36 protein-coding genes and 2 pseudogenes are annotated in these 41,846 nt (G+C 47.5%); 17 read left to right on the plus strand and 21 right to left on the minus strand.

Annotated elements, in window-relative coordinates:
- Nucleotides 1-72: 72 nt before the first annotated feature.
- Nucleotides 73-336, minus strand: a pseudogene (locus tag QUA40_RS12730) (chloramphenicol acetyltransferase); the annotation flags it as partial.
- Nucleotides 337-673: 337 nt separating this feature from the next.
- Here QUA40_RS12730 and QUA40_RS12735 point away from each other — a divergent pair.
- Together QUA40_RS12735 and QUA40_RS12740 are read left to right on the plus strand one after the other, a co-directional pair.
- The gene (locus QUA40_RS12735; RefSeq protein ID WP_333126027.1) at nt 674-1,135 is read left to right on the plus strand and encodes a GNAT family N-acetyltransferase; all 462 of its coding nucleotides are present in this window, start codon (nt 674-676) and stop codon (nt 1,133-1,135) included.
- 49 nt (nt 1,136-1,184) lie between these two features.
- Nucleotides 1,185-1,556: a DUF2237 domain-containing protein gene (locus QUA40_RS12740; RefSeq protein ID WP_333126029.1), complete on the plus strand. Its 372-nt coding sequence runs from the start codon at nt 1,185-1,187 to the stop codon at nt 1,554-1,556.
- 122 nt (nt 1,557-1,678) lie between these two features.
- Here the strand turns inward: QUA40_RS12740 and QUA40_RS12745 are convergent, their stop codons facing one another.
- The 4 genes from QUA40_RS12745 to QUA40_RS12760 all read right to left on the minus strand — a co-directional run bounded on the left by QUA40_RS12745 (nt 1,679) and on the right by QUA40_RS12760 (nt 5,570).
- Nucleotides 1,679-1,948, minus strand: a complete 270-nt coding sequence (locus QUA40_RS12745; RefSeq protein ID WP_333126030.1) for a hypothetical protein — start codon at nt 1,946-1,948, stop codon at nt 1,679-1,681.
- A gap of 48 nt (nt 1,949-1,996) precedes the next feature.
- The gene (locus tag QUA40_RS12750) at nt 1,997-3,046 is read right to left on the minus strand and encodes a leucine-rich repeat domain-containing protein (protein WP_333126032.1); all 1,050 of its coding nucleotides are present in this window, start codon (nt 3,044-3,046) and stop codon (nt 1,997-1,999) included.
- Between the two features lie 188 nt (nt 3,047-3,234).
- Nucleotides 3,235-4,269 (minus strand): M28 family peptidase, encoded by a 1,035-nt coding sequence (locus QUA40_RS12755; RefSeq protein WP_333126034.1) that lies wholly within the window; start codon nt 4,267-4,269, stop codon nt 3,235-3,237.
- Nucleotides 4,270-4,367: 98 nt separating this feature from the next.
- The gene (locus QUA40_RS12760; RefSeq protein WP_333126036.1) at nt 4,368-5,570 is read right to left on the minus strand and encodes a Coenzyme F420 hydrogenase/dehydrogenase, beta subunit C-terminal domain; all 1,203 of its coding nucleotides are present in this window, start codon (nt 5,568-5,570) and stop codon (nt 4,368-4,370) included.
- Nucleotides 5,571-5,889: 319 nt separating this feature from the next.
- Here QUA40_RS12760 and QUA40_RS12765 point away from each other — a divergent pair, with 319 nt between their 5' ends.
- Entirely contained in the window at nt 5,890-6,450 is a 561-nt protein-coding gene (locus QUA40_RS12765; protein WP_333126038.1) for a hypothetical protein, read from the plus strand.
- A gap of 569 nt (nt 6,451-7,019) precedes the next feature.
- Complete coding sequence (locus QUA40_RS12770) at nt 7,020-7,235, plus strand: hypothetical protein (RefSeq protein WP_333126041.1); 216 nt, start codon at nt 7,020-7,022, stop codon at nt 7,233-7,235.
- Between the two features lie 28 nt (nt 7,236-7,263).
- On the opposite strand, the gene QUA40_RS12775 is transcribed toward QUA40_RS12770, so the two are convergent.
- Nucleotides 7,264-8,748: a DEAD/DEAH box helicase gene (locus QUA40_RS12775; RefSeq protein WP_333126043.1), complete on the minus strand. Its 1,485-nt coding sequence runs from the start codon at nt 8,746-8,748 to the stop codon at nt 7,264-7,266.
- Between the two features lie 317 nt (nt 8,749-9,065).
- Here QUA40_RS12775 and QUA40_RS12780 point away from each other — a divergent pair, with 317 nt between their 5' ends.
- Nucleotides 9,066-9,392, plus strand: a complete 327-nt coding sequence (locus QUA40_RS12780) for a hypothetical protein (RefSeq protein ID WP_333126046.1) — start codon at nt 9,066-9,068, stop codon at nt 9,390-9,392.
- Nucleotides 9,393-9,453: 61 nt separating this feature from the next.
- On the opposite strand, the gene rimO is transcribed toward QUA40_RS12780, so the two are convergent.
- The 5 genes from rimO to psbZ all read right to left on the minus strand — a co-directional run bounded on the left by rimO (nt 9,454) and on the right by psbZ (nt 13,718).
- On the minus strand, nt 9,454-10,833 hold the full coding sequence (rimO, locus tag QUA40_RS12785; RefSeq protein ID WP_333126049.1) for a 30S ribosomal protein S12 methylthiotransferase RimO: 1,380 nt from the start codon (nt 10,831-10,833) through the stop codon (nt 9,454-9,456).
- Between the two features lie 271 nt (nt 10,834-11,104).
- Complete coding sequence (locus QUA40_RS12790; protein WP_333126051.1) at nt 11,105-11,728, minus strand: Uma2 family endonuclease; 624 nt, start codon at nt 11,726-11,728, stop codon at nt 11,105-11,107.
- A gap of 250 nt (nt 11,729-11,978) precedes the next feature.
- The gene (locus QUA40_RS12795) at nt 11,979-12,557 is read right to left on the minus strand and encodes a Uma2 family endonuclease (protein WP_333126055.1); all 579 of its coding nucleotides are present in this window, start codon (nt 12,555-12,557) and stop codon (nt 11,979-11,981) included.
- Between the two features lie 200 nt (nt 12,558-12,757).
- Entirely contained in the window at nt 12,758-13,306 is a 549-nt protein-coding gene (gene ribH, locus QUA40_RS12800) for a 6,7-dimethyl-8-ribityllumazine synthase (RefSeq protein WP_333126058.1), read from the minus strand.
- A 220-nt stretch (nt 13,307-13,526) separates the two neighbouring features.
- Nucleotides 13,527-13,718 (minus strand): photosystem II reaction center protein PsbZ, encoded by a 192-nt coding sequence (gene psbZ, locus QUA40_RS12805; RefSeq protein ID WP_190735314.1) that lies wholly within the window; start codon nt 13,716-13,718, stop codon nt 13,527-13,529.
- 316 nt (nt 13,719-14,034) lie between these two features.
- On the opposite strand from psbZ, the gene QUA40_RS12810 reads away from it, so the two are divergent.
- The 8 genes from QUA40_RS12810 (at nt 14,035) to QUA40_RS12845 (ending at nt 25,264) form a co-directional block, all read left to right on the plus strand.
- On the plus strand, nt 14,035-16,989 hold the full coding sequence (locus tag QUA40_RS12810; RefSeq protein ID WP_333126061.1) for a CBS domain-containing protein: 2,955 nt from the start codon (nt 14,035-14,037) through the stop codon (nt 16,987-16,989).
- 135 nt (nt 16,990-17,124) lie between these two features.
- On the plus strand, nt 17,125-17,580 hold the full coding sequence (locus tag QUA40_RS12815; RefSeq protein WP_333126064.1) for a DUF2127 domain-containing protein: 456 nt from the start codon (nt 17,125-17,127) through the stop codon (nt 17,578-17,580).
- Between the two features lie 410 nt (nt 17,581-17,990).
- The gene (locus QUA40_RS12820; protein WP_333126067.1) at nt 17,991-19,562 is read left to right on the plus strand and encodes a serine/threonine-protein kinase; all 1,572 of its coding nucleotides are present in this window, start codon (nt 17,991-17,993) and stop codon (nt 19,560-19,562) included.
- A gap of 520 nt (nt 19,563-20,082) precedes the next feature.
- Nucleotides 20,083-20,415, plus strand: coding sequence for a DUF6825 family protein (locus tag QUA40_RS12825; RefSeq protein WP_333126070.1), 333 nt, complete (start codon nt 20,083-20,085; stop codon nt 20,413-20,415).
- Nucleotides 20,416-20,529: 114 nt separating this feature from the next.
- Nucleotides 20,530-22,299 carry an AarF/ABC1/UbiB kinase family protein gene (locus QUA40_RS12830; RefSeq protein WP_333126072.1) on the plus strand — a complete coding sequence of 590 codons (1,770 nt, stop codon included), beginning with the start codon at nt 20,530-20,532 and terminating at the stop codon, nt 22,297-22,299.
- Nucleotides 22,300-22,716: 417 nt separating this feature from the next.
- Complete coding sequence (locus QUA40_RS12835; RefSeq protein ID WP_333126074.1) at nt 22,717-23,448, plus strand: PP2C family serine/threonine-protein phosphatase; 732 nt, start codon at nt 22,717-22,719, stop codon at nt 23,446-23,448.
- An 83-nt stretch (nt 23,449-23,531) separates the two neighbouring features.
- Entirely contained in the window at nt 23,532-24,734 is a 1,203-nt protein-coding gene (locus QUA40_RS12840; RefSeq protein WP_333126077.1) for an anhydro-N-acetylmuramic acid kinase, read from the plus strand.
- Nucleotides 24,735-24,814: 80 nt separating this feature from the next.
- Nucleotides 24,815-25,264 carry a hypothetical protein gene (locus QUA40_RS12845; protein WP_172190924.1) on the plus strand — a complete coding sequence of 150 codons (450 nt, stop codon included), beginning with the start codon at nt 24,815-24,817 and terminating at the stop codon, nt 25,262-25,264.
- Between the two features lie 191 nt (nt 25,265-25,455).
- Here QUA40_RS12845 and QUA40_RS12850 read toward each other — a convergent pair whose 3' ends face one another.
- The 9 genes from QUA40_RS12850 to grpE all read right to left on the minus strand — a co-directional run bounded on the left by QUA40_RS12850 (nt 25,456) and on the right by grpE (nt 34,347).
- Entirely contained in the window at nt 25,456-25,707 is a 252-nt protein-coding gene (locus QUA40_RS12850; RefSeq protein WP_333126080.1) for a hypothetical protein, read from the minus strand.
- Entirely contained in the window at nt 25,697-25,894 is a 198-nt protein-coding gene (locus QUA40_RS12855) for an NblA/ycf18 family protein (RefSeq protein ID WP_006635253.1), read from the minus strand. The genes QUA40_RS12850 and QUA40_RS12855 overlap by 11 nt, the downstream gene beginning before the upstream one ends.
- A 508-nt stretch (nt 25,895-26,402) precedes the next feature.
- Nucleotides 26,403-27,131 (minus strand): biopolymer transporter ExbD, encoded by a 729-nt coding sequence (locus QUA40_RS12860; RefSeq protein WP_333126083.1) that lies wholly within the window; start codon nt 27,129-27,131, stop codon nt 26,403-26,405.
- A gap of 15 nt (nt 27,132-27,146) precedes the next feature.
- On the minus strand, nt 27,147-27,932 hold the full coding sequence (locus tag QUA40_RS12865; protein WP_333126085.1) for a MotA/TolQ/ExbB proton channel family protein: 786 nt from the start codon (nt 27,930-27,932) through the stop codon (nt 27,147-27,149).
- 135 nt (nt 27,933-28,067) lie between these two features.
- Nucleotides 28,068-29,321: a ribosome small subunit-dependent GTPase A gene (rsgA, locus tag QUA40_RS12870; RefSeq protein ID WP_333126088.1), complete on the minus strand. Its 1,254-nt coding sequence runs from the start codon at nt 29,319-29,321 to the stop codon at nt 28,068-28,070.
- Nucleotides 29,318-29,608, minus strand: a complete 291-nt coding sequence (locus QUA40_RS12875; RefSeq protein ID WP_333042225.1) for a sulfurtransferase TusA family protein — start codon at nt 29,606-29,608, stop codon at nt 29,318-29,320. The genes rsgA and QUA40_RS12875 overlap by 4 nt, the downstream gene beginning before the upstream one ends.
- Nucleotides 29,609-29,899: 291 nt before the next feature.
- A complete protein-coding gene (gene dnaJ / locus QUA40_RS12880) occupies nt 29,900-31,021 on the minus strand; it encodes a molecular chaperone DnaJ (protein WP_333126090.1) in 1,122 nt (373 codons plus the stop codon).
- A 132-nt stretch (nt 31,022-31,153) separates the two neighbouring features.
- Nucleotides 31,154-33,262, minus strand: coding sequence for a molecular chaperone DnaK (gene dnaK / locus QUA40_RS12885; RefSeq protein ID WP_333126093.1), 2,109 nt, complete (start codon nt 33,260-33,262; stop codon nt 31,154-31,156).
- Nucleotides 33,263-33,555: 293 nt separating this feature from the next.
- Nucleotides 33,556-34,347 (minus strand): nucleotide exchange factor GrpE, encoded by a 792-nt coding sequence (gene grpE, locus QUA40_RS12890; RefSeq protein WP_333126096.1) that lies wholly within the window; start codon nt 34,345-34,347, stop codon nt 33,556-33,558.
- A 1,307-nt stretch (nt 34,348-35,654) separates the two neighbouring features.
- Between grpE and QUA40_RS12895 the strand changes: the two genes are divergently transcribed.
- The 4 genes from QUA40_RS12895 (at nt 35,655) to QUA40_RS12910 (ending at nt 41,015) form a co-directional block, all read left to right on the plus strand.
- A complete protein-coding gene (locus QUA40_RS12895) occupies nt 35,655-37,661 on the plus strand; it encodes a GspE/PulE family protein (protein ID WP_333126099.1) in 2,007 nt (668 codons plus the stop codon).
- 170 nt (nt 37,662-37,831) lie between these two features.
- Complete coding sequence (locus tag QUA40_RS12900; protein WP_333126101.1) at nt 37,832-38,926, plus strand: type IV pilus twitching motility protein PilT; 1,095 nt, start codon at nt 37,832-37,834, stop codon at nt 38,924-38,926.
- Nucleotides 38,927-39,027: 101 nt separating this feature from the next.
- Nucleotides 39,028-40,155 carry a type II secretion system F family protein gene (locus QUA40_RS12905; protein ID WP_333126103.1) on the plus strand — a complete coding sequence of 376 codons (1,128 nt, stop codon included), beginning with the start codon at nt 39,028-39,030 and terminating at the stop codon, nt 40,153-40,155.
- A gap of 245 nt (nt 40,156-40,400) precedes the next feature.
- Nucleotides 40,401-41,015 (plus strand): hypothetical protein, encoded by a 615-nt coding sequence (locus tag QUA40_RS12910; protein ID WP_190660379.1) that lies wholly within the window; start codon nt 40,401-40,403, stop codon nt 41,013-41,015.
- Nucleotides 41,016-41,374: 359 nt separating this feature from the next.
- Here the strand turns inward: QUA40_RS12910 and QUA40_RS12915 are convergent.
- Nucleotides 41,375-41,690, minus strand: a pseudogene (locus tag QUA40_RS12915) (saccharopine dehydrogenase-like oxidoreductase); the annotation flags it as partial.
- Between the last annotated feature and the right edge of the window lie 156 nt (nt 41,691-41,846).

Raw genomic sequence — 41,846 nt, forward strand, 5'->3', positions numbered from 1 at the left:
TCATCTTTATTTGACGATTTTACTAGGTTTTTCATTTTAACTCTTTTGTGACACATTCGCAAAAGTGAGATGCACCCCGTCTAGTTTGTGATTTGCACCGTTCATGATGAATTTGACGTTGGTGGCGATCGCACAAAATTTACCAATAATTAATTGGTCGTTTCCGTAGTTATAAAGTACATTTTTTTCAAAGTTTTCTGGATCTATTGGATCGTCGTAATATGAGTAATCGCCGACGATAATGTTGGGGGATTTAATAAAGTTTTTGATGAAGCATACGCGCCACTGATCGGCCATCGGATAAGGTCGGTTTGGATCGGGCCCAATTTCTGTCATTAGTTTCAATCCTTATTTGTTAAGTTGCTGGATTAATGTATAGCAATCCTTGCAGGAGTCGTAAATTTTTTACCCCACCCCAACCCTCCCCGCGGCTTCGGGGAGGGAGTAAGAAATTCACAAATGATTTAGGATTGCTATAGTGTTAATTCGAGTTAGGTTTGCTTTGGTTTCTATAACATTGAGTAGTATAGTTTGTCAAGGGCGGGCGAGAAATTTTGGATTGATCGCTCTGCAAGAAATGAGACAAAATGGTCAAAGCCAACATCCATCCGCGTTCCGAAGCGGTTAAAAATCCCAAATTAATATTAAAAAAGCGATCGCATTGAGATAATTTATGAGAGTACGAACCTACGAAATCGGTGATACCCAACAAATTGTAAAACTGTTTTACGACACCGTACACCAAGTAAACATCCGCGATTACACACAAGCACAAGTAAATGCTTGGGCTCCAGCAGATATCGATATCGAAAGTTGGACTAAAAGTTTAAGCAGTAAATTTACTTTTGTAGCAGAAGAGGGTGATAAAATTGCAGGTTTTGGGGAATTAGAAGCAAGCGGCCATATCGATCGCTTTTACTGCCATCAAGATTTTCAAAGAAAAGGAGTCGGCAGGCTAATTTTAAAAGAAATTGAGTCAAAAGCCCAAGACTTAGGAATTAAAAAGTTATTTACCGAAGCCAGTATTACAGCTCGACCTTTTTTTGAAAGCCAGGGATTTATTGTGATTAGAAAACAAGAAGTAGAACGCAGAGGACAAAAACTCATCAACTTTGCCATGGAAAAAAATATATAAACAACGATTTGTGTAAAATTAGATCGAAGAGTTTTACGGAGGAGTTGCGATGGTGACGGAAGCTACAAATGTGGTGGGCGGAAAGTTAGAGACTTGCTGCACGTCGCCGATGACGGGCTATTATCGAGACGGCAAATGCAATACAGGTGGTGGCGACTTTGGGGCTCACACTGTTTGTGCTCAACTGACAGAAGAGTTTTTGCAATTCACTACATCGAACGGAAATGATTTGAGCACTCCGGTTCCCGAATTTAATTTCCCCGGTTTGAAGCCTGGGGATTGCTGGTGCTTGTGTGCGTCTCGCTGGAAGGAAGCAATGGATGCAGGAGTTGCGCCGCCTGTGGTTTTGGCTGCGACTCACGCCTTGACTTTGGAATACGTTTCTTTGGATGAATTGAAGCAGCACGCTGCTGATTTGTAGGAGGATGTTGCTGTGCGATCGCTTTTAGTCAATAAGGGCGATCGGGTTTTTCTGATGAATAGCAAATTAATTAAAGATTGTAAAGGTTTAATGTCGCTGATTTTCTTGTCAATGAGGTAGAGTCACGCGAGACTCGAAAGTTTCTGATTAGCCGTATCGCACTCAGTAGTCTCAGCTCGCTCGAACAGAACCTCAACATTATGTTTAGCTTCAGGACTTAAATCAGCTTTTTGGCGACACCAATCGGCAAATGTTGGTGCCATGTTTCCCGATCGCGTTTCTGCTGCTGCTTTCGCAGACAGTCCATTTCCATATAATGCTAGGATGGCACAACAAGTAAGTGCGATCGACTTTGGTAACTTCATGTGTTTCTGTGCAACTATGAGTGTCATAATCTTGTACCTCTAATTTCCCCAACAGTAAAGTTTGAGCATTTAATTTCAGGGTTCCCAATTACAGATAGACTCTGGTTTGAGAGGGCAAGTTTTGGGAGCGATTAGATTTCCAGTGAGGACGAGCGAAGTTAGGTTAGTCAAAGATTCTAGCGGTTTGGTATCGCTGATTTTATTGTTTCTGAGGACGAGTACCCTTAGGTTAGTCAAGGATTCTAGCGGTTTGATGTCGCTGATTTTATTGTTTTCGAGGACGAGTACACTTAGGTTAGTCAAGGATTCTAACGGTTTGATATCGCTGATTTTATTGTTTTCGAGGTAGAGTACACTTAGGTTAGTCAAGGATTCTAACGGTTTGATATCGCTGATTTTATTGTTTTCGAGGGAGAGCACATACAGGTTAGTCAAGGATTCTAGCGGTTTGATGTCGCTGATTTTATTGTTTTCGAGGTAGAGCTTAGTCAGTTTAGTCAAGGATTGTAGCGGTTTGATGTCGCTGATTTTATTGTTGTTGAGCCCGATCTCAGTCAGGTTAGTCAAGGATTCTAGCGGTTTGATGTCGCTGATTTTATTGTTGCTGAGGTAGAGCGAATTCAGGTTAGTCAAGGATTGTAGCGGTTTGATGTCGCTGATTTGATTGTCGCCGAGGTAGAGCGAATTCAGGTTAATCAAGGATTGTAGCGGTTTGATGTCGCTGATTTGATTGTAGTCGAGGAAGAGCTCCGTCAGGTTAGTCAAGGATTCTAGCGGTTTGATGTCACTGATTTGATGGTCGCGGAGGACGAGTGCCCGGAGACTCGAAAGTGTCTGATTAGCCGCCTCGCACTCAGTAGTCCCTGCTTGCTGCAACAGCACCTCAACAGTATGTTTAGCTTCAGGACTCAAATCAGCTTTTTGGCGACACCAATCGGCAAATGTTCGTCCAGTTTTTTTCGGTGGCGTTTCAGAGATTAACGCGGAAGGTCTATTGTTTCCCGGTTGCGAATTGGAAATTAACTCGGAAAGTCTATTTCCACATGATGCTAAGACGATCGCACAACCAGTAAGTGCGATCGACTTTGGTAACTTCATGTGTTTCTGTGCCACTATGAGTGTCATAATCTTGTACCTCTAATTTTTCCAACTCTATACAACAAAGACACTGCCTTACCGTGTCCCTGCAAAACATATATTAAAAACTCTCTGAATCACCTCACTCTGGCAACTTATACTAATTTCTCGGTGTGTCAGTTTGCATGATATTCTGTGTCCAGCGAGGATATTTCCATGACCAGCACCCTACGCAACTAATTAATATTAATTCCCACCAAATCTGCCACAACTTTCTCCAATCCAGCTATCACCTTCGTCGTCCGTTCCCAATCAACCTTATCGGGTGTATCTTGCGCCGTGTGATAGTAAGGATAGCGATAGGGAGCAGTATCGGTCACCATCAGCCCTGGATAACCATGTTGCCAAAAAGACCATTGATCTGACCAACCCACACCAGGAATGCCACCCGGAATTGCTGCACCTTCCGAGGGAAATTCAGCATGGCGGCGGAAAGATGCGATCGCCTCTCTAACCAGTTTACTTGAGGATGTATTGCCAATAAATCCGATAAAATTTCCCGATGTAGGATAAAAAAGGTTTAATGGTGCTGGATATTTCTGGCTGTTTTTGGCATCAGAGTAATAACCAATTGTTTCTAAACTGAGCATCGAAACAATTTTTTCATTACGCTCTCTGCATCTTTTCGCATAAACCAAACTCCCCATATCAGCCGTCCAGAAAAAAGGCGGTTCCTCATTCGCAAACTCAACAAAACGCACAGTTTTTTCAGGCTTTTTACCTGCAAACATTCTCGCTAAAGCCAGCACTCCCCCCGCCCCAGTTGCGTTATCATTTGCCCCTGGACTCCCCACCACAGAATCATAATGTGCCCCAATTACAACGATTTCATCTGCCTTTTTTCCGCCGGGAATCTCCACTTCTATGTTATAATAAAATTTATCATCAATTTTATATCCTTGTCGTTCAACTTTATAGCCAGCAGCTTGAAAAGATGCTTCGAGAAAGTCAGCGGCTTCTCCAAGTTTTTGATATTGTATAAAGTTGCGCTCTCCGATTTCACCAGAGAGCTTTTCCACATCGCGCTGTAAAGCATCTCGGAGCGAGATTTCCTGTGCTGTTAAAGGAGGAATTGTCCCGCTGTAGCTTTTCCCGGGCATTGCAATCATACTCAACCATATCCCACTAATCAGGCTAATTAAGATTGTACTAAGGATACCCAGTCTAATTAACGTTCCGCGATTCCATAATTCGATTTTTCCCAAGTGCATTTGTTTTCTATCTTTTGCTATCCTTGAGTAGCAGGGTGCGTCAGTTAGCGTTATTTTTTCAAAAGTTTCACAGCTTTTGACTGACGCACCCTACAAGTTTACACATCTGGTAACTTATACTGCCCCACAATCCGCTTAGCATATTCCGGCACATGAGCCTCTAATTTCTCCGGGTAATTGCGCTTCACGTACAGATAATTGCGAGTGAAATGAGAATCAATCGAAAACCGAGCATATTCCAAACCCTTCGGCCCAATTCTCTCAATAAAAACTCCCATTAACTTCGCCGCCCACATTGGCAAAGTTACCCCTTTTTCATAAGCCGGAATGCTTTGCTGAACCGCTTCTTTTCTGTTTCCTTGAGACATCACCGGCTGAGTATTTAACTGATCCGTTACTAAATCTAACATCTCTTGCCCGGTGTCATTTCGCACCACAATCCACTGCCAACCAAAAGGTGCTCCCATGTAGCCCACAACTAAATCTGCTAAAGAATTCACATAATCAAAACAGCTCAAACAAGAAGGAGCAAAAACATCTTTCAATTCCTTAGTATTCAGCCCGAAAAACGGCACTTTTTCTTCCGAACCATCTTCGTGTTTGAAGTGAACGTTAAAGTCTTGCATAAACTCGTAAGAAACCACTGTTTCAGGAGAGCGGCTAGTCGTGTCTAGGAATTTCTGCAAGCCTGCACGGCTGACATTATCCACGCAGGGAGTTCCCAAAACATAAAGCTTTTCTAAACCAAGTTTTTTCTCGACTGTTCGCAAGGCTTGAATTTGACAGCCGACGCCAATTACTAACAGCCGCTTCATCCCAGATTGTTCGATTTGTTCTAATACTGAAAGATTGGGAGAGAGTGTTGGTTTGTTGACTTTTGCTGCCAGAATCTCGGCGCGATTTCTAGCAATAATCGGCATCGGTTGAAAGCGGTCTTCCTTAGTATTTTGGACGCAAACAACGCCTTCTACAATTCCTTTTTCGAGCATTTCAATGGCAATTGTGCTGACGATTCCCGTCCACTGAGCGCCCTCGATCGGCTCTTTTTTCCGAGCCGCCATCATGTTTTGACTGACTCCGAAATACCAATCGTCGGGATTGTCGAGATTGCGCGATCGCCCGTGAATCTCTTCTTCTAATTCTGCGATATGCTGTGTTAAGAAAGCACAAGATTCCTTGACATAGTGGATGTAATATGTATCGCACAAACCGCACTCGCTGCAAAGTTCTTTAGCGGGGCGGCGGCTACCCGGTTTGAGGGCTTTGGATTTTTGGTGCTTAGTAGAATCTGTTGCGGTCATCTAAATTGCTAATTTTATCGAGATATGGCTTTTGTTAGGATATCACAGCAATTCCAATTATTAAGTAGTCGCTCTAATTAAACGTAAAACTTTGTTTGGTATTCACAAACCCGTCAGGGCGATATCTCTTGGCACTGCCCCTACAGAAACCGGGTTTTTAGGCGTTATATTTTTGGGGATGAATATCCTTACTTTTTTAGTTTGCCCAGGCGGATTTTGCTTGTGTAGGAGTGAATTCTCTTCACCCGAGATTATTAGTATAGATCCGGATTGAGCGGGCGATCGCCCGAATAAACTGCCAAATAAAGCTATAAAAAAAATGGTAAAATGGTTTGTGACAACAGCCGTCGCTAGCATCACGATCAATCTCGCAATTTCGAGCTTAGGATTTGCTGCTTTAGTTCGCCCCGTTGCCGGTATGAATCAAACTGTTGTCGCTTTAGAAAGAATGCTGAGCGCGACACAAAAGCCGACGGCGATCGACTATTCGCGCCTAGGGATTGGCGGCGTTCGGTTGGGGATGTCTGTAGAAGAGGCCAAACGTAAGTTGGGAAAACCGCAGCGCGACGAAACTAAACCTGCTGGGCATGGCCTAGGCGACAAGATTCGCACGCTAACCTACTCAGCATTGACGGTAGCAGCATGGGAGGGAAAAGTTTATTTAATTTATACTACCAATCCCAAGTTTCTGACAATTGATGGTGTGAAGCTAGGAGATAACAGCCAAAAAGTTGTTAAAACTTACGGTTACGGGTCGCAATCAGTGCAGGGTGGAGTGACTCGGTTGACTTACAGCAATGACCAAAAGGCTTCTAATTTGATTGTGGAACTTAAGGGCGATCGCGTGCAAAAAATTCTTGTGAGCACGCAGCTAAACTGAAATATTAAACAACAGTGCAAAAGTCCCGGTTCACAAGTTCGTGGTAAGGACTTTATTCCTTATTTATTAGGATTTTAGCCTTTCTGTGAGTTGACTGGAGGGCTTTTTCCTCATGTGCGTGAAGCGTAGCTATCCCGTAGGGAATCGCCCCCGTCTCGTTAATCCTCTTCATCATCATCCGACAATTTTGTCATTTCCTCAGCAATTAGTGTCTGAAAATCCTCTCCGTAGCGAATGTTGAGATGGATTGCAGAGAGGAAGGAACTCTGCTAGAATTTCAGCTTTTTGTCGATCGCTCAAATCAGGTAACTGAAGTTGATGGATTAATATCAAATCCGCGCTTCATCGGAATTATTCATCTCTCTGTTCTCTTCCTCTGCGTTCTCTGCGTACTCTGCGGTTTAATCATTGCAATGCAACCGGAATTGATACAAAGTAATAAGATTTTGACACTCAGTACCCACTTTTTCAATTAACCTACTCAGCGTAGAATTAGTTACAGAAATTGTCCGCTCGCTAACTTACATCTTTACTTATCCAATTCTCAGTCCGCTAGGAGTGGACGAAAGTTGGTTGGCGGTTTCAACCGCCGAGCTCGGATTTTGGATCGCACCCATAAAAAAGTAGGCGTTGCTGATTTACGGTATGAAAGACTAAATCTGCAAATCATAGAAACCAGTATCAACAAAGCTTCTGAATTTTCAACTTATTTTTTTCATACCCTGATTAAGCAACGCCAAAAAGTAGAGGTGCGATCGCTCGCATCTCTACTACAAAAATTCTAAATAAGGTGCACATTGTGCACCCTACCAATTAGCTGTTTTGGGGAACAGGAGCACTCGGTGCTCCAGAAAAAGTCGGCGCGACAGAATTACTTGGCGCACCTGTCTTAGCCCGCTTCTTGATCAAGATTGGCTTAACGCTGTTTTCTCCACCAATCGGGGGATCTTCTTGTTGAGCGTAATCAGCGCCCATCCAAGCAGGACGGCTTTGATCGAAAGCCATTTGCAAAGCAGCAGCGGCGATCGCATGGGAGTCGTACTCCTCGGATAACTGAGACACCAGAGGCAAGAAAGATGCCATCCGTTCGCCAGCCAAAGCTTCGCGAACTTTACCCTGCATTTTTTCCAACTGACGTGCTTCAATTTGCGCCCGTGTCGGAATGTTTCGCACCGTCAAGCTCGAGCGCACGTGGCGTTCAATCAAACGCAGTTTGCGGCGATCGACAGGTTGAATCAGCGTAATTGCCGTTCCTTCGCGACCAGCCCGGCCCGTGCGTCCGATCCGGTGAACGTAGCTTTCCACACTGTCGGGCAAATCGTAGTTAATCACGTGAGTCAAGTGATCCACGTCCAAACCCCGGGCCGCAATATCAGTCGCCACTACCCAGCGCACCTGACATTGGCGGAACCGATGCAGCAAGCGTTCCCGCTGTGCCTGATTCAAATTACCGTGATACTCATCAACGCTGTGACCTGCTGCTTGCAGTTGGCTGGTGAGTTCTGCAGCCGACTGCCGAGTCCGCACAAAAATCAGTGCAGATTCCGGGTCTTCCATTTCTAAAATTGGCTGTAGGGCTCTTGCCTTCGACCAGCCGCGGGGAATCATGTACACGCCTTGGCTGATGCGCTTCGGCGTTGCTTTTGGCTGTTCTACGGTGACGTTGACTGGGTTACGCAAATGTCGCGACACCAATTTCCGAATGGAAGCTTCCATCGTCGCCGAGAAAAATGCCGTTTGACGTTCTTTTGGTGCAGCATCCAAGATTTTTTCCACATCTTGGATAAAGCCCATGCTCAGCATTTCGTCAGCTTCATCCAAAACCAGCCATTGTACCTTGTCTAGTTTGAGGCTGCCACGGCTCAGCATATCCAATATGCGTCCGGGTGTACCGACAACGATGTGAACGCCGCGCTTCAAACGCTGCATTTGACGATCGATCGATTGACCGCCGTACACTGTCAGAACTTGGAGAGAGCGACCCACTTTTACCGGGCCATCGCTGCTGATGCCGCTCAAATCACGGATGGCTTCAGTTACTTGCATCGCCAATTCGCGAGTCGGCGTCAGCACCAGTGCTTGCACCGCAGTTACATCTAAATCAATCCGCTCCAAGATGGGCAACGAGAATGCTGCCGTTTTGCCTGTCCCTGTTTGGGCTTGGCCCACAACGTCGCGACCTGCTAACAGGTGCGGAATTGCTTGTACTTGGATGGGAGTAGGTTCTGTAAAGCCTAGTGTTTCCAGATGGAGAACGAGTTCTTCCGAAAGACCTAAGCCTTCAAACAATAAATTCATTAATGCTCCTAATAACGAGTCTTAGCCTTCTAAGTTGCCCAACTCGGATGCGGATTTCTGCTTTAGGGCAGGAACTCATAAGAGTTCTTTATGGTGCTGCGCCTGCGCGCACCTTCTTAAATAGCAATCGAGTATAGGGCAGCTCCGTCGATGGTGACTAAATTTACCAATTCGACAGCCGTCTTTGATTTTGTGACATCACCGATACCAACCGCCAGGGGTCGGGTTATAGGCTTCCAACATTCTTAAAACAGGACATTGGACTTCCTTTGAGGTACTTGCAAGCTTTTCCTCTTAGGCATTTTATAGTGAGGATCATGACCAGCCCCACTTCACTACATAGTAGTAACAGGTTGTTTGGTTCAGGCGCTATCCCGCAATCCGTCGCCTGCGGGATTGAGCAGGGGATGCAGCGACCGTTACCGCCTATCCATCTCAACACTCTTTCGGGATACCGTTGTGGTGTAGGGCGGACGGCGAAGCAATCTCAAATTCTCCCCGCTTATTTCTGGCTTGTTACTATCATAACTCTTTACATTCAGAAACAAAACATTAAATTCGTTAAAATTTTCCGATGTTCTGTAGAGATTACCGCACCCCGACGGGGAGCGTCGATTGTCAGAGAGGCTACTAAAGGTTTATAACCCCTTTACTACACATCTTTGCACAATCTTGTACAAACCGTTACTTTTGCTGCACAATCCGCTAATCATTTTTGGCTGGTGTCCGGTTTTTGTTCGCCACACCGCCGATCGCGACAGTTCCAGCAACACTTACAACTTGACCGTAGAGGTCGTAGACATCTGCACCCGTAATTTTCACAGATACGATCGAACCCAGTCGTGCTTCTCCTGTCACATAGACGAGTCCATCTACTTCTGGGGAAAACCGAGCGGATCTACCAATCAACTCACCTGTCTCTGGTTGTTCTTGTTCTATCAGGACATCAACTACCTGACCGACAGATTCTTGATTCTTCTTCAATGATATAGGTTGTTGTGCCGCCATTACCGAATTGCGCCGCATTTCCATTATTTCTGCAGGTATTTGCTGAGGCAAGCTAAAGGCTGGGGTTCCTTCTTCTGGCGAAAATACGAAAACTCCTACGTGATCGAATTCGTGGCGCTTGACAAATTCCAGCAAGTGTGCTGCGTGTTCGTCGGTTTCGCCGGGGAAGCCGACAATAAAAGTTGTTCGCATCACAGCGCCGGGAAGTGATGCTTTGAGCCGATCAACTATAGTATCATTGATCCCGGCTTGAAAAGGTCGATTCATCGCCCGCAAAATTTCCGGGTGCGAGTGTTGCAGGGGTAAATCCAAATACGGCAAAACGTTGGGCGTTTCGCGGATGGCTGCGACAACTTGCGGAGTCAAACCTGTAGGATAGGCGTAGTGCATCCGAATCCAAGGTACATCTACTTCACCCAAAGCCCGAAGCAGTTCGGCTAGTTTCGGTTCGCCATAAATATCTTTGCCGTAGTTGGTGGTAATTTGAGAAATTAAGATAATTTCCTTTACCCCTTCGGATGCTAATTGCTTAGCTTCGGCGACGATAGATTCGATCGTGCGCGATCTTTGATTTCCGCGCAAGTGCGGGATAATGCAAAATGCACAGCGATAGTCGCAGCCTTCTGCTATTCGCAGATAAGCGACACCTTCCGATGTGGTGCGGTAGCGGGGAGTAGTTTCGTCAGCGATGTAAGTAGGTTCTGAAGAGACGAGGGAAACTCGATCGCCCTTTTCGACCTGCTGCATAACATCGACGATTTTATGATAGTCGCCCGTGCCGACAATGGCGACTGCTTCGGGCAATTCGTCCAGCAATTCTTGTTTAAAATGCTGTGCCATGCAGCCAGTGATGACTACTTTTTTATTAGCTTCTGCCAATTCTACCAAGGTGCGGACTGACTCTTCTCGCGCCGCTTGGATAAAACTACAAGTATTAACGACGACGTAATCGGCTAATTCTTCATTAGAATCCACTTGATAGCCCGCTTGAGCCAGCAAGCCAATCATGTGTTCGGTATCGATGCGATTTTTTTCGCAGCCGAGGTGAGTAAATGCGATCGTTGGCTTCGTTGCCATGCAGTAATAGTTAGTGTTGCGCTATTTCTAAGAACGTTTTATGATATCACACAATTAAAAAAATTGCAATGTGTATGTGGAAGCTCTGGACTGTTGTGGTGTCCGCAGTTGTTGTGTGATATTTGTGCGATCGTGGGCGAGATGAGAATTTTTAGGCTTTGTGCGATCGTACTTTCCCGCTTTTTCGCTGCCAGATTTTGACCCAATTGTCAGGTTTTGGTGTCGTCGGAAGGCTTCGACAATCTTACGCCCTTAGCATAATTTCGACTTGCTAGTTCGGCAAGCCAGCAAGAAAAATCTTCTCTGCTGTTAAGCTCAATTCTGGAAAAGCCAGCGACTCAACAGTCTCGCTTCCCCTAAACTGTTTTACCTGATACTCCCCATCTACTAGCTGGTAAATCGAGAGAGTGGGTTGTTTGGGATTGCCGATAAACTTGCGACCGCCTAAACCAAGATAGTCTACAATCCAGTATTCGGGAATGCCCATTTCTTCGTAGTCGGAAGCTTTGAAAAAATAATCATCCCGCCAGTTCGTACTGACCACCTCTACAGCCAGTCGCACCGAAGCCCCCATCGTGATGACTGATTCTTTTTTCCAGCGCGGTTCGCTTGCAAGTGCGCTTCGGTCTAGGACTATTACGTCTGGCTGATAACCAGCCTCGTTACGGGAAAGCTTGAGTAGGCAGTCACCTGGAATTGAGTAGGATAATTCACGACGGTCAATTTCAACTGCTAGTTTTGAGCTTATAAAACCCGTAACTTCCGAATGGTCGCCGGTTCCTAAAGGCATTTCAACAATTACTCCATTGTGTAGTTCGTACTTATGGACAGAGTTCTCTGGATACCAGGCAACGAACTCATCAAACGTGATTGTTTTCGATATGGTTTGGATCATGTTGTGGTTTCCTCTGTCTGGTGATTAGTATGCGAAAAGCTAGAAGATGACACAAGTCTTTTTGATAAAATATCAAAAAGACTTGACATAGGAAGTGAAGTTTGCTATATTATGTGACCCACAATGTCAAAATACCGATCGCGCCGATCAACTGAATCTGAAATTAGTATCTGGGCGATCGACCGTTGTGAGCGATCGTCCTCAAGAAATCAAATGGGTTCTATAATCTTGATTTTATCGTACTTTTAAATTAGGCTGGAAATACCAAAGATAAATCCAGAGACAATTCGGGAAAACCCGGAATTAGAACAGTCTCATTTTGCAGAACAACTCGTTTGACTCGATAATTGAAATCACCTTGTCTTTTTTGATAAGGTTCGCTGTGAATTTCCAGTTGATTATCAACCAAATTAAATATCCAATAATTAGCAATTCCAGATTCAGCATAGAGAGATAACTTAGTTTTCTGGTCGTACTTTAAAGTAGAATCAGAAACCTCAATTACCAACAAGATATCCGCAGGCTCCGGGTGAGAAGATAAATAATTATCAGAGCGATTTCGGGCGATAACAACATCTGGTTCTGGTTCGCTATCAGTAGCAGACAAAATAATCGGCTCTTGTACGCGCAAGCGAGCGCGTCTTGCCAGTAAAATGACTAACTCCTCAAGTAAAAGACTGTTACAAACAGAGTGAAGCCTACCTTTAGCAGCCATATTTATAATTTCTCCGCGAATCAATTCTACTCGGTCATCAGGGCCGAAAAATCCCAGTTCTCCCAAACGGTGATATTCTTGGAGCGAGAATCGTTTAGCAGTTACAACAGTCATCGCTTTTGTTACCTACAGGTGCTAAAAGTACGCAATTAAATCAAATTTATACCCTCTCAAGAACAGGCAAGATGCCTGTTCCACAAAGATTTAATTTGTTTCAAGAACAGGCAAGATGCCTGTTCCACAAAGATTGTATTTCTTGTAGGAAGTAGCGGTTGGGCATCCTGCCTGCCCATAAAAGGTTTTTCAATAATACATCAAGCCCGATCGCCCGACAGCACCTCAACAGCAGCAGACACAGGCAATTTATCGTAAGAATTTCCGCCCAAACCATTAACTTGACGCATCAAAGTGCCCATTTCCAAAGCACTCATCGCATAATTCCAGCCCAAATTGCTTTTAATTCCAGCCCTTTCCAAAGCTTGCTGCATCGTGTCAGTCGTCACCACCCCAAAAATCACCGGCACCCCACTTTGAAAAGCAGCCGCAGCAATTCCCTTAGAAACCTCACCAGCTACAAAATCGAAATGAGGAGTTTGGCCTCGAATTACCGCGCCCAGACAAATTACCGCATCGTAGCGGCGAGAAAGAGCAGCTTGACGAGCAATCAAAGGAATCTCAAAACATCCCGGAACCCAAAAAAAGTCCACCTGAGAGCCATGAGGATCAATATCAACCCCGTGGCGTTTCAAACAATCTTGACATCCCTCCAAAAGTTTGTTGACTACCAAATCGTTAAAACGACCGATGACAATAGCAAACCGCAAAGATTCCGTTTGAGTAAAAGTTCCCTCGTAAACAGTCATAGTGTTCTAGTTTAGATTTGAGGTTTTAGATTTTAGATTTTTGTTTGTGAGAAGGCAAAAGTCAGAAAGTAGCAGCATCTCATCTGAATCTCAAGTGCAAAAACATACAGTGTCGCGCGGTCTAGAAAAATCCTAGCTTCTGCCGAATGCCTTTCAATCGCTGGTGAATGCCTTCAGCCTTCTATCTTTTACCTTCTTTATTCGAGAGAGTTGGGTGAAATTAAACGACTAAAAAGTTCAATACGCCCACTGCAATAACCAGCAAAAACCAGAGACCCGATCCGACATAAATCAGGGATTTAGACTGATTCCAGTTTTGGGGAGAGGCATAAGCCACTGGCACGCCAACGACCATCACAAAAGACAGCAGTACCAGACCCAGTAAAACCACTTGAAACAGAATTGATAACATCTTTTCTCCTTTCGATATAACCGTGCGTTGATCAGAAATAGTTTTCCAGAACCGAAAAAAATATTCCAAATTCTAGTTTTTGACAGTTTCCCGATAGTCGATCGAGAGATTGTCGGTTGATTGATACGAAAGAACCCCTGCAAATTCGGGCGTTGCGCGAACAGGCGTCAGCGGCTCTTGAGATTTTGATCAATTTTATCATTGTTCGCTACACGACAGAAAACGGGAAAGGTTAAGTTAAAGCCCGATCGACACATCCGGTTTCAGAGGGCGAGAAATTGCTACTGTTTGAGTTAGAGATGCGGGATTTTCGGCTATGGACTTAGTTTTGTGCCACACAACAGCAGATTTTGACGCCTTGGGAGCGGCGGTGGGACTTTGCGTGCTGCGCCCCGGTAGCCGGATCGTACTGACTGGCGGGTGTCACCCGACGGTGCGGGATTTTTTGGCGCTACACCGCGACGAGTATCCGCTGATTGAACGTCGATCGGTCAATCCGCAACAAATTCGATCGATTACTATAGTTGATGCCTCCCAGCGCGATCGTTTGGGAAAAGCCGCCGAGTGGTTGGATTTGCCACACCTGAGCGAAATAGCTGTTTTCGACCATCACCTACAGGCAGATTTAGACATTCCCGCTACTGTTACCCAAATCGAAGCAGTCGGAGCCACCACTACATTAATTGTCGAAAAGCTCAAAAATCAAGCAGAAAACAGCGACACACGATCCCGCCTTCTACCTTCAGAAGCAACAGTAATGGCCCTCGGCATTCACGTCGATACAGGTTCCCTCACCTTTGAGGGCGCAACGGCGCGAGATGCAATGGCTTTAGCGTGGTTGATGGAACAGGGAGCGAGTTTGCGGGTAATCGCTGAATATGTAGAACCCGGTTTTTCTCCTCAATTGCAAGATTTGCTCAGAGAAGCGCTGAATAATTTGCGATCGGAAACTTTGCACGGTTACAGCGTAGCCTGGGTGCTGTTATCTACTGAATCCTACGTTCCCGGACTTTCTTCGCTGGCTTCTCGCTTGCTCGATTTAACTGAAACCGATGCTCTGCTTTTAGGTAATGTTTATAAATTTGGCGAAAACGACAACAACCGCAACATCGATCCCGAATCGCCAGTTTCCAATCGATTAACTATTATCGGTCGATCGCGCATCGAAGGAACAAACCTCAGCGAATTGTTCAAACCCTTCGGTGGCGGAGGCCACGCCCGCGCAGCATCCCTCGCCACCCGCGATGTTGACCCCTTGCTGACTTTAAATCAGTTAGCTGAAGAACTCAAAGCTCAAATTCCCCACCCTCCGACAGCCCGCGAGTTAATGTCGTCTCCCGTGCGGAGTATTCGCCCGGAAACATCGGTGGGGGAAGCTCACCGTATCCTCCTACGTTACGGACATTCGGGGCTTTCTGTGGTCGATGCGGGCGATCGACTCGCCGGCATTATCTCGCGCCGCGACATAGACATTGCCCTGCACCACGGTTTCAGTCACGCCCCCGTGAAGGGTTACATGACTCCGCAGCTAAAAACGATCGCCCCAGATACCTTGCTGCCGGAAATTGAATCTTTAATGGTGACATACGATATCGGGCGCTTGCCAGTATTGGAAAACGGTCAACTTGTAGGAATTGTGACTCGCACTGACGTGTTGCGGGAATTGCACCAGCAAAAAGCGCGAGACAGGGGAAGTAGTGCAGAATTGTCTTATTGTGCTGTGCCCGAATCGGTTGAGCAGTTGTTGCGATCGCGCATCAGTCCCGAATTATGGCAATTATTGTCGATCGCGGCCAATCTTGCCCAAAACAGCGGCTGGCAACTTTATATTGTGGGTGGAGCCGTCCGGGATTTACTCTTAGCCACGGATGATACACTGGCGCTAACAGATATCGATTTGGTTGTCGATGGAAAGTGCGGTTCCGACGATTCCGGTGCTGGTGTCGAGTTAGCTTCCTCGCTGCAAAAACTTTACCCCGAAGCGCGTTTGGACGTTCACGGTCAATTTCAAACCGCCGCGCTGTTGTGGCACAAAGACTCTGCTTTCGGCTCGCTGTGGGTGGATATCGCTACGGCTCGCACTGAATTTTACCCTTATCCGGCTGCAAATCCTGAAGTTGAAGCGAGTTCAATTCGCCAAGATTTGTACCGCAGGGATTTTACAATTAATGCGCTGGCTGTGCGGTTGGGTATTCCTCGCAGTGGCGAATTGTTAGATTTTTTTTGCGGTTTGCTGGACTTGGAATCGAAGCAAATTCGAGTTTTGCACGCCAATAGTTTTATCGAAGATCCGACGCGAATTTATCGTGCTGTGCGGTTTGCGGTGCGGTTGGGGTTTGAAATTGAGCCGCAGACGGAAGGATACATCCGCAACGCTTTGGCCAGCGGGATATATTACCGAATTCAGGGGGAAAACGGCCGAGCTCCGGCTTTGGAAACTCGGCTCAAAAGCGAATTGAAATACATTTTGCAAGCTCCTTACTGGAAAGTTGCTTTGCAAATGTTGGGAGATTTGCAGGCTTTGCGCTGCATTCATCCTAGTTTGGAGTTGGATCGGGAGTTGTGGCGGCAACTGCGTTTGCTCGATCGGTGTTTGAATGGAAGAAGAAGGAAGAAGGAAGAAGGAAGAAGGAAGAAGGAAGAAGGAAGTTCGGCAACGGATGCTGTAACGGATGTAACGGATGCCAGGAAGAAGGAAGAAGGAAGAAGGAAGAAGGAAGGAGGAAGAGACAAGAAGGAAGAAGGAAGAGACAATTCCCTATTCCCAATTCCCAATTCCCCATTTCCAATTCCCAATTCCCCATTCCCCATTATCAATATTCCCGATTGGCAGATGCGGCTGGAAGTTTTGATAGCTTATTTAGCACCGGAATATCGCGGCAAGGTGGCTGCAAATCTTCAGTTACCCGCTGACAGCATTAAGCGGCTGGAAGTATTGGAAGCCGGAAAGAACCAGTTAGCAGAGAATTTGCCTAAGTGCGAGTTGCCGAGTCAATTGGTGCTGCTGTTGAGAAATTATGAGTTGCCTGTGTTAATTGCGATCACCCTACAAAGTCCGCGAAGTGCACGTCGCCAAATCTGGGAATATCTCACCAAATGGGCGAATGTTGAGTCGCCTTTAAATGGCAACGATTTGAAGGCTTTGGGTTATAAGCCGGGGCCTGGGTTTAAACGAATGTTGGATGATTTGTTGGCGGCGAGGGTGGATGGCGATTTGGGCGATCGGGCGGCTGCTATCTCTTTCTTAGCACAACGTTATCCTCAAACTTAGTAAGGTGCGTCAGCAGCGCGTTATTTTTGATATAATAGATTAGCTAATTGCTGACGCACTCTACTAAAATTTAAGTTTTCAATCCTAAACAGCCTAACCAGGCGATCGCACATTATTGATATTTCGAGAATTAAGGTGAAGAAACATCACGCTCCTGCTTTAATCGCAATTGTCCTTTACAAAACATTTGTTGCTTCCCTCTTGACAGTAACTTCGATTGCTTTGCTTCTTACATTAAAAAATCATCAACTCTTAGAAGATTTTTCGCAATCTTATGTGTTAGAAAGCAAACTAAAAATTATTGAATTTATCTTAGAGAAAGTTCTAATTCTCAACCCTAAAAACTTACTAATTAGCGGACTTGCTGCAGCACTTTATGCAGTCTTAACTGCTGTTGAAGCCTTTGGTTTGTGGTACGAAAAAGACTGGGCAACAATCTTAGTCTTAGTGCTAGTAAGCATCAGTATACCCCCTGAAATATATGAATTAGTTCACGGGGTTACGGTACTTAAGTTAGCGGTATTTATCACAAATGTAGCCATCTTATGGTATTTGCTCCACCATTGGCCGAAGCATGGTAAAGGAGCTTAAAGTTTTGATTATTCAGAGGAAACTCACTTGATTTAATAAATGTCAGTATCTTCAATTTAATAACCATAAAACCGCTTCCAAGTCAAGTAAAAGTTTAAAGATTTACATAAATTGGCTAATTGTAAATATTCGTTAAAGAAGCGAGGGGTTATACCCCCCACGAGTTAAACTCAGATAAATAGATGCACCCTGATGGCTTTCCCGTTCCACAAGAGCGGGATTTTTATTGGAAAGCCGGAGTGTTAAGTTTCACAATACCTACGACAGATAAAATGACGTGGGGATGCCAAGATTAAAGATATAGCAGAGCTAAAGCTAAAACTAGGGAGCAAATCGATCGAACCTCACCCCTAACTCTGCGAAATAACCCAAAGGCGGTAGCATAGTTTGGGAAACGGCATCAACTGAAGATGAACTTAGCGCCAGCAACAGTCCTGCAACAGGGCAAATACAAAATTAACGCGACTTTAGGGATAGGAGGGTTCGGCATCACTTACCGAGCTATCCACACCCATTTAAACCAAACCGTTGTACTCAAAACCCTCAACGAAAGCCTGCGCCAACACCCAGAATCGGCTCAATTTCAGCAGCAGTTTATTGCCGAAGCCCAACGCCTGTCGCGGTGTCAGCATTCCAACATCGTCAGAGTAATCGACTTTTTTGAAGAAGCCGGACAGTCTTTTATCGTAATGGACTACATTCCGGGCCAAACTCTCGCCCAAATAGTCGAAACCGATCAGCCATTGCCAGAAGCCCAGGCTTTGCACTACATTCGGCAAATAGCCTCAGCCGTAAGTACTGTTCACCACAGCGGATTGCTGCACGGAGATATCAAGCCAGAAAATATTATCCGGCGAGCCGATTCTCACCTCGTAATGTTAATAGACTTCGGAATTGCCCGCGGCTTTACCGCCGGCACCAAACAAACCCACACTAACTTGCTCTCCCCCGGGTACGCGCCGATCGAACAATACCTCTATGACGGTAAATGTACACCGGCCACTGACATCTACGCGATCGCAGCCACCCTCTACTACTTACTCTCCGGCGTGGCGCCCGTAGCAGCACCCCTGCGCGATCGCATTCCCCTGGCTTCGTTGCGGCAATTTCAGCCCAACCTCAGCCCAGGAATCGAGCGAGCCATACTTCAGGGACTCGAAATAGACCCCCACAACCGCCCTCAGACAGTCGAAAATTGGCTCACTATGCTGCAAGAAACAGAGCGAGTATTAGTAAAAAGAAAAGGCAAGCAAAGTCTAAGATTGCCCGCACCTCCCCCGCCGCAGTTGACTTTGCTGGCGTTTTTCGTAACGGCTGCAATTGCAGGCTGGATGGGTTTTGACCTGGCTTCGCGCTACAACAGCACGAGTCTCAGCAGCAATCGACCCAAAATTGAATCCTTCCCATCTCTCGAAGATTTGCTCAAATCCCGCGATTTGTCAGGGCCGATGTTCGGACAGCCGTCTGTCGAAAGCAGCCCTCTCTACCCGATCGAACTCAACAAGCGTCCCAAACCCCCCTTAGACACCAGCAACATTCCCAAACAGATCGATCCCTCAGAAACTAGCGCCGAACCTTCTGAGTCCCCAAACCAGGAAACTCCCGCGCCAAAGCCCGAAGCGGAACCGGAGCCATCCCCGACGCCCGAACCCGCAGAGAAGCCTTCTGAGTCCTCCATTCCAGAGCCTCAAACCGAAATTGAGCCAGCTCCCCAACCAGAAGCCGCACCGGTGCCGGAAGTTGCGCCGCTGCCACCCGAACCGCCCGCCGCCCCCGCCCCGCCTGCCCCTGGGAGTGCTAGCGCTGAAACCTTGCCACCCTCGGAATCCCCGTCGCCAGTAATAGCGTCGCCGATCGAGCGATCGCCTGAGTCTGCGATACCGAGCCGCAGTGGCAACAATTCAGATAGTTCGATCGCACCTGATTCACCACCCCCTGTGGCAGAGCCCACAGTGCCTTTTCCCGAACCTGCGACAAATTAGTATGGTTTTTGTTGGTTCAAAGTGCGGACAAATACTTGGTTTTATGAGTCAGCAAATATCTGCTCAGTAATTGAGATAATAAGGCCCTACCGAGCCAACCACTATCTTCCAAAAACTTCCGTCGAATCTAAAAATCCCAACAGTCGCCGTCTGAGTTTATCGAATATTTCCTATTCTTTCTGCAATCCAAATGCCCGCAAAAAAATTCAGGACGGTGTTCTATTTTGATTTAAATTATGTTAAAATATGTGCGGGGCGCTGAGGTGGTGTGATGTCGCGTATTAATACTGCCAAGCTGCAAACATTTTGGTACAAAGCAACCCCAACCTCGAATTTGAGCCAGTGTAAGCGACCCTTTTGGGCTAAGCCGTTGCGCGTTAGACTGTTCTAACTCTCAAGAATCCCATCCCCGACAAGCGGGGTGGGAGTGTCAATTGCCTCAAACTTCCTTCCTTTGGGAGCAAGCATCATCGGGGACAAGCAAGTTATAATTTGTTGCGGAAGCGCACAGAGATTTTTTATGAGTAAACCTCCAGTTCATGCTTTTTTTGTAGGCAGAGCACTTGCCGAAGCACTGTACGAGCAATTAGAAAGCGCAGCAACCAACGCTTTCTCTGAACTCGGCAAATTTGACGCCGAACAAAGAGAACGCCTGCGACAGTTCACCGATCGAGTTGTGGAACGGGCAAATAAAGCTTCGGATGAGGCGATGCAGACCAGAACTGGCACTGCAAGCACCACCACCATTCAAGACATCCATCCTGCAGATTTGCAAGCGACTATTGACGAGCTGCGCGCCGAAGTGGCTCTGGTGCGATCGGAATTACAACGCTACCGCAGCAGTTTGCCCTAGCGCTCGATTAGACCACAACTATTATTTACGACTACGTGAGCGCAGTGCTTTGCGCTCCTGCGCTCCTACCGGCAATCAAAGCAACAACATAAAATAAGCAATTTGGGAACCCAAGTGTCTGCTCTCCTTGATGACTCTGTTAATCGCCAGCGCTCCAGAAAGCTCACTGGCGAAGGCGATGAGCCAAAAACTGCTTCTGGTAAATCTTACAAAAGTAAAGCTTATCGCTGGAATCGCGAAAAATACTCCCGGAAGCGGCGCTTCTTCGACATTTGGGCTTTTGTCTTACTCTGGCTGGCTTCCCTCTGGCTCGACAGCAAAAATTGGAGCTACTGGGGAGGCGTGAGTGAAGAAAAGAAAGTTGCCAGACGCCGCTTTCAAGCTATCTGGGTTCGAGAAACACTCTTGGATTTGGGGCCCACTTTCATTAAAGTTGGGCAGTTATTTTCCACTCGCGCCGATTTGTTCCCGGCAGAGTTTGTCGAGGAACTTTCTAAGCTGCAAGATAAAGTGCCTGCTTTCAGCTACGAGCAGTTAGAGGTAATTGTTGAGCAAGATTTGGGCAAGACAGTTCAAGAACTTTACCATAGCTTTGACCCGGTGCCCCTGGCCGCTGCAAGTCTGGGTCAGGTACACAAAGCTCAACTGCATTCGGGCCCGGAAGTGGTGGTCAAGGTACAGCGACCGGGACTGCGGAAGCTGTTCGAGATCGATTTGCAAATTCTTAAGGGAATTGCCCGCTATTTTCAAAACCATCCTAAGTGGGGCCAAGGCCGAGATTGGATGGGCATTTATGAGGAATGCTGTCGCATTCTGTGGCTGGAAATTGACTATCTCCATGAAGGCCGCAATGCTGATACTTTTCGCCGCAATTTTAGCAACTGTGACTGGGTGCGGGTGCCGAGGGTTTATTGGCGGTACGCGGCTCCGCGAGTGCTGACTTTGGAGTACCTGCCGGGGATTAAAATCAGCCACTACGAAGCTTTGGAAGCGGCCGGTATCGATCGTAAATTAATCGCTCAGTTGGGGGCAAAAGCTTATTTGCGCCAGTTGCTCAACGACGGCTTTTTCCACGCTGACCCACACCCCGGCAACATCGCTGTTAGTGCTGACGGTTGTCTGATTTTCTACGATTTTGGCATGATGGGGCAAATCCAGTCGAACGTGCGCGAAGGACTGATGGAGACGCTTTACGGCATTGCTTCCAAGGATGGACAGCGGATTATGGATTCTCTGATCAATTTGGGAGCTTTGGTGCCTACGGGTGATATGAGTCCGGTGCGCCGCAGCATCCAGTATATGCTGGATAACTTCATGGACAAGCCTTTTGAAAATCAATCGGTGAGCGCGATTACGGACGACCTTTACGATATTGCCTACAACCAACCTTTTCGCTTCCCAGCTACTTTTACTTTTGTAATGCGAGCTTTTTCTACCATCGAAGGGGTGGGCCGAGGCTTAGATCCCGAGTTTAACTTTATGGAGGTGGCACAACCTTTTGCCATGCAGCTTATGACTAATGGAAATGGCCATGATACAAGTAGCAGCATTTTTAACGAAATCGGCCGTCAGGCGGCTCAGGTGAGTTCGAGTGCTTTGGGTTTGCCCCGCCGGATTGAGGAGACTATTGATAAACTCGAACAGGGAGATTTGCGGATTCGCGTCCGTTCTGCAGAAACAGAGCGCTTGCTCCGCCGCATGAGCAGCGCTCAAATGGGCACGAATTATGCTTTGCTGATGAGTGCTTTTACTTTGTCGGCGACAATTTTGTTTGTCAGCAATCAAGTCTGGCCGGCTGTCGCTGTGGCAGTGCTGGCGGCGGGTGCAGGGTTTGCTCTGCTGCGTTTGTTCAAGCGGATCGATCGTTTAGACAGGATGTCATAATTGTGCAATTTGGGATGGGAAATTTCAGGTTTGAGATTTCTCGCCAGCCAAAATTTGACATCGAATGTTAAGTTTTGGCTGGCTGACCACAGATTGCTGAAATTTACAAGATTTACGCGCTGTGAGGCTAAAAACCCGGTTGCTGCCTAGATTTTTCGCCAGCCAAACCTCTAATTTTGGGTAGAAATCCAGTTTTTTTTTTGCAGGTGCTGCTGAATTTACTGGATTTACCGAAATTTTAAGATGGGATTACCATCATACGATCTACAATATGAGGTCAAGGAAGTGCAATTTTTCCAAAACTCGCGATCGCGGGTGGCAGAAATTTCAAGTTCCCTTCGCGATTAAAGTTTTGGAAGAAAAAATTGCACCACTTAAATCAAGCTTTTAAGTTCGATGAGTCCAATCAGGCAATCTATGAAACGCTCTTTCGCAGGTAAGACAGACACAGGGCTAGTTCGTTCAGTAAATCAGGATTCATACTACATTGACTCTGACGGGCGATTTTTCATAGTAGCCGACGGAATGGGAGGACACGCCGGAGGTCAAGAAGCCAGCCGGATTGCGACTCAGGCGATTCAATCTTATTTGCTCGAACATTGGGAAGGGCATGAGGATTCTCCCCTATTGTTGGAAAAGGCTTTGTTGATTGCCAATCAAGCAATTTTGACGGATCAGCTCGACCACCCCGAGCGCGCTGATATGGGGACTACGGCTGTGGTTTTGATGTTTAGGGATGAGGGCAGACCTTGGTGCGCTAATATCGGGGACTCTCGCTTGTATCGACTGCACGGCTCTCGCTTGGAGCAGATTACTGAAGACCAGACTTGGGTGGCTCAGGCTGTGAAAAGGAAGGCCCTAACTCCCGATCAAGCTCGCAGTCATCCTTGGCGTCATGTTTTGTCCCAGTGTTTGGGCCGGGATGATGTGCGGGAGATAGATATTTTGCCGGTGGACGTGCAGCCCGGGGATCGCTTGCTGCTGTGCAGTGACGGCTTGACTGAGGAACTTTCCGATCCTTTGATTGCTTCGCCTCTGAAGTCGATTCGCGCCTGCGAGGGCGCTGCAAATGCTTTGATTCAAGCAGCTAAGGAGAAAGGAGGACGCGATAATATTACTGTGGTGATCGTGACGATCGACCTCAAATAATATTCGATCGCCCGATCGCATCCGACCATCTAAAATCGAAAAATTGAACAATCTAAAATCTAAAATCTAAAATCTAAAATTGAATGACCCGCGTTATCGGTTTGATCAGCGGCACGTCGGTGGATGGCATTGATGCTGCTTTGGTAGATGTGGTCGGTTCCCAAACAGACTTGAAAGTGCAATTGCTGGCCGGCAAGACTTTCTCTTATCCTGCTAATTTGCGATCGCAAATTCTCTCGGTTTGCAGCGGCTCAGCTTTGTCAATGGCTGAACTAGCGGAATTAGATGATGCCATCGCTCAAGAATTTGCCACGGCAGCCTTGACAATTCAAGCAGAATATGATAAATCCGAATTAATTGGCTCTCACGGTCAAACCGTCTACCATCGACCTGCCGGGAAAGCGCAGAAAGACAGCGCCAGTGGGTTGATGGGCTACAGCTTGCAACTCGGGCGGGGCGCGCTAATTGCGGAATTGACAGGCATTACTACTGTGAGTAACTTTCGATCGGCAGACATTGCTGCAGGGGGTCAAGGAGCACCCTTAGTGTCAATAGTTGATGCCTGCCTGCTGGCGGAACCCAACATCAGCCTCTGCATCCAAAATCTGGGGGGAATTGGCAATGTTACCTATCTTCCGGCAAGAGGAAAAGGGGGAAACAATGACGAGTCTGAAATTTTCAGTCTTGGGGATGGCATATCGGGCTGGGATACAGGCCCGGCGAATTCCCTGTTAGATTTGGCAGTGCAGCACTTCTCAGGCGGCACTAAGACGATCGACGAAGGTGGAGCTTGGGCGGCATCGGGAACTCCCTGTCAAGCTTTAGTCGAGGATTGGCTCGCATCAGAGTTCTTCCGCCAAGCACCGCCGAAATCAACGGGGCGAGAGCTATTTGGTGTAGACTATTTTGACAGGTGTTTGGTCGAGGCCCAAGGTTACAACCTCAGTCCTGCTGACGTGCTGGCTACTCTGACAGAACTGACTGTTGCCTCGATCGTTCACAGTTACCAAACTTTTTTACCGGCTATGCCTGATCGAGTTTTACTATGCGGGGGCGGCAGCCACAATCTCTACTTAAAAAGCCGATTGCAATCTCAATTGCATTCAGTGCAAGTGTTGACTACTTCTGAGGCAGGGTTGAATGTAGATTTTAAAGAGGCGATCGCTTTCGCGGTTTTAGCCACATGGCGGGTTAGGGGAATTCCCGGCAATCTGCCTCAAGTTACTGGTGCCCGGACACCGGTACTTTTAGGAGAAATTAACTCTTGTTGGCACAGTTTGGCGTGATAGCATAGAGTCTGAGGGACAACGGCTGTGCGTTGTTGCACCAGCATTGTAGCCAGCAGGAAAAGCATAGGAACAGCACTGTGGCTCACACGTTTTTAATGGAATCTGGCCAATGGACGCTCGAAGGAAGCTGGATTGAGCGCAATGGCGTGCCAATTACGGTTAAAGGCAAAACTTTAGTGAGCTGGAACCGAACAGATTGGTTCAGTATGGTGACAAAGCTCGTATTTCCTGGAGGCGATCGCGAAGAGATTATTTTGCAGTACCGAGGACACCTCAACAGCGATGAACGGCAGTATACTTTTGTCCTTCAACACAGCGAACTCGGTCGGGTCGAGGGCGAAGGTTGGATTGCTCCCCAGTCGATCGTCCAGCGTTACTGGGTACTGGGAGACGAACGCCAACGGCGGACGGGTTTTGATACCCTGCATCGCGTCGATCACAACCGCTACTATCACTCTAGCGGCATCATGTCTGGTCATTACTTGACAAGTACGATGGAGGCTACTTTGGAACGTCAGTCGGAATAGCTTTTTCTAGAGCTACCACCTGCGACTTCGAGGGTTTGATGTGAAAATTGAAGGTATGGGTAGTCGGATATCCGGTCAGATGTCCGACTAGCGCCATTGTTGTCAAGCTTTATCCGCTGCAACTAAAAACAAGTATATTGAATTGGTGAAAAATTTTAATTGGTTGATAATTTAACAATTATTATTAATACTTATTTAATTTTCGCGTCGAGGCGCGATACCTTACCTCTGCCCTGTCCTGTGGTGTCGATCGACAAACTGCTTACCTCGACTCCCACATTGAGTGAAATCCACAAAGGAATTGTCAAATTTTCCTCACCTCTGTCCAGAGCTCTTCTTCCTTCTACCTTCGAGTGACGCCCCATCACCCCCAACTCCTTTCCGGCTGAGGGAAAAGAGTAAGAGACAGAGGTCGCCGACTGCGACTCTTTGCTACTCAACACCTGGGTTTGGTTCTAGACCCCAGTGATGTTTCAGAAAATGGCGGTACATGGTTTCCCGAAGCATCATTTGCTCGTAAAGCTTGACCAAAAACTCCTGAGCTTGTTCGCGGCTCATGTCACTTACCTGTGTTTTGAAGGAACACAGGCTAAATTGCTGCTCCAAAGACAATTCTGCTGGTTGGCTCATGACTTGGACTCCTCTGTAAGTAAAGGTGACTTAAAAGTGAACACCTGGATTAACCAGATTGGTAAATTGTTTCACCGATCGACTGTTGCTTTCGGGATGCCTGATGGCTCATCTTGCTTTAGTCTATATTACAAAAGGTAACAATTATTTGACAAAATCACCATCTCTCCCAGGAAATAACTTACTTAGAGAAAGAGATGGCGAAATGCCTGCAAAAGTTCCTTCCGCAGGCATATACAACTGTATCTAGTTGTCAAGAGAAAAAAGGCTCAGTACGAACAAAAAGAATTGAAGCCGTTTATACCAAATCGGGGGGAGCTTCTCTCGGCGAGGGAGAAAGGGGGAGATGAGAAGAGCGCCAGAGGAGGAGATAGGGAGATTGGAAGATGAGGAGAGAAGGAGATGAGGAAAGGGGGAGATGGGGGAGAGCGGAAGATGGGGAGAGTGGGAGAATTTCTCTTTCTCTGTTCTCCCTTCTTCTTTCTCCCTTCTTCCTTCTTCCTTCTGACTAATTCGAGCGCCCGCCATCCTGGGGTGGAGTGGCCGCTCCGGGTCGGGAATTGGGAGCAGCGGGTGCGGGCGAAACAGGAGGAATGCCCTGATTTACCCCAAAGTTGCTAGGCTGCCCCGGAGCGGGGAGAGGAGATTGAAACTGATTGGGATTGAACTGCTGCTGCCCCGGAGCGGGGAGAGGAGATTGAAACTGATTGGGATTGAACTGCTGCTGCCCCGGAACCCGAGGAGACGGCAGAGGTTGACCGGAATTGCCCATCGAAGGTGCCGCAGGAATGCCAGAATTGGGAAGCGAGGGATTCGGCAGCGGGGAGGGAGCCGAAGTGGGAAGAGTTGCTAGGGCCACTCTATCGCCCCCTACCTCTCTCAATTTGTCTAAAACCTCGACAACTTTGGCATATCTAGCATTTTGAGGAGCGTACAACACTATCAACCCCGCAGGATTTTGGGTTTGGAAACTCTTTAAAACTCGATCGAGCTGTTGGTAATTAACAGGCAATTGGTCGATATAAGTTTGCCCGAAATCGTCAATGCTGACAATCAGCATCTCTCGCATCTGTGTTTGTCCCGTCTTCGCCTTAGGCAAATCGACATTAATTGCTTGCTGGCGAGTCAGTTGCAAAGACGCCAGCAGAAAAAACGTCAGGATGCAAAAGATCACGTCAATTAAAGGCACCAGTTCAATCCGAGCCTCTTCCACAGGAGTATCTAGATTAATCTTCATCAGATCTCAGTAGTTTTAATTATTAGAAGGTGAATCTTCAGCCGGATCGGAACCTTTCAATTTCGGCTCCCGGTTCCGTTCTGCCTGTTCTTGAGAATTGAGAGAACGCTTGTTCAAACCATCGGAACCAAAGGAAGAATTGCTGTATTCTGCACCGGGCGATCGACCTTTAGCATTAGCCACCGGCCAGTATTGTCTGTAAAGCAATTCCAGTTCATTTCCAGCTTTGCGAAATATTTTTGCCTGGTTGAACAAAAAAGCTTGAAATATCCGATAAAACGCCAAGGTAAAAATTGCTACTACCATCCCTGAAGCAGTAGTAATCAGCGATTCGCTAATCCCCAAAGTCACCCCCTTCGCTGCCGCCGTGCCGACGTCGCCCAGACTAACCGAACTGATCGAGTTAATCAAGCCCAAAACTGTTCCCAGCAAGCCCAGCAAAGGGGCTAGAGCGATGGTAGCTTCTAAGATTTTGTCACCGCGGCGCATCGAAGCCAACTCTTCATCGGCAGAGGCTTCGAGTGCGAGCCGAAATAAGTCGGGATCAGGATTGTAGAGCCGCAGGGGTGCAGAAAGAAATCGCCCGATCGGCTGTCCGTTAGCTTGTCTGGCCATCTCGCTAGCTGCCCCCCAATCGCTGCGAGCGGCTTCAAGAATGCGGTTAACTATTTGCTTTTCTTTGCTCAGGAGGCTCGCCCAAAACCACAAGCGCTCGATAATTGTACTCAAAGATAGAATCGATAACACCAACAGGGGCCACATGGCGGGGCCGCCTTTGTGAAACAGTTCTTGAATATTCACAGTATTTTTACTCCTGCATAACCGGCTTCGCTGTGCTTCTGTTGTACTTTTTTTAACAAATTTAAGGCCATTTAATTTTAGCTATTAATGTACTGTGTTCCGGGGCCGATCGACCGATCGCGATCGACTATTTCCTCAAACCTCTTCTAAGTCGTCTTGACACCTATCTTGCAGCGACTGGTGTTGAAGGCGGCGGGAAGAGCGGCGATACTTTTTAGTTTGTAACTTCGGTTCGTATTGCTGCGTACCATCCGACTTAGTTTGCTGCTTCAAACTCGCCTCAGCACTACTAGAGTTTTGCTCTTGTTGCTGGCGGACGATCGCCTCGGAGAGAAAATTCAAGTAATAATCGTAGCGCTCCCAATCGCCCCGCACGACACAGTTAGGCTCACTTCGGTGCGAACAGTCGCTAAACTGGCAGCTACCCAAAGCCAGCCTCTGGCGCGCTTCTGGGAAATATTCAGCTAACTCGGACGGATCGCATTCTAGAGCTGGTTGATTGAACCCCGGAGTATCTGCCAAGAGTCCGCCGCCGGGGAGTTCAAATAATTCTACGTGGCGAGTCGTATGGCGCCCGCGGCCTAGTTTGCCGGAAACAGCGTTCACTCGCAGATTCAGCGCCGGGATCAGTTGGTTGATCAAGCTGGACTTGCCAACCCCAGAAGGGCCACAAATTACCGTTATTTTCCCTTGCAGGTGGTCTAGAAGCAAGTTCGGCAACGGGCTATGTACGGGGTTTAACGGATGTAACGGCTTGAGCGAATTTGGAACTTGGGGGTTATCCTCAGAACTCAGCCTAGATGGCTCTATTTTCTCCACTAAGTCATGGAAAGCTAGTTCCGACGCAAAAATTTCATTTTGATAATTAGGAGAAGCTTCCTGAACTCCTGCGCCGCTGCGAACGCTAATAAACATTGGTTCGTAGCCCCAGCCTGAAAGCCGATCGCGCCACTGTTCCAACTCATCGGGTGTGACCAAATCGCATTTGTTCAGGCACAAACTCACCTCTAAACCTGTAGATTCTGCCTTGACTAAAAACCGAGTTAATGATGCGGGATCTAAGTCTGGTTCAGCAAGGGCAAAAACCAAGAGAATGCGATCGGCATTAGCTACAGGCGGGCGGTTGAGTTCTGTTTGGCGCGGGAAGACTTCAGAAATTGCACCCCGGCGGTCAGTCCAGTCCGGTTCGTCTACCACCACGCGATCGCCCACCATCACCTGTTGACCAATTTTTTTGAGTCGAGTGCGACGAGTGCACAGGAGAGTCGGAGAATCAGCGAGGGGAGCATTTTTCCCGTCAATGGAGACTTCGGGATCTAACCTCACTTGGTAGAAGTTAGCCTGAACAGCAATTACAGTACCGACGATCGACGACGAATTCAGGCTCATCCTGCTTCCTTGTCTTCTGGGCGCTGCACTTTCATTGAAAAAAAGCCCGACTCCGGCTCATCCGCAACAAATTGCGTTTCCAGAATCTGGTAGCCTTCCATTTTGAGACTATCAGGCACTTGTTCGATCGGCTCCCCAGCATCCAGCCACACCTCCAAAACAGCACCCGGTGCCATTTGCTCCAAGCGCAGTTTAGTGCGGACAAAATTCAGAGGACACGGAGTACCCCGCAGATCGATTTTGGCATCTGGGGATTTGGGATTTTCAATTTTCGATGTTGAATTCATAATGCTTTTTGCAATCTCAAATCCTGAAAGCCTTAGTTTTTTAAACAAGTTGCCTGGAAACTGGAGAATCTAAAATTTTGTGTCCAATTGGACACAGACTATTATTCTTTCTGAAAAAACTGAGCGCAATTGCGCTCAGTTTTTTGAGCGCTGCTGAAACGCAATGCCCAGGAACAGGCCCACCTGCCATTTTTGTGAGCAATTGCACACAATTTTTTGACAGATACTAAAACAAATTGCCGGGGCATCCTCAAACAGGAAAATTTGACACCAATTGGTGTCAAAAATTGCTTATTTCTGAAACAAATTACCCAGAAACCCTTCTATGCCGCCTTTACCGGTACGATCGCCCTTCAGCTTAGCAAGCTGCATCAGCAACTCCCGTTCCTCAGCAGTCACCTTAGTCGGAATGTCAATAGACACCGTAATCAAATGATCGCCGCGACTGACTGGATTTCCCAACCGAGGCACCCCTTTTTTCTCCAGAGTCAGAACAGTATTCGCCTGAGTTCCGCTAGGAATCAACAATTCCGTCGGCCCGTCTACGGTTTCCACTTCCAACCGGCACCCCAAAATTGCTTGCAAATAACTAATCTTAACTTCCGAGTTAACGTTAATACCGTCCCGTTTAAATAGCGGGTCTTCATTCACCGCCAAGAACACGTAAAGATCCCCGGGCGGCCCGCCCAGTTTGCCGGCATCCCCTTCATTGGAAACGCGCAAGCGAGTACCGTTGTCAACCCCAGCCGGAATTGTGATTTTCAGCTTTTTCATCACTTCTTTCTGGCCCCTGCCGCCGCAAGTTTCGCACTTGTCCTCAATCACTTGCCCGGTGCCGTTGCAACTGGGGCAAACTGAAACTTGAGTAAAGCTGCCGAAAGGAGTGCGGGTAGCGCGTCGGACTTGGCCGCTGCCGGTACAAGTCGAACAGGTTTGGGGTCTGGTTCCCGGTTTGGCGCCAGTCCCGGTGCAAGTTTCGCAGGTTTCTAGATGCTTGATGCGGAGTTCTTTTTCCCCACCAAACACTGCTTCCCGAAAATCCAGTCGCAAATCCAGGCGCAAATCGTCTCCGCGCACCGGCCCGCTGCGTCTGCGACCTTGCTGTTGGCCGCCCGGTCCTTGAAAACCCTGAAAGAAGCTTTCAAAAATATCGGCAAAGCTGTCGCCGATGTCTTGGAAGCCCGGAGCCGCACCGCTCACGCCTGCTTCGCCGAAACGGTCGAAACGGTTGCGGGTTTCGGGTTCTGAGAGTACCTCGTAGGCGCGGTTAATTTCTTTAAACCGCTCCTCCGCACCGGATTCTTTGTTGACATCTGGATGGTACTTGCGAGCAAGGCGGCGGTAAGCACGCTTAATTTCCTCTTTGTCGGCGCTGCGAGAAACGCCTAATATTTCATAGTAATCACCGGCCATAGAGCTGCTTGCCTGGAGGTAAATAACAAAAAGTGTACGAAAAACAAACGGGCGACCTTTCCTGAAATTACAGATTAAAAATCAAAAATTCTCATTGTTAATTTTTAACTTTTAATTTTTAGCTTTTCAGTTTTAAAGGAAAGGATTCATATCATCAACTTCTGGTTCGGGAACCTTGGGTTTTTGTTTTGACTGTGGATTTGACTGTGGATTTGACTGTCGTTTTGACTGTCGCTCCGGCTTTGGTTCCGGTTTTGGTTCCGGCTTTGGTTCCGGCTTTGGTTCCGGCGGAGCTTGGGGCGCCACCAGCAGCTCTTCTTTCAGCAAAATACTTTCGTCGTCCGCTTTAACCTCTTCTGGTTCTGATGATTCTACTTCTGCTGACATCATCTGGCTTTCAACAACAGCTCCTGACGGGGCTGCCCCGCTGCGGGCTTGGTCGTAGACTGCTGTCCCCAGCGAGTATAGCAGTTGCTTGAAAGATTCGATTGCGGGCGTGAGTTCCTCGACTGTGATGTCGGGGTTAGTCATCGCTGCCCGCAAGGCTGCTGCGGCTGTTTCCGCTTCGGCTTTAAGGTCGTCGCTCAGCAGTTGCGCGTTGGTTTTTAAAGTTACACCACAATTATAGACGAGGGAGTCAGCTTGATTTTTGAGTTCGACAAGTAGAGAGCGCTTGATGTCCTCGTCGGCGTAAAGTTCGGCTTCTTGTCGCATCCGCTCGACTTCGGTTTCGCTCAATCCCCCTGTATTGGAAATTTGGATGCTTTGTTCTTTTCCGGTTCCCTTGTCTTCAGCAGCCACTTTGAGAATCCCGTTGGCATCGATTTCAAAGGTAACTTCGATTTGAGGTACGCCACGGGGAGCTGGGGGAATGCCTTTGAGCAGGAACTTGCCGAGACTTTTATTGTCTTTAACCAATGCCCGCTCGCCTTGGAGCACGTGAATTTCTACCGAGGTTTGCCCGTCTGCCGCCGTGCTGTACATTTGCGATCGGCTGGTGGGAATAGTTGTATTGCGCTCGATTACTTTGGTGAATACCCCGCCCAAGGTTTCGAGTCCCAGGGAGAGCGGCGTCACATCGAGCAGCAGCAAGTCTTTGACTTCACCGCCCAACACCCCGGCTTGAATTGCCGCGCCTACGGCTACAGCTTCGTCGGGATTGACCGATTTATCTGGAGAAACGCCCCCAAAATACTTGCTAATTGCCTTTTGAACTGCCGGAATCCGGGTTGAGCCTCCCACTAAAATAATTCTGTCTATGTCTTTGGGGGTCAAACTTGCGTCTTTGAGGGCTTGAGTCACCGGATCGATCGTCGCCTGCACCAAATGACCGACCAGTTTTTCAAACTGAGCTTTGGAGAGTTCCATCTCCAGATGCTTGGGTCCTTTTTCGTCAGAGGAGATGAAGGGCAAATTGATTGAGGTGGATTCGCGGTTGGAGAGTTCGATTTTCGCTTTTTCGGCAGCTTCTCGGAGGCGCTGCAAGGCCATTTTGTCTTGTGAGAGGTCACTGCCTTCTTGAGTGCGGAAAGCTTCTACGAGCCACTGGACTATGCAGTCGTCAAAGTCATCTCCTCCGAGATGGTTGTTACCAGAGGTAGCGTTGACTTCAAAAATTCCGTCTCCCAGTTGCAGGATCGAAACGTCGAAAGTACCGCCACCCAAGTCAAAGACCAAGATTTTCTGTTCTATATTTTGCTTGTCCAGCCCGTAGGAAAGGGCTGCCGCCGTCGGTTCGTTGACGATCCGCAGGACTTCTAGACCGGCGATCGTACCGGCGTCTTTAGTAGCTTGCCGTTGGGCGTCTGTGAAGTAAGCTGGCACTGTTATCACGGCTTGGGTAACAGTTTGTCCCAAATAAGCTTCAGCATCTTGCTTGAGCTTTTGGAGTACCATTGCCGAGATTTCCTGGGGAGTGTGAACCTTGTTCCGAATTTGGACGTTAACGGTATCGTCTTTGCCTTTTATGCAGGTATAGGGAGTCCGCGCTCGTTCTTCTTCCGTGTCGTCCCACCGCCGTCCGATAAATCGTTTGATACTGTAGACAGTATTTACAGCATTAGTTACAGCTTGCCGCTTGGCCAGTTGACCTACTAAGCGATCGCCCGCCTTGCCGAATCCTACTATGCTCGGAGTTGTGCGGCCACCCTCGGAATTGGCGATCACGACGGGTTTACCGCCCTCTAACACAGCTACGCAACTGTTAGTTGTGCCTAAGTCAATTCCAATAATTTTTCCCATAGCGCCTCATAAAACTTTGTGGGATGTTTGGAAACCTCCAACTACAGGTTGGGGGATGAAAAACGACTCAGCTTGTTCAAACAAGCATCACCCGACCAGATTTGTAGGAAATAAACTTGATGTCCTAAAGCAATATCAAAGACGGGTAAAAACATTTTTCAGAATTTTTGGAGAAAGCGCTGACCTGCTTTTAGTCATCTTTAATTAAGAAGTTGGTGAGTCTGCCACCTGGGAACCCCCGAATTCTATTCGGGGGTCAGTGACTTTGAGGAATGCAGTAGCTTGTATCCCGATTAACCTTCCGAACTATCGGGATTTTCATCTGAGGCTACCACAGATAGCCCAGCCGCTGCAACTTTCACTTTGGCGTGCCGCAAGACGCGATCGCCCAAAATGTAGCCGCGTTCTAGTTCTTGGATAATTGTTCCTTCCTCGTGTTCGTCAGTTGGCTCGCTCAGCAGAGCTTCGTGGAGGTTGGGGTCAAACTGTTCACCTTCGGGGCGCATCGGAGAAACCCCGATTTGCTTGAGGCCGTCTACCATTTGCTTGTAAACGCTTTGGTAGCTTTTGTGAATGTTCATTTCGCCATCGGTTTGCGGCTTGATGTGCGATCGAGCGCGCTCGAAATTGTCAATTACCGGCAACAGGGGTTTGATCGTGAGACACCTTGCCTGTAAATCTAGCTCTTCTTTTTCCTTTTGGGTGCGCCTGCGGAAGTTCTCAAAATCTGCTGCTAGGCGGAGATTTTGATTTTTCAGCTCTTCTAGTTGAGCGGATGCGGCTTGCAACTGAGTTTTTAAAGCCTCTTTTTCATCAGTTACCTGCGCCAGTTCCCTCTTCCAAGGCTCCACCCCGTCTGCAGTCGGAGTGTTAGTTGCACTGCCGGTGACGGTAGACCCGGATGCGTTTGCTGGCGAGCGATCGACCTGAGCACTTTGATAAGCTCGAGCAAGTTCGAGCTCCCAATCGGCAGATTCGTTCGAGTTTGCTGGTGCCGGCGGATTTTCGCTTGCTATTGGCGAACCCTCTGGGGTTTCCCCAGTTGAGTTAGGATCTTGATCTTGCTGTTTTTCCTCGTCAATCATAAAAGCTGCGCGACAGAACCCTATCAATTCTAGCAGATACAGTTCTAGCAGATACAGTTAACCCCGTAAATCTAGAGGACTCGAATTGACTGTGTATGGCACAATGTGAAAAGAGGAAAACTCGCCAGCTCTGGAGACATTGCTCAAAGCTTTCCATAAAATATTCAAATGCCCGTTTAGATATTTACGTATAATATGGCCGCAATGGGGGCAACCCAACGTTTGTTGGTTCCTCTTTTTTAATTAACGCGATCGCATTTACCAAAATTTTTATAAGTATATTTTGCTGTTAAGTCTACTACCAGATTTCCCACTTAGGAGGCTTGATGTTTCAAGGTTTACTTAAAACGATAGTGACTTAAAGTTATCATCTGTCAGGCTGTTTTAGTCGCAAGCTGAGGCGGGCATTTTTTACCATTTGCTGAGTTTCCAAAGTCTGGAGAAACAGGAATTTGTATGGAGTGACTAAGTAGTTAGCTGTGTGCTTGTGTAACTCAGATACTAGGTTGTTAATCTTGATGCGAATTGGGGCTGTGGTTTTTCTGATTCAATAACGCCGAAGTCGCTTGAAGTCTCGAATTTTTGCCAGCAAAATGAGAGAGATTAGTTGGTTTCGCTGAGGTTCTCATCTGTAAATACGATTGATATCTAAATTGCCTCTTCCCAAAATTTTTGAACCATCAACCTTACGTCACAAAGGTTCGGACACCAGGGTAGAATCAAAGTAATATTTAGTGATCCCAAACTAGAGTTGCTCAAAATTTGCCCTGGGGGCTCATGCCGCCGACGATCGGGCAGTGACCGATCGCAGATAATTAATCAAAATATATTTCACAAGGGCGATCGAGGCTTTCGTAAAAGCTATCATCACAGAATATAGGTCATCTTTAATTTAGTACAGCTAACCGCGCCACCACGGGCGGTGTAATTTGAGCAAACAATTTGGGAAAATAGAATTAGCCTGGGAAGGGGACACACCCCGTCTGGCTTTTCTCTCCCGGTACGGGGAATCCCCAAGTGATGTGTCCTGACGCTATAACGAGAGTATCCCGCAAGTTAATCAGGTAAGTAAGCAACCTAGCATTCAACGAACAAGATTTGATTGCAAGCACCGGCAAATCCCTCCAACATCTCGTCAATTTGTGGACGAAGCTTAGAGGGGACTGCGAGCTTACACTTGAGAGATAGGGATTGAGCAAGAAAATGATAGCTGATCCATAAGCAAAGAATACGGGGGTTAAAACCCCGCCTTGGTTTTCCTCTCAGCACTCTTTGTGACTGAGTTTCCCACCTATTGAGTGTTTTTTATGACTAGCACATCCCCGCCTCGCTCCACATCCATAGTTTCTGTGAGCCAATTTCCTCCGGCTCTCACCAAGATGATTCTGTCGGGTTACGTCAACGGCGAGCAAGTGAAGCAAGCTCAAATTGAAAGCCAGAAGTCGGGCAAGCGTTTGACGGAGGTATTAGAATCACTTACCGGGCAGCCGTTACCCCCAGAATTGCTGCGACTTTACAAGAAGCAGCAGATGTTTGAACGCAAGATAGTCTACGGGGTTGAAGCATTTGACCCGGAGATGAGCGAAATGTCTAACGAGCAACTCGGAGTTATGCTCGACGCGTTGAAGATTTCGATCGACATTTGTCACCAAGGTCGGTTTTTACCCGTAGCAAAGACTGAAACTGAGCCGGCGGCGGTTTTAGTGGCAATGGTAGATCCCGACAACCTCAACGCCATAGAAGATTTGCGGCGGATTTTACAGCCTCATGGCTTGGCTTTGCAGCGGCGAGTGATTACACCGGACGACTACCAGGACATTACTTCTGCCTATCAAGACGACCAAGTTAAGAGGGAAGCTAAAAAAGCTGAAGTCGAAAAACAGAGAAAGATGGATTTAGGGGAGGGAGACTTTGGCGAGCTCTCGCTAGAAGAGGAGAGTAGCGATCAAGAAGATCTCGCTAACACCCTGGACGATGCAGAGGCGGCTCCCGTAATTAAAGCCGTCAATATCATATTGGCTAAAGCTTTGTCGGAAAAGGTGTCTGACATCCACGTAGAACCTCAAGAAGAGTTCATGCGGATTCGGATGCGGAAAGACGGGGTGCTGCAAGAGTATTTCCGGTTTCCCAAGCAGGTAGTCGCATCGATTACGGCTCGTTTCAAGATTATTGCCAACCTTGATATTGCCGAACGCCGACAAGCTCAAGACGGCCGCATCCGCCGGGTATTTGAGGGACGCACGGTGGATTTCCGGGTGAACAGCTTGCCTTCCCGGTACGGCGAAAAAATCGTGCTGCGGATTTTGGACAGTTCCAGCACTCAGTTGGGTTTGGGTTTGTTAATCTCCGACGAAGAAACTCTGGCTTTAGTGCGAGAAACTGCTAGCCGTCCGTTCGGACTGATTTTGGTGACGGGGCCGACGGGTTCGGGCAAGTCAACTTCTCTCTACTCGATTCTGGCGGAACGGAACGATCCGGGGGTTAATATAAGTACGGCGGAAGACCCGATCGAATATGCTTTGCCAGGAATTACCCAGTGTCAAGTAATTCGGGAAAAAGACTTGACTTTTTCCAACCTTCTGCGGGCGTTTTTGCGGCAAGATCCTGACGTGATTCTGGTGGGGGAAACGCGGGACAGGGAAACGGCAAAAACGGCTCTGGAAGCAGCCTTGACTGGACACTTAGTGCTGACGACGCTGCACACGAACGACGCGGCCGGGGCGATCGCGCGTTTGGACGAAATGGGCGTAGAACCGTTCATGGTTTCGGCCGCTCTGTTGGGCGTGTTAGCTCAGCGTCTGATGCGGCGCGTTTGCGACAAATGCTGCATTCCTTACCAGCCTACTGCTCAAGAACTAGGTCGGTACGGTCTGTCGGCTTCGCAAGAAATTGATCTGACTGTAAACAGAGCCAACATCGTACCGGTCGAGGAAAGGAAGGAACTGGCAGAACGCGAGCAACTTTGTCGCAAGTGCGGTGGCTTAGGTTACAAAGGACGGGTAGGGGTTTACGAGTTCCTGAAAAATACTGAGCGGCTGCAAACTCTGATCACTCAAGGGGCTCCCACAGAGCAACTTAAGGAAGCAGCGGTAGAAGAAGGGATGAAAACTTTGTTGGCTTACAGCTTGCAGTTGGTGCGAGAAGGCGCGACTACTTTTGAAGAAGTCGAGCGGGTGACGTTTACTGACTCGGGGCTGGAGGCTGAAATGAAAGCCAAACGCAAGCAGGGACTGACCTGCAAAACTTGTCAGGCGGAATTGAAGCCGGAGATGCTGGATTGTCCGTACTGCTTGACGCCACGATTTTTGGATTGATTCAGCACTTAACAGTCAACCCAACGACAGGCTTTTCGGGCAAGCTGTTAACTGTCAACCCTTCTCTAAGCGAGCGGGCAAGCTGTTAACAGTCAACTAACTGTTAACTGTTGACTGTTAACTGAGCTAGATTGGTCAATAACTATCAATTTGATCTAGGAGAGGTATCTATGGGTCTGATGATTGAAGACGTACTGGAGTCCCTGGTAGAGCAAGGGGGTTCGGACATACACATCCAAGCGGGCGCGCCTATATTCTTCCGAGTCAGCGGTAAACTAACTCCTCAGACGCAATACGGCGACATTCTGTCTGCTGAGGAAGTGCAGATCCTAATTTTCCAAATGCTCAACAATATGCAGCGCAAGCAGTTGGAAATGGAGTGGGAACTCGACTGCGCTTACGGCGTTCGGGGATTGGCTCGGTTCCGCGTTAATGTCTACCGGGAGCGGGGGGCTTGGGCTGCTTGTATGCGGGCTCTGGCTTCTAAGATTCCTAATGCAGATGCTTTAGGCGTGCCACAGATTTTGCGGGATCTGACGGAAAGACCCAGGGGTATGTTATTGGTGACGGGGCAAACAGGTTCCGGGAAAACTACTACGATGGCGGCTTTGTTGGATCTGGTCAACCGGACGCGGGCGGAACACATTCTCACAGTGGAAGATCCGATCGAATATGTGTTTCCGAATATCAAGAGTTTGTTTCACCAGCGCCAAAAGGGCGAAGATACTAAGAGCTTTGCTAATGCGCTGAAAGCTGCGTTGCGCGAAGATCCTGATGTAATTCTGGTGGGGGAAATGCGGGACTTGGAAACGATCGGTCTGGCAATTTCGGCTGCGGAAACGGGTCACATGGTGATGGGAACGCTGCACACTAATTCGGCGGCTGCAACAATCGATCGGATTTTGGACGTGTTCCCGCCCATTCAACAACCCCAGGTTCGCGCCCAGGTGTCTAACTCTTTGGTGGGAATTTGCAGCCAAAATTTGGTAATAAAAGTTGGGGGCGGCCGCTGCTGCGCTATGGAAATCATGGTGAATACTCCAGCTATGGCTAACTTGATCCGGGAGGGTAAAACTCCAATGATTTACTCCCAAATCCAAATGGGGGCGAAATTGGGCATGAGGACTATGGAAATGGCCCTCGCTGAACTTTACAAGAGCGGTAAAGTCACTTGGGAATCGGCAATGGCCAAGGCTTCTAAGGCTGACGAACTCGAACGCTTGATCGGCCCTGCACCTGTTGGCGCCAAGGTAGGATCTCATTAATTCAGTCATCCGTCATTAGTTAGGAGTCCGCAGAAAGAACTGATGACTGATGACTGATGACTGATGAGTCATAACTTTTAATAAATTTTCAGAGGTGAGCTGTGGCTACCAACGTGATCCGCGAAAAACCGAAAGGTGGCTTTGATTTCAGTAAGATTCAGGAGCAAATCGAGTATAACTTTACCAGTCTTACTGTTAAGGATATGGCTATTTTTGCTCGTCAGTTTGCGGCTATGTTTAATGCAGGGGTGGCGATCGTTAGATGCCTTTCCGTGCTGCATGAGCAGTGTTCTAATGCTAAGCTGAAGCGAGCGCTCAGGAGCATGAATGCTGACGTGCAGGAGGGGATAAACTTGGCAGAGGCGATGGCTAAGTTTCCTGATGTTTTTGACCAACTGTTTATCAGTATGGTTGCGGCCGGAGAAGTCGGGGGGGTGCTAGATGAAACCCTAGACCGTCTAGCGGTGATGATGGAAAAAAATCACAAGACGGAGGCTGAAATTAATTCGGCGATGTCTTATCCGAAGACTGTGTTTGGCATCGCGATCGTGATTTTTTTCGCAATGACTATATTCTTGCTGCCAACATTCGCTAAAATCTTTAAGGATATTGGTGCAGATTTGCCAACTTTTACGCTGATTATGTTGGGAATTAGTGCATTTTGTACGGCTTGGCCTCCTATCCAACAGTTGACAGTTATTGGGGTGATTATAGCGCTAAAATTTGCCTTCGATATGTACTATAAAACTCCAATGGGTCACCTACAAATTGATAGGATTGCCATGAAGTTGCCGATTTTTGGAGATTTGATCGAAAAATCTGCTGTGGCTCGGTTTTGCGTGATATTTGGGTCGCTGACGCGATCGGGCGTGCCGATTCTCAATTCTTTGGAAATTGTGCGAGATGTGGCTGGGAATCAGGCGATATCTAATGCGATCGAATATGCCAGGCAGGAAATTCAAAGCGGCGGCATGATCAGTATTGCTTTGCAAGAACAGCAAGTTTTCCCGTCTTTGGCTATTCAAATGATGGCAATTGGCGAGGAAACTGGGGAACTTGACAAGATGCTGATGAAAGTTGGCGCTTTCTACGAAACGGAAGTGGAAGAAGCAGTAAAAGGACTTACCAGTATGCTAGAACCTCTGATGATTGTTGTCGTCGGTGGTATCGTAGGTTCGATTTTGCTGTCGATGTATCTGCCCATGTTCGCAGTGTTTCAGAAGCTGTAAAAAAGGGCGAATTAGTTATTAGTTATTAGTTACTAACAATTAACGCATAACCAATGACTATTTTACTCGTTCCCAGGCTGAGCCTGGGAACGCCTTTGGAGGAGGGACAGCCTCGATTAAAAGGAGAAAATAATTTGGAGGCTCAGCCTCCACATCTTAATTACCAGGGTCTTCCTGGTAACGAGAAGCCATCGCTCAGGAATTAGCAGCAATTAATTAGTAATTACTTATTCTTTTGTTTGAAAATGTCTGTTAAACAATCACATTACGAGGCCTTACTAGCAGAGTACAGCGAATCTTCGGCCGCGATCGCCCTGCTGAAAAAATATCGGGTTTACATGGAAATGATTCCCAGTATCCGCCGCGCCCATGATAGTTTAATCACAATTCCTTTGCCAATTGCGCGCTTGCGGGACGGGGTTTCTTATGCGGGAAGGGGCGGCACTAGCATATCGCCGGGGCAGGCAGTTTGTTTGCCCTGCGACTTGGCGATTTTGATGTGCGATCCTGAATGGAAAGTTAAAATAGGAGTGGAAATTTTGATTTTCATTCATCGTCCGGGCGAAGAGTTTTCTGAGTTGCTCGGCCGCTGGCGGCAGTCTCAGGTTTGGCTGGATAAAGGTTACGAATGGGTGATGCCGTACCGCTACAGCCATATTTACAGCGATGAAGCTGAGGCTGTTCATCCGCTATTTGTTTTGTTTGACGAAACGCCGGAACTGATTCAACGGGGTTTGATGGCGGCTGGTTTGCCGTTTGTGGTGGAAAGTTTCGACTCTGAAATTGAGGAAGTAGAGGAGGAAGAGTTTCTGGGTAGCGGGGAACTCGGAAGTATTGGTGAGGAGAGTTTTGATTTGTAGGGGTGGGTGCGCCTACAGACATCCTATTGCTTGATGTAAAGTAGATTTTCTTCAACGAACCGCAGAGGGCGCTGAGGGCGCTGAGAAAGAGAAAAAAGAGAAATATTGATGTTTGCCAATACCGAATCGGGTTGTTATATGCAGATATTCAAAGATATTTTGGGTAGGGAAAGGAATGTTTATGCTCCACAGGTAGATCGCATTTCAAACAATCGAATTAATCGATCGCTTTGTCATTTGTGACCCGTCCAAAAACGGACACAAGCCCCCGATGTCGTGGAGAAATGAAAATTTTAGACGAAAGTTCAAGGTCCCAGATTCATGGAGTAAATCTCAAATCTCAAATCTCAAATCTCAAATCGAATGACCCCTTTAGCTGGGTTGCAAACGTTGGCTTTTATGCTGGTTGCGTCGGTTGCGTCGCCTAATGTAAAGCTGTGGGTTGAGATTTTGTCCTCGAATGAATGTGCGATCGGTAATTTGGACGTTGGCGATCGGGGGTTTTTTGGAATTGCGGGTATGGACGACGCCGCCGACTGTGACTGGATCGCGAGCGCAAATCCCCGCCAATTCCAACATGATATCATCGGCGTGTTCCATATTTTCTAGCTTCAATAAACCGCCGGTGCTATCTAACAGTGCTTCCACTTCTGCATCAGTCATTGCTTGGGCTTTTGGTACGTCATTCACGGGGCTTTCTTGAGAGCGGACAATTTTTTATGATCGGTCAATAGGGGACAAGTGAGAAATATATTTAGGGCTTGCTGAATAATCGATCGCAAACTATGAATAGGAGCGACCGATATATTCAAACTCAACTAAAGATAAGGC

It is taken from the genome of Microcoleus sp. Pol11C3 (genome assembly GCF_036701485.1).
Classification (GTDB): domain Bacteria; phylum Cyanobacteriota; class Cyanobacteriia; order Cyanobacteriales; family Microcoleaceae; genus Microcoleus.

What these genes read in the sequence shown, in the direction of transcription:
- QUA40_RS12735 (WP_333126027.1), top strand. Translation starts at nt 674, where the DNA reads ATGAGAGTACGAACCTACGAAATCGGTGATACCCAACAAATTGTAAAA.
- QUA40_RS12740 (WP_333126029.1), top strand. Translation starts at nt 1,185, where the DNA reads ATGGTGACGGAAGCTACAAATGTGGTGGGCGGAAAGTTAGAGACTTGC.
- QUA40_RS12745 (WP_333126030.1), bottom strand. Translation starts at nt 1,948, where the DNA reads ATGACACTCATAGTTGCACAGAAACACATGAAGTTACCAAAGTCGATC.
- QUA40_RS12750 (WP_333126032.1), bottom strand. Translation starts at nt 3,046, where the DNA reads ATGACACTCATAGTGGCACAGAAACACATGAAGTTACCAAAGTCGATC.
- QUA40_RS12755 (WP_333126034.1), bottom strand. Translation starts at nt 4,269, where the DNA reads ATGCACTTGGGAAAAATCGAATTATGGAATCGCGGAACGTTAATTAGA.
- QUA40_RS12760 (WP_333126036.1), bottom strand. Translation starts at nt 5,570, where the DNA reads ATGACCGCAACAGATTCTACTAAGCACCAAAAATCCAAAGCCCTCAAA.
- QUA40_RS12765 (WP_333126038.1), top strand. Translation starts at nt 5,890, where the DNA reads ATGGTAAAATGGTTTGTGACAACAGCCGTCGCTAGCATCACGATCAAT.
- QUA40_RS12775 (WP_333126043.1), bottom strand. Translation starts at nt 8,748, where the DNA reads ATGAATTTATTGTTTGAAGGCTTAGGTCTTTCGGAAGAACTCGTTCTC.
- QUA40_RS12780 (WP_333126046.1), top strand. Translation starts at nt 9,066, where the DNA reads ATGACCAGCCCCACTTCACTACATAGTAGTAACAGGTTGTTTGGTTCA.
- rimO (WP_333126049.1), bottom strand. Translation starts at nt 10,833, where the DNA reads ATGGCAACGAAGCCAACGATCGCATTTACTCACCTCGGCTGCGAAAAA.
- QUA40_RS12790 (WP_333126051.1), bottom strand. Translation starts at nt 11,728, where the DNA reads ATGATCCAAACCATATCGAAAACAATCACGTTTGATGAGTTCGTTGCC.
- QUA40_RS12795 (WP_333126055.1), bottom strand. Translation starts at nt 12,557, where the DNA reads ATGACTGTTGTAACTGCTAAACGATTCTCGCTCCAAGAATATCACCGT.
- ribH (WP_333126058.1), bottom strand. Translation starts at nt 13,306, where the DNA reads ATGACTGTTTACGAGGGAACTTTTACTCAAACGGAATCTTTGCGGTTT.
- psbZ (WP_190735314.1), bottom strand. Translation starts at nt 13,718, where the DNA reads ATGTTATCAATTCTGTTTCAAGTGGTTTTACTGGGTCTGGTACTGCTG.
- QUA40_RS12810 (WP_333126061.1), top strand. Translation starts at nt 14,035, where the DNA reads ATGGACTTAGTTTTGTGCCACACAACAGCAGATTTTGACGCCTTGGGA.
- QUA40_RS12820 (WP_333126067.1), top strand. Translation starts at nt 17,991, where the DNA reads ATGAACTTAGCGCCAGCAACAGTCCTGCAACAGGGCAAATACAAAATT.
- QUA40_RS12825 (WP_333126070.1), top strand. Translation starts at nt 20,083, where the DNA reads ATGAGTAAACCTCCAGTTCATGCTTTTTTTGTAGGCAGAGCACTTGCC.
- QUA40_RS12835 (WP_333126074.1), top strand. Translation starts at nt 22,717, where the DNA reads ATGAAACGCTCTTTCGCAGGTAAGACAGACACAGGGCTAGTTCGTTCA.
- QUA40_RS12840 (WP_333126077.1), top strand. Translation starts at nt 23,532, where the DNA reads ATGACCCGCGTTATCGGTTTGATCAGCGGCACGTCGGTGGATGGCATT.
- QUA40_RS12855 (WP_006635253.1), bottom strand. Translation starts at nt 25,894, where the DNA reads ATGAGCCAACCAGCAGAATTGTCTTTGGAGCAGCAATTTAGCCTGTGT.
- QUA40_RS12860 (WP_333126083.1), bottom strand. Translation starts at nt 27,131, where the DNA reads ATGAAGATTAATCTAGATACTCCTGTGGAAGAGGCTCGGATTGAACTG.
- rsgA (WP_333126088.1), bottom strand. Translation starts at nt 29,321, where the DNA reads ATGAGCCTGAATTCGTCGTCGATCGTCGGTACTGTAATTGCTGTTCAG.
- QUA40_RS12875 (WP_333042225.1), bottom strand. Translation starts at nt 29,608, where the DNA reads ATGAATTCAACATCGAAAATTGAAAATCCCAAATCCCCAGATGCCAAA.
- dnaJ (WP_333126090.1), bottom strand. Translation starts at nt 31,021, where the DNA reads ATGGCCGGTGATTACTATGAAATATTAGGCGTTTCTCGCAGCGCCGAC.
- dnaK (WP_333126093.1), bottom strand. Translation starts at nt 33,262, where the DNA reads ATGGGAAAAATTATTGGAATTGACTTAGGCACAACTAACAGTTGCGTA.
- grpE (WP_333126096.1), bottom strand. Translation starts at nt 34,347, where the DNA reads ATGATTGACGAGGAAAAACAGCAAGATCAAGATCCTAACTCAACTGGG.
- QUA40_RS12895 (WP_333126099.1), top strand. Translation starts at nt 35,655, where the DNA reads ATGACTAGCACATCCCCGCCTCGCTCCACATCCATAGTTTCTGTGAGC.
- QUA40_RS12900 (WP_333126101.1), top strand. Translation starts at nt 37,832, where the DNA reads ATGGGTCTGATGATTGAAGACGTACTGGAGTCCCTGGTAGAGCAAGGG.
- QUA40_RS12910 (WP_190660379.1), top strand. Translation starts at nt 40,401, where the DNA reads ATGTCTGTTAAACAATCACATTACGAGGCCTTACTAGCAGAGTACAGC.